General features: G+C 56.1%; 52 protein-coding genes and 1 tRNA gene (1 of these 53 cut by a window edge). 34 read left to right on the forward strand and 19 right to left on the reverse strand.

Going from position 1 to position 57,671, the window contains the following annotated elements; all coding sequences use genetic code 11:
• Positions 1-207: 207 nt before the first annotated feature.
• Positions 208-2,235 carry a TolC family outer membrane protein gene (locus DFP90_RS15295; RefSeq protein ID WP_181905385.1) on the reverse strand — a complete coding sequence of 676 codons (2,028 nt, stop codon included), beginning with the start codon at positions 2,233-2,235 and terminating at the stop codon, positions 208-210.
• Positions 2,236-2,568: 333 nt separating this feature from the next.
• Complete coding sequence (locus DFP90_RS15300) at positions 2,569-3,060, reverse strand: Lrp/AsnC family transcriptional regulator (RefSeq protein WP_115937377.1); 492 nt, start codon at positions 3,058-3,060, stop codon at positions 2,569-2,571.
• A 432-nt stretch (positions 3,061-3,492) separates the two neighbouring features.
• Here DFP90_RS15300 and DFP90_RS15305 point away from each other — a divergent pair, with 432 nt between their 5' ends.
• The 9 genes from DFP90_RS15305 to DFP90_RS15345 all read left to right on the forward strand — a co-directional run bounded on the left by DFP90_RS15305 (position 3,493) and on the right by DFP90_RS15345 (position 12,820).
• Complete coding sequence (locus DFP90_RS15305) at positions 3,493-4,251, forward strand: ABC transporter ATP-binding protein (RefSeq protein ID WP_115937447.1); 759 nt, start codon at positions 3,493-3,495, stop codon at positions 4,249-4,251.
• Positions 4,252-4,317: 66 nt separating this feature from the next.
• On the forward strand, positions 4,318-5,094 hold the full coding sequence (locus DFP90_RS15310; protein WP_115937378.1) for an ABC transporter substrate-binding protein: 777 nt from the start codon (positions 4,318-4,320) through the stop codon (positions 5,092-5,094).
• Positions 5,095-5,178: 84 nt separating this feature from the next.
• Entirely contained in the window at positions 5,179-5,868 is a 690-nt protein-coding gene (locus DFP90_RS15315) for an ABC transporter permease (protein WP_115937379.1), read from the forward strand.
• A 3-nt stretch (positions 5,869-5,871) separates the two neighbouring features.
• The gene (locus tag DFP90_RS15320) at positions 5,872-6,585 is read left to right on the forward strand and encodes an ABC transporter permease (RefSeq protein ID WP_115937380.1); all 714 of its coding nucleotides are present in this window, start codon (positions 5,872-5,874) and stop codon (positions 6,583-6,585) included.
• 141 nt (positions 6,586-6,726) lie between these two features.
• Positions 6,727-7,755, forward strand: coding sequence for an SLAC1 anion channel family protein (locus DFP90_RS15325; RefSeq protein WP_181905386.1), 1,029 nt, complete (start codon positions 6,727-6,729; stop codon positions 7,753-7,755).
• Between the two features lie 89 nt (positions 7,756-7,844).
• Positions 7,845-8,513, forward strand: a complete 669-nt coding sequence (locus tag DFP90_RS15330) for an orotate phosphoribosyltransferase (RefSeq protein ID WP_115937382.1) — start codon at positions 7,845-7,847, stop codon at positions 8,511-8,513.
• 175 nt (positions 8,514-8,688) lie between these two features.
• Positions 8,689-9,432 carry a creatininase family protein gene (locus DFP90_RS15335; RefSeq protein ID WP_115937383.1) on the forward strand — a complete coding sequence of 248 codons (744 nt, stop codon included), beginning with the start codon at positions 8,689-8,691 and terminating at the stop codon, positions 9,430-9,432.
• Positions 9,433-9,525: 93 nt separating this feature from the next.
• On the forward strand, positions 9,526-10,485 hold the full coding sequence (locus DFP90_RS15340) for a substrate-binding domain-containing protein (protein WP_115937384.1): 960 nt from the start codon (positions 9,526-9,528) through the stop codon (positions 10,483-10,485).
• A gap of 10 nt (positions 10,486-10,495) precedes the next feature.
• Positions 10,496-12,820, forward strand: coding sequence for a sensor histidine kinase (locus tag DFP90_RS15345; RefSeq protein WP_115937385.1), 2,325 nt, complete (start codon positions 10,496-10,498; stop codon positions 12,818-12,820).
• On the opposite strand, the gene DFP90_RS15350 is transcribed toward DFP90_RS15345, so the two are convergent.
• Positions 12,815-13,726 (reverse strand): LysR substrate-binding domain-containing protein, encoded by a 912-nt coding sequence (locus DFP90_RS15350; protein ID WP_181905387.1) that lies wholly within the window; start codon positions 13,724-13,726, stop codon positions 12,815-12,817. The genes DFP90_RS15345 and DFP90_RS15350 overlap by 6 nt on opposite strands.
• Before the next feature lie 81 nt (positions 13,727-13,807).
• Between DFP90_RS15350 and DFP90_RS15355 the strand changes: the two genes are divergently transcribed.
• Positions 13,808-15,022 (forward strand): GntT/GntP/DsdX family permease, encoded by a 1,215-nt coding sequence (locus tag DFP90_RS15355; protein ID WP_115937387.1) that lies wholly within the window; start codon positions 13,808-13,810, stop codon positions 15,020-15,022.
• Between the two features lies 1 nt (position 15,023).
• Here DFP90_RS15355 and DFP90_RS15360 read toward each other — a convergent pair whose 3' ends face one another.
• Entirely contained in the window at positions 15,024-15,659 is a 636-nt protein-coding gene (locus tag DFP90_RS15360) for a LysE family translocator (protein ID WP_115937388.1), read from the reverse strand.
• Positions 15,660-15,730: 71 nt separating this feature from the next.
• Entirely contained in the window at positions 15,731-16,639 is a 909-nt protein-coding gene (locus DFP90_RS15365) for a LysR substrate-binding domain-containing protein (protein WP_115937389.1), read from the reverse strand.
• Positions 16,640-16,743: 104 nt separating this feature from the next.
• On the opposite strand from DFP90_RS15365, the gene DFP90_RS15370 reads away from it, so the two are divergent.
• The 6 genes from DFP90_RS15370 to DFP90_RS15395 all read left to right on the forward strand — a co-directional run bounded on the left by DFP90_RS15370 (position 16,744) and on the right by DFP90_RS15395 (position 25,691).
• Positions 16,744-18,267 carry a trimethylamine methyltransferase family protein gene (locus DFP90_RS15370; protein WP_115937390.1) on the forward strand — a complete coding sequence of 508 codons (1,524 nt, stop codon included), beginning with the start codon at positions 16,744-16,746 and terminating at the stop codon, positions 18,265-18,267.
• Between the two features lie 19 nt (positions 18,268-18,286).
• A complete protein-coding gene (locus DFP90_RS15375) occupies positions 18,287-19,471 on the forward strand; it encodes a mandelate racemase/muconate lactonizing enzyme family protein (RefSeq protein WP_115937391.1) in 1,185 nt (394 codons plus the stop codon).
• 84 nt (positions 19,472-19,555) lie between these two features.
• Positions 19,556-21,970, forward strand: a complete 2,415-nt coding sequence (locus DFP90_RS15380; protein WP_115937392.1) for a GcvT family protein — start codon at positions 19,556-19,558, stop codon at positions 21,968-21,970.
• Positions 21,971-22,160: 190 nt separating this feature from the next.
• Positions 22,161-23,816: a peptide ABC transporter substrate-binding protein gene (locus DFP90_RS15385; RefSeq protein WP_115937393.1), complete on the forward strand. Its 1,656-nt coding sequence runs from the start codon at positions 22,161-22,163 to the stop codon at positions 23,814-23,816.
• The gene (locus DFP90_RS15390) at positions 23,816-24,784 is read left to right on the forward strand and encodes an ABC transporter permease (RefSeq protein ID WP_115937394.1); all 969 of its coding nucleotides are present in this window, start codon (positions 23,816-23,818) and stop codon (positions 24,782-24,784) included. Before DFP90_RS15385 ends, DFP90_RS15390 begins: the two co-directional genes overlap by 1 nt.
• Complete coding sequence (locus DFP90_RS15395) at positions 24,774-25,691, forward strand: ABC transporter permease (RefSeq protein WP_115937395.1); 918 nt, start codon at positions 24,774-24,776, stop codon at positions 25,689-25,691. Before DFP90_RS15390 ends, DFP90_RS15395 begins: the two co-directional genes overlap by 11 nt.
• 7 nt (positions 25,692-25,698) lie before the next feature.
• Here the strand turns inward: DFP90_RS15395 and DFP90_RS15400 are convergent, their stop codons facing one another.
• Positions 25,699-26,355, reverse strand: coding sequence for a DsbA family oxidoreductase (locus DFP90_RS15400; protein ID WP_218044692.1), 657 nt, complete (start codon positions 26,353-26,355; stop codon positions 25,699-25,701).
• Positions 26,356-26,683: 328 nt separating this feature from the next.
• Between DFP90_RS15400 and DFP90_RS15405 the strand changes: the two genes are divergently transcribed.
• From DFP90_RS15405 to DFP90_RS22695, 5 genes are all read left to right on the forward strand, one after another.
• Positions 26,684-27,175 (forward strand): hypothetical protein, encoded by a 492-nt coding sequence (locus DFP90_RS15405; RefSeq protein WP_115937397.1) that lies wholly within the window; start codon positions 26,684-26,686, stop codon positions 27,173-27,175.
• A 73-nt stretch (positions 27,176-27,248) separates the two neighbouring features.
• Positions 27,249-27,695 carry a DUF423 domain-containing protein gene (locus tag DFP90_RS15410; protein ID WP_147301028.1) on the forward strand — a complete coding sequence of 149 codons (447 nt, stop codon included), beginning with the start codon at positions 27,249-27,251 and terminating at the stop codon, positions 27,693-27,695.
• A 102-nt stretch (positions 27,696-27,797) separates the two neighbouring features.
• The gene (gene rpe / locus DFP90_RS15415) at positions 27,798-28,460 is read left to right on the forward strand and encodes a ribulose-phosphate 3-epimerase (RefSeq protein WP_115937399.1); all 663 of its coding nucleotides are present in this window, start codon (positions 27,798-27,800) and stop codon (positions 28,458-28,460) included.
• A 19-nt stretch (positions 28,461-28,479) separates the two neighbouring features.
• Positions 28,480-30,138: a heparinase II/III family protein gene (locus DFP90_RS15420; RefSeq protein WP_181905388.1), complete on the forward strand. Its 1,659-nt coding sequence runs from the start codon at positions 28,480-28,482 to the stop codon at positions 30,136-30,138.
• A 335-nt stretch (positions 30,139-30,473) separates the two neighbouring features.
• Positions 30,474-30,794, forward strand: a complete 321-nt coding sequence (locus DFP90_RS22695) for a hypothetical protein (RefSeq protein WP_147301029.1) — start codon at positions 30,474-30,476, stop codon at positions 30,792-30,794.
• A gap of 105 nt (positions 30,795-30,899) precedes the next feature.
• Here the strand turns inward: DFP90_RS22695 and DFP90_RS15430 are convergent, their stop codons facing one another.
• Positions 30,900-32,153 (reverse strand): nucleotide sugar dehydrogenase, encoded by a 1,254-nt coding sequence (locus tag DFP90_RS15430; protein ID WP_115937402.1) that lies wholly within the window; start codon positions 32,151-32,153, stop codon positions 30,900-30,902.
• 151 nt (positions 32,154-32,304) lie between these two features.
• On the opposite strand from DFP90_RS15430, the gene DFP90_RS15435 reads away from it, so the two are divergent.
• From DFP90_RS15435 to DFP90_RS15455, 5 genes are all read left to right on the forward strand, one after another.
• Complete coding sequence (locus DFP90_RS15435) at positions 32,305-33,330, forward strand: MraY family glycosyltransferase (RefSeq protein ID WP_181905389.1); 1,026 nt, start codon at positions 32,305-32,307, stop codon at positions 33,328-33,330.
• On the forward strand, positions 33,323-34,234 hold the full coding sequence (locus DFP90_RS15440; protein ID WP_115937404.1) for an NAD-dependent epimerase/dehydratase family protein: 912 nt from the start codon (positions 33,323-33,325) through the stop codon (positions 34,232-34,234). The genes DFP90_RS15435 and DFP90_RS15440 overlap by 8 nt, the downstream gene beginning before the upstream one ends.
• A 46-nt stretch (positions 34,235-34,280) precedes the next feature.
• Complete coding sequence (locus DFP90_RS15445; RefSeq protein ID WP_115937405.1) at positions 34,281-36,224, forward strand: polysaccharide biosynthesis protein; 1,944 nt, start codon at positions 34,281-34,283, stop codon at positions 36,222-36,224.
• A gap of 33 nt (positions 36,225-36,257) precedes the next feature.
• Positions 36,258-37,811, forward strand: a complete 1,554-nt coding sequence (gene purH, locus DFP90_RS15450; protein ID WP_115937406.1) for a bifunctional phosphoribosylaminoimidazolecarboxamide formyltransferase/IMP cyclohydrolase — start codon at positions 36,258-36,260, stop codon at positions 37,809-37,811.
• 174 nt (positions 37,812-37,985) lie between these two features.
• Entirely contained in the window at positions 37,986-38,546 is a 561-nt protein-coding gene (locus DFP90_RS15455; protein ID WP_115937407.1) for a PAS domain-containing protein, read from the forward strand.
• A gap of 57 nt (positions 38,547-38,603) precedes the next feature.
• Here the strand turns inward: DFP90_RS15455 and lpdA are convergent, their stop codons facing one another.
• The 3 genes from lpdA to DFP90_RS15470 form a co-directional block, all read right to left on the reverse strand.
• Positions 38,604-40,010, reverse strand: a complete 1,407-nt coding sequence (gene lpdA / locus DFP90_RS15460) for a dihydrolipoyl dehydrogenase (RefSeq protein WP_115937408.1) — start codon at positions 40,008-40,010, stop codon at positions 38,604-38,606.
• A gap of 174 nt (positions 40,011-40,184) precedes the next feature.
• On the reverse strand, positions 40,185-41,234 hold the full coding sequence (gene tdh / locus DFP90_RS15465; RefSeq protein WP_218044694.1) for an L-threonine 3-dehydrogenase: 1,050 nt from the start codon (positions 41,232-41,234) through the stop codon (positions 40,185-40,187).
• 220 nt (positions 41,235-41,454) lie between these two features.
• Positions 41,455-42,588: a succinylglutamate desuccinylase/aspartoacylase family protein gene (locus DFP90_RS15470; RefSeq protein WP_181905390.1), complete on the reverse strand. Its 1,134-nt coding sequence runs from the start codon at positions 42,586-42,588 to the stop codon at positions 41,455-41,457.
• A gap of 211 nt (positions 42,589-42,799) precedes the next feature.
• Between DFP90_RS15470 and DFP90_RS15475 the strand changes: the two genes are divergently transcribed.
• Together DFP90_RS15475 and DFP90_RS15480 are read left to right on the forward strand one after the other, a co-directional pair.
• Positions 42,800-43,765, forward strand: coding sequence for an exopolyphosphatase (locus DFP90_RS15475; RefSeq protein WP_115937411.1), 966 nt, complete (start codon positions 42,800-42,802; stop codon positions 43,763-43,765).
• 143 nt (positions 43,766-43,908) lie between these two features.
• Complete coding sequence (locus DFP90_RS15480; RefSeq protein ID WP_115937412.1) at positions 43,909-45,918, forward strand: hydantoinase/oxoprolinase N-terminal domain-containing protein; 2,010 nt, start codon at positions 43,909-43,911, stop codon at positions 45,916-45,918.
• 116 nt (positions 45,919-46,034) lie between these two features.
• Here the strand turns inward: DFP90_RS15480 and DFP90_RS15485 are convergent, their stop codons facing one another.
• Positions 46,035-46,766, reverse strand: coding sequence for a glycosyltransferase (locus tag DFP90_RS15485; protein WP_181905391.1), 732 nt, complete (start codon positions 46,764-46,766; stop codon positions 46,035-46,037).
• 297 nt (positions 46,767-47,063) lie between these two features.
• Between DFP90_RS15485 and DFP90_RS15490 the strand changes: the two genes are divergently transcribed.
• Positions 47,064-48,038 carry a hypothetical protein gene (locus tag DFP90_RS15490; RefSeq protein WP_115937414.1) on the forward strand — a complete coding sequence of 325 codons (975 nt, stop codon included), beginning with the start codon at positions 47,064-47,066 and terminating at the stop codon, positions 48,036-48,038.
• 92 nt (positions 48,039-48,130) lie between these two features.
• The gene (locus DFP90_RS15495) at positions 48,131-48,976 is read left to right on the forward strand and encodes a type 2 periplasmic-binding domain-containing protein (protein ID WP_115937415.1); all 846 of its coding nucleotides are present in this window, start codon (positions 48,131-48,133) and stop codon (positions 48,974-48,976) included.
• A 69-nt stretch (positions 48,977-49,045) separates the two neighbouring features.
• On the opposite strand, the gene DFP90_RS15500 is transcribed toward DFP90_RS15495, so the two are convergent.
• From DFP90_RS15500 to folE, 5 genes are all read right to left on the reverse strand, one after another.
• Positions 49,046-49,522, reverse strand: a complete 477-nt coding sequence (locus tag DFP90_RS15500) for a DM13 domain-containing protein (RefSeq protein ID WP_115937416.1) — start codon at positions 49,520-49,522, stop codon at positions 49,046-49,048.
• A 113-nt stretch (positions 49,523-49,635) separates the two neighbouring features.
• Positions 49,636-49,872: a DUF2188 domain-containing protein gene (locus DFP90_RS15505; protein WP_115937417.1), complete on the reverse strand. Its 237-nt coding sequence runs from the start codon at positions 49,870-49,872 to the stop codon at positions 49,636-49,638.
• A 146-nt stretch (positions 49,873-50,018) separates the two neighbouring features.
• The gene (gene bmt, locus DFP90_RS15510) at positions 50,019-51,050 is read right to left on the reverse strand and encodes a betaine--homocysteine S-methyltransferase (RefSeq protein ID WP_218044695.1); all 1,032 of its coding nucleotides are present in this window, start codon (positions 51,048-51,050) and stop codon (positions 50,019-50,021) included.
• A gap of 49 nt (positions 51,051-51,099) precedes the next feature.
• Positions 51,100-52,389, reverse strand: a complete 1,290-nt coding sequence (locus DFP90_RS15515) for an O-acetylhomoserine aminocarboxypropyltransferase (RefSeq protein WP_115937419.1) — start codon at positions 52,387-52,389, stop codon at positions 51,100-51,102.
• A gap of 246 nt (positions 52,390-52,635) precedes the next feature.
• Positions 52,636-53,235 (reverse strand): GTP cyclohydrolase I FolE, encoded by a 600-nt coding sequence (folE, locus tag DFP90_RS15520; protein ID WP_115937420.1) that lies wholly within the window; start codon positions 53,233-53,235, stop codon positions 52,636-52,638.
• A gap of 206 nt (positions 53,236-53,441) precedes the next feature.
• On the opposite strand from folE, the gene DFP90_RS15525 reads away from it, so the two are divergent.
• Positions 53,442-53,891 carry an iron-sulfur cluster assembly scaffold protein gene (locus DFP90_RS15525; protein WP_115937421.1) on the forward strand — a complete coding sequence of 150 codons (450 nt, stop codon included), beginning with the start codon at positions 53,442-53,444 and terminating at the stop codon, positions 53,889-53,891.
• Positions 53,872-54,132 carry a membrane protein insertion efficiency factor YidD gene (gene yidD, locus DFP90_RS15530; protein ID WP_115937422.1) on the forward strand — a complete coding sequence of 87 codons (261 nt, stop codon included), beginning with the start codon at positions 53,872-53,874 and terminating at the stop codon, positions 54,130-54,132. The genes DFP90_RS15525 and yidD overlap by 20 nt, the downstream gene beginning before the upstream one ends.
• Positions 54,133-54,150: 18 nt before the next feature.
• Here yidD and DFP90_RS15535 read toward each other — a convergent pair whose 3' ends face one another.
• Positions 54,151-54,960, reverse strand: coding sequence for a substrate-binding periplasmic protein (locus tag DFP90_RS15535; protein ID WP_181905392.1), 810 nt, complete (start codon positions 54,958-54,960; stop codon positions 54,151-54,153).
• A 79-nt stretch (positions 54,961-55,039) separates the two neighbouring features.
• Positions 55,040-55,528 carry an Lrp/AsnC family transcriptional regulator gene (locus DFP90_RS15540; RefSeq protein WP_115937448.1) on the reverse strand — a complete coding sequence of 163 codons (489 nt, stop codon included), beginning with the start codon at positions 55,526-55,528 and terminating at the stop codon, positions 55,040-55,042.
• Between the two features lie 145 nt (positions 55,529-55,673).
• Between DFP90_RS15540 and phhA the strand changes: the two genes are divergently transcribed.
• Together phhA and DFP90_RS15550 are read left to right on the forward strand one after the other, a co-directional pair.
• Positions 55,674-56,525 carry a phenylalanine 4-monooxygenase gene (gene phhA / locus DFP90_RS15545; protein WP_115937449.1) on the forward strand — a complete coding sequence of 284 codons (852 nt, stop codon included), beginning with the start codon at positions 55,674-55,676 and terminating at the stop codon, positions 56,523-56,525.
• 97 nt (positions 56,526-56,622) lie between these two features.
• A tRNA-Arg gene (locus tag DFP90_RS15550) sits at positions 56,623-56,699 on the forward strand.
• Between the two features lie 140 nt (positions 56,700-56,839).
• On the opposite strand, the gene DFP90_RS15555 is transcribed toward DFP90_RS15550, so the two are convergent.
• A protein-coding gene (locus tag DFP90_RS15555; protein ID WP_181905393.1) for a hypothetical protein crosses the window boundary here: on the reverse strand, positions 56,840-57,671 show its 3' portion. Its footprint extends 506 nt past the window's final position; only the last 832 of its 1,338 coding nucleotides appear in the window; the start codon falls outside the window, past its right edge — the gene reads right to left on this strand; it ends in the stop codon at positions 56,840-56,842.

The following is a 57,671-nucleotide window of genomic DNA, read 5'->3' on the forward strand; positions in this document are numbered from 1 at the left end:
GCCCATCAACTGGTCAGCTTAATCATTGAGCAAAACAGGGGCTTCGGGTTCGACAAGGTGATGGATAGCATATCCCCCCTACAAACAACACAATAATTTCATAAAATTTTAAGTATATTTTAGAATTATTTTATATATACAGGCAAAAGGTTAGGTCCTGTGTTCACAGGAAACGGCTACACGCAAGCTGTTAAACAAATGCCCTAATCAGGATGGGTCTTCGCCAATGACCTCGAAATCTGGCAATTCCTGAAACATCCCATAGGGTAATTCGGCCCGGACCGTTAAAATTGTCGGTCGGCCCCCCTCTGAGGCATCAGCCCCTGAAGCGCGAACAGGCAATGGCTTGGGCTGCTCTAGTCCATAGGGGGCGATCGGCTGGACAGCCCCCAAACTGTAGGGTGACGATTGGGCCGAGGTGAAAGCGGCACCGGCCAGGGATTGGTCCGGACGGATCAAAGACGCCTCCGGCGGCAGCATATCCTGATTGGGGTCGAGAATTTCCAGCTCCGGCTGGACAGGCGCCACCGGATTGGAAGCAGGCGCCGGAGCATTCAATCCGGGAACGGACGGGTCAATCAGGTCCCCCTCCCCTTCATCCAAAAATGCGTCCGGATCAAGAATTTCGCTTTCCGGACTCAACAGATCCAATTCAGGATCAAGAAGGTCCGCGTCAGGGTCCAGAATCTCGGCATTCGGATCCAGAAGGTCCGCACCAGGGTCCAAAACATCATTTTCCGGACCGAGCAGATCCGCATTGGGATCAAGAAACTCGGCATTGGGGTCAAGAATGTCAGCACCCGGATCAAGAATTTCGGCATTTGGATCCAGGATATCCGCATCCGGATCCAGCAGTCCCTCGACCTCACCACCCGGCTCCGGTCGCAAAGAAGGATCAACCGATACAGGCGTGATAGGATCCAGCGGCACATCAGCCTCAGCCACCGGCTCCACATTCAACACGCTGAGCAGGATGCCACATTGGCTGAGGATCCGATAAACCGCGAAGATCTCGAGATATTGGGTCGTGACAAGGTTCCCCTTGGACAAGAACAGCTCGTTTTCGGCATCCAGCAACTCAAGTAGGTTGCGTCCGCCCAGATCAAACTGCCGCCGATATGTTTCGCTGACGGTTGCATTGGCGTCGACTTCCCGCTGCTGGACGGCAGCACGTTCGCGCGCACTGTCCAAAGCATTCCAAGCCAGCCGCATCTCTTCTTCCGAGACCCGCAAAACCCTGTTGTAACGCTGGCGGGCCTCGGCAATGCGTGCAATGAATTCGTTGCGCCGATTGATATCCGCGCCGCCATTATAGAGGTTATAATTCATCGTCAGCAAAGCAGAGGCATCATAATCACCGCCCCGTGTACCATCCACGTTCCGGCTTGCATTGCCCGCCAATTCAAAGCTGAGTGTCGGCCAAAAGCTGCTATTGGTGCCCCGATAATCCTGCAGCGCCGTATCCAGATCTGCCTTGGTCACCGAGATGCTTGGATTATTGCTCAAAACCAGTCCAATGGCCGCTTCCAAATTCTTCGGCAGTGCCCAGGCCGGCGGGTCCGGTCGGACAATGCCCTTGGGCCGCTCACCAACGATGCGGGAATAAGTGGTATCGGCATCGCGAAGGCGTGACTGTGCCTCCTGCAGGGTTGCCTGGGCGGATGCCAGCCTGGAACGGGCTTGCTGCACATCGGCAACGGTGGCCGCACCACCTTGCGCCTTTCGTTCAACCAAGGACACATTGCGTTCATTTAGCGAGACATTCACCTCCGCCAGCTCGGTCAACTCCCGCTGGCGCAGCGCTTCGAGATAGGCCTCGATGGCATCCAGGCCGATCTGACCAGAGGTTTCCCGGACCCGGCGGGAGGCAGACACCAGGCGGCTTTGCTGGCGGGCGACCGCAGAATCCGTTGCATAGCCATCAAACAGCATTTGCGAGAGCGTCAGGCCCATTTCATACCGCGGCAGCCCGACATATCGCTTACCGTCATTTTGATCTGCGGCGGCACGGGTCGTGGTGTCATTGGTCCATTGATAGCCGGTGGAAGATGTGACATCGACGCTAGGCCGGTATCCTGCCCTGGCCTGCTCCAATTCATACCCGACGGCACGCTGGTTTTCCGCGACAATCCCGACATCCGGGTTCGTTTGCAATGCCGTCCGGACAGCTTCTTCAATGGAAGTGGCCCAGGCCGCATCCCCGCCGGCCAGCAGCCCCATTATCGGCACAAGCATCACCGTTCGCTGTCCCCGCTTTACGGGTACAACGGCGGTTTGCCGCAGAAATCGCGCCAATATCGTCATTCCTAATCCGTATCCGGACCTAAAAATGATGCCAGGAGCAGGCTTGATTTAGTTGAGAATCCTTCGCTGCCCCCAGACATCGCACCAAACAAATTACTGCATTTATTACCGTAACCGACGCAAGAGTCAGTAGGCAATCTTTTTTCAACATTTTTTACTTGTTGTTTTTATGGGATTCACTGTGGAATTACTTAGATTCCAAGCAACGAAGAGACGCTCGACGAGCGTATCGGAGTAAAAATATGCAGTCGTGGTTTTTACTATTCAGTCTTCGCTGACCAGGCGATCCAGCGGATACCCTGCGAATTCCTTGGTATGGGCCAAAACAACATGACTGCTGATCCGGAACAACCCCTTGGTTCGCGCAAGCATCTGATCGCTCAATTCATGATAATGCTCTACCGTCGGACATTCAAAGCGTAGAAGATAATCAAATGCGCCGCTTACCTTGGAACATTCGACGATCTCAGGCGTTTCGTTGACAATCGCCTCAAAAGCCTGAAAATCCTCATAATCGTGATCACTTAATGTCACTGTACCGATGACAGTGACACGCGGGCATATGCGCCCAAGGGCAATCTGGGCCATATAACCGCTGATCACACCTGCCTCTTCCAACCGGCGCAATCGCTGCAGACAGGGACTGGGGGATAAGCCGACATGATCCGCCAGCGCCTGATTGGTGATCCGCCCCTCCCGCTGCAGAGTCTTGATGATGTTGATATCAATCCGGTCCAGCTTTATTGTTTTCGCCATTTAACACAGTTTCCCGTAGTGAATTCCACCAATGATAGAGCGTTGGATCGCATCAGCTGATTCTGCTGTCATCGGCCGATGTTCGGTAGGATATGCCACACTCACCAGGATTTTGAAAACATCTGCCAACGCCAATATGGCAGTTTGTCATAAAAGATGAGGCCGATAATCATTTGAGAAACCGGCCCATTAAAACGAATAGAACAGGGATCGGCTGACAAGCGCTTCTTATTCTGGCTTGACGAGTCAGGATTGGCTGTGGTCACTCTATCCGGCAAATCGAACAACAACCGCTGCAATCCGCCGCCATGCCACGGCTTTGTTCTTGCAGCAGGCGGCCAAAATGTCCAATATTCCGGGCAACGCCCGCGGTATCAAGGACGGGACCATACAGGGGAGCATAAGAGTTTGGCATCTGCTGACAATTCCACCATGCTGAAGGTGGAAGATCTTCATAAGAATTTCGGCAATATCGAGGTATTGAAAGGCGTTTCCCTGACCGCCCGCAAAGGTGATGTGGTTTCCATGCTGGGCTCTTCCGGCTCGGGCAAGAGCACTTTCCTGCGCTGTATCAATCTGTTGGAAATGCCCAATTCGGGAACCGTGACGGTCAATAACGAGGTCATCAACATGACCACGGACCGCGTTGGCGAACCCAAGCCCGCCGATCAGAAACAGGTGGAGCGGATCCGGTCCAAACTGGCGATGGTGTTCCAGAGCTTCAATCTCTGGTCCCATATGACAGTTCTGGAAAATATCATTGAGGCGCCGGTTCATGTGCTGGGCCTTTCCAAGGCCGAGGCCATCGAAAAGGCGGAAGCATTGATGCACAAGGTGGGCATCTATGAGCGCCAGCATTATTACCCTGCCCATATGTCCGGCGGCCAGCAACAGCGCGCAGCCATTGCCCGTGCGCTCGCCATGGACCCGGATGTGATGTTGTTTGATGAACCCACATCCGCACTGGATCCCGAATTGGTCGGCGAGGTGCTGGGTGTCATGCGCGGCCTGGCCGAAGAAGGCCGGACCATGATTGTCGTTACCCATGAGATGGGTTTTGCCCGCGATGTCAGCTCCGATGTGATTTTCCTGCATCAGGGCCGCATTGAGGAACAAGGCCCGCCATCCGAAGTTTTCACCAATCCGAAGTCGGAGCGGTTCCGTCAGTTCCTGGCCCGTACAAGGGACTGATCCACCCAACAATGAATAATCAGGTCCGGTGGGGTGGCCGGACCGGTATCGAAGGGAGAGAACCCAATGTTCAAGAAGATCACCATGGCCGCTGCAGGCCTGGCAATGACTTTTGCCGCTTCCTCCGCCATGGCGGACGGCCACATGCTCAAAATCGGGGTCGAGGGCGCTTATCCTCCGTTCTCCGAAAAGACCGCTGATGGCACCCTGGTCGGCTTCGACGTCGACATCGCCATGGCGCTTTGTGAGAAAATGGGCAAGAAATGCGAACTGGTCGAACAGGACTGGGACGGCATCATTCCGAACCTGCTGAACAAGAAATATGACGCAATCATCGCCTCCATGTCCATCACGGAAGAGCGTAAGAAGAAAGTCGATTTCTCCGAAAAATACTACAACACCCCGTCCCGGTTCGTCGCAAAAGAAGGCGTTGACTGGGCTGACACCAACGAAGGCCTGGCCGGCAAGACCGTTGGCGTTCAGCGCGGCACCATCCAGCATGACTATCTGCTGGCTGTATATCCGGATGCGGACGTCAAACCCTATGGCACCGCAGAAGAAGCCTATCTGGACATCGAAGCCGGCCGCCTGGACGCCATTCTGGTGGACAGCCTGGCCGTTGACGGCGGTTTCCTGAAAACTGATGCCGGCAAAGGCTTTGCCTTCTTCGGCGGCGATCATTCCGATCCGAAATATTTCGGTGACGGTGCCGGCGTTGCTGTACGCAAGGGCGAAGAAGAGCTGCGCGATGCCTTCACCAAGGCAATCCAGGAAATCCGTGCCGATGGCACCTATGAAAAAATCAACATGAAGTATTTCGACTTCGATATCTACGGCGGCTAAGCCTGTGGATCGGGGCGGAGGCCTAACCTCCGCCCCATTTTTATTTCTTCATTCATTTGTTTTATCATTAATCCGGTCTGGACCATGGAAACAGTCATTGATTACAGCCCTGCCATCTTAAGAGGGACGGGTGTCACAATCTTTCTGGCGATCTGCTCCTTGATGGTTTCCATGAGCCTTGGGCTTATTGCAGCCTGGGGCAAGCTTTCGTCTTCGCCAATCGGCTCCCGGGTGGCCAACAGCTATACGACCTTGATCCGGGGTGTTCCTGATCTGGTGTTGATGATGCTGATCTATTTTGGCCTGCAAAGGCTGCTAAATTTTGTTGGCGACTATACCGGGCTCTGGGGCTATATCGAGATCAATACATTTGTTGCGGGCTTTGTGACCATCGGCTTTGTGATCGGGGCCTATATGACCGAGACCTTCCGAGGCGCCATCCTTGCCATTCCGCGCGGCCAGATCGAGGCAGGCATCGCCTGCGGCATGTCCAAAAGCCTGATTTTCCGACGCATTATCTGGCCCCATCTGGTGCGCCTGGCATTGCCCAGCTTTACCAATAACTGGCTGGTCCTGCTGAAAACAACAGCCCTTGTTTCGGTCATCGGCCAGAAGGACCTGGTTTATGAAGCCTTTACCGCCGGCCGGTCCACCCGCCAGCTTTTCACCTTCATGTTTGTGGTTCTGATCATCTACCTGATCATGACGGCCGCCTCCCAAACCGCCCTAGGCTTAGTTGAACGGCGCTACAATGTCGGCGTGCGGAGGGCCTGATCCATGGAATTCATCATCGAATATTTCACGCTGATCCTAGGCGACGGCAACTGGAAATTCTGGCTGGAGGGCATCTCCCTCACCTTGATGTTTGTAAGCCTCTCCTTGCTGATCGGCGGCGTGCTTTCCATTCCCCTGGCCATCGCCCGGGCAAACCGCCATCCCATCTTCAACCCGATGGTCTGGTCCTTTACCTATTTCTTCCGCGGCACACCGCTGTTGGTGCAGACATACCTGCTCTATTACGGCTTGCCACAGTTTGATTTCGTCAAAGACAGTTTCATGTGGCCAATGCTGCGGGAAGCCACCTGGTGTGCATTGATCGCCTTCACCTTGAATACCGCCGCCTACACCACGGAGATCTTCCGCGGTGCGATTGAAGCGGTTCCCCATGGCGAGATCGAGGCGGCGAAGGCCTGCGGCATGTCACCCTTTAAACGGATGCGCCGGATCATCCTGCCCAGCGCGCTTCGAATCTCGCTGCCGGCCTATTCCAATGAAGTGATCTTCATGCTGCATGGCTCGGTTATTCTCGGCGTCCTGCCAATCATCGACATCTTTGGGGCGGCCAAGACCATCAATTCACGGTATTATGTGTCATTTGAGGGCTTTATCCCCTGCGCGATCCTCTACATGATCCTGGTTTTTGGGATTACACGGATTTTCAGGATGCTGGAAAAACGCTATCATGCGCATCTGCGCCCCCGCACCAGCTAACCAAGAAAAGACAAGTAAAAAGCCAGACATCGAATGAATGTTTGGCTTTTTTTATATTCTATGTTGGAATATTACCCATTGAATTACTAATCGCATCTTTGTGCGATTACCCTGACAGTATTTGACATGAATAAAAAAGACATGACATCACAAAGTGATGTGGCACGGGATTCCGCAGAAGCGAAAAAACCCATGCGATCCAGCCGAGGCAGCGATGTCTCTTCCATCCGTTATTTTCCCGTCACCATGTTCGCGGGCATTCTTGGCCTGTGCGGTACGGGGCTTGCCTGGCGCAAGGCGGCGGAAGTCCTGGATTTGCCCTTTATCATCTCCAAACTGCTCTTCGGATTTGGCCTCGGCTATGCTCTGGCGGTGCTGGTGCTCTATGGCTTCAAGCTGGGCCGGCACCCCAAACTGGTCATGGCCGACCTCACCCATCCGGTGCGCGGCAATTATCTGCCCGCCGCACCGCTCGGTCTGCTCCTGATTGCGGAAATACTGAGCGCGCAGTTGCCCCTCATTTCGGATATTTTCTGGCTGACCGGCGTGGCCGCTACTCTCGCATTGACCGTATTGATCCTGAATCAATGGATTGATGGCCGCTATAAACCCCATGAAATCACCCCTGCCTGGTTTGTCCCCTCGGTTGCATTATTGGTGGCCCCGGTCACCGGCGCCCCGCTGGGGTTTCAGGATCTTTCCTGGATGATGCTGGCAATCGGATTGATTTTCTGGATCACGTTAATGCCGATCACGCTGCACCGTCTGTTTTTTCGCCGTGCGATCTCGCCCTCCCTCGCGCCTTCGCTTTTCATCTTCACGGCTCCACCGGCCCTGGCCTGCGTTGCGGTGACAAGACTGGGCCACGGCTATATGGACGGGTTTGCGAAATTCCTTTTGGGTGCGGCGCTCTTTACCTTCTTCATGGTCCTGCCGCGCTGGCGGCGCTTTGTTGGTCTGCCTTTCGGCATGTCCTGGTGGGCCTATACCTATCCGACAGCGGCCCTGGCGACGGCCTGCCTCCATTATCACGACCAGACCGGCAGCCTGCTGTCCGGCTGGCTGGCGGGCTTAACTTTGCTTTTGGCGAGCCTCGCCACCCTGGTGGTCACAGCCTGCACCTTGAACGCCTTTGCCCAGGGGCATCTGTTCAGAGGGCCAAAATCCTGACCAAATGATCAGCGAACAATTGTTGCGCGGGACGGCGCAATCCCTATGATGCGTGAAATTCCAGTGCATCCAGATTTGGAGAAGACCCCATGGCGCTTACCCCCGCCCGCATTGCCGCGCGCATTCTGATTGAAACCCAATCCGTGCTGTTCCGCCCGGAAGATCCCTTCATCCTGACCAGTGGTCGCGCCAGCCCGGTTTACGTAGATTGCCGCAAATTGATCGCATTTCCGCGCGCGCGCCGTCGCCTGATGCAGATGGGTGCCGCAGCGATTGAGGAGCGCGTCGGCTTTGAAAGCCTGGATGTGGTCGCCGGCGGCGAAACCGCGGGCATTCCCTTTTCCGCCTGGATCGCCGATCAACTGATGCTGCCCATGGCCTATATCCGCAAGAAACCGAAAGGTTTTGGTCGCAACGCCCGCATCGAGGGCCATGTGAAAGAAGGCGACCGGGTCCTCCTGGTGGAAGATATGACCACCGATGGCGGCTCCAAGGTCAGCTTTGTACAGGGCATCCGGGATGCCGGTGCGGAATGTGGCCATTGTTTCGTGGTATTTGAATATGGCATTTTCCCCGAAGGCATTGAAGCCTTGGAAAAGGAACATGGCGTTAAGTTGCATTCCCTAACCAACTGGTGGGAAGTGCTCGCCTGCGCCCGTGAGGAAGGATATTTCAGCGCCGAGGCAACCGACCAGGTCGAGGCCTTCCTGAAAGACCCCAAAGCCTGGTCCCTGGCTAACGGCGGCAAGGAAGATTGAGAACATCGCGAAAGATCCCCGGGTCAAACCCGGGGATGACGTTTTTATCCAATATTTGATAGGAAGATACGTCATGGCCGGGCTTGACCCGGCCATCTTATTGCCCTCACACTGAGGCCGCAAAACCGGGCAGAAGCCCCGGATCCAAGAATCAGATAGACAGGGGAATAAGTCCATGCAACTGAGCCTGATGACCTGGCAGGAAGTCGAAGCTTATCTGACGGATAGGTCCGCCATCATCCTGCCCATCGGCTCCCAGGAACAGCATGGTCCCATGGGATTGATCGGCACCGACGCACAAACGGCTGAGGCCATCGCACATAAAGTCGGTGCAGAGCGGGAAATCGTCGTCGGCCCGACCATTTCGGTCGGCATGGCCCAGCATCATCTGGGCTTCACCGGCTCCATGACCCTGCGCCCGACCACCCTGATTGCCCTCATTGTGGATTACATTACATCGTTGAGCCGACATGGTTTCGACCAATTCTATTTTGTTAACGGACATGGCGGCAATATCACAACGGTCCAGACCGCCTTCCAGGAAATCTACGCGGAATACAGCCTGGCTGGTGCTGACTGCCCGATCCGCTGCCGTCTGGCGAATTGGTTTGCTATGAAGGATGTGGTCAACCTCACCCAGGAACTTTATGGCGACAAGGAAGGCATGCATGCCACCCCGTCGGAGGTTGCCCTAACCCAATATCTGTTCCCGGACCATATCAAATCCATGGCCCCCAGCGACGCGGCGCCGATCAAACGCATGTTCACGGATGCCAGCGACTATCGCGCCCTCTTCCCCGATGGGCGCATGGCCGCCGCATCGGAACTGGCCAATCCCGAAGATGGGAAGCGGTTTCTCGAAATTGCGGCAAAGGCAATCAATAAGGATCTAAGCGCCTTTCTGGCCGGAGAAAAATAAGCGCCAATCCAACCGATTTCATTAGCCTCTTTAATTATTCCTTAAAAACCGTCTGCAATGATGCGCAGAACATGGCTTAAGGCGGATAGTTAGATGGTATTCAAGAAGTTGGTGCATGGCCTATTGATCCTCGTAGCCCTGGGGCTGAGCGGCTGCGACGACAGCAGCACGGAAGAGGAAACCCAACAGCAAAGCAAGGCGGAAAAAGAAACCCGGATCGCGCTGGTGATGAAAACCCTCACCAACCCGTTTTTTGTCTCCATGGAAAAGGGGGCCAGAAAGGCGGAAAAGGAACTGGGCATTGAGTTGATTGTCCGCACGGCCGCAGAGGAAACATCCGCCAACCAACAGATCCGCATTGTCGAACAGTTGGTTGATGACGGGAACATCCAAGCCATCGTCATCGCGCCAGCCGATTCCGTGGGCTTGATCCCCGCCCTGAAGAAAGCGCAGGACGAAGGTATTATTGTCGTCAATCTCGACAATCGCCTGGATCAGGCCTTCTCGCAAAAGGCCGGGTTGGAAAATGTCCCTTTCATCAGCATCGATAACAAACTCAGTGCGTATCGATCGGCAAAATTTATCGCCGACCAGGCGACAGGACCTTCCAAGGCCGTCATTATCGAGGGCATTCGCGAAGCGCAAAACGCCCTCGACCGGCGTGACGGTGCAACGCAGGCCTTTGAGGAAAACAGCAATATCGACGTCGTGGCCAGTGAATCTGCCCGCTGGATGATTGATGAGGCCAATGAACTGATCAAAACCCTTTTCGAGAATGAACCGGACATCACACTTATTTTTTGCGCCAATGACATGATGGCTTTGGGTGTCATCGAATATCTGCAAAGCACCAATCGCAAGGATGTGCTGGTCGCCGGCTTCGATGCGATTGAAGAAGCCCGGCAAGCCATCAAACAGGGAAGCCTGCAGGTCACCATCGATCAACAGCCAGCCCTGCAGGGCTATATGGGGATCAAGGCCGCCCATGACCTTATCAACGGCCAAGATGTTGACGCGCTGATCATGCTGGACGGCCTTCTGGTCAGCAATTGACGGTCCCCCGATGACCCCCATGATTTTCCGGCCCGGCATTGCCAAGAAATTTGTGCTTTACCTGATGCTGTTCGGTATTCTGCCACTACTCACCGTCGGTGGGGCTTCTTACTATTTTTCCAGCAAGGCCATCCATGACCAGGCCATCGGATTTGCCCAGGAAACTGTCGAACGACGGCGTGACACGCTTGATCTCTATCTGGCCCAGGTGGAGAATCTCATTGTCGACATTTCAGGGGTTGGCGAAATCGTCGAAGCCATCCGCCTCAAGAAAGAGGAATTCAGCACCTATACGCAATTGGCGACAAAGGCCCGTATCGGATACATCCTCAACAGTTATCTCTATTTGGATGGCGTTCTTTCCCTGGATATCTACACCATCGAAGGGGCACATTTTCATGTTGGGGACAGCCTGGTCACACCGGAAAGCCAGCAGGCCTTTACCAACCAGTTGATCCGGGAAACGACCCAAAGCAATGAGTTCATCTACTGGGCCGGCGTGCGCGACAATATCAACCTGTCCACACCCCAGGAACGCGTGATCAGCGCCAGCAGCCTGATCCGGGAGGTTAACCGCGAAACCCTGGAACAGGAGCCACGCGCCCTGATCGTTGCCAATTACAGCCTTGAAGTTTTCACCGATCATCTGAAGCAATCGGACCACGTGCCGGGATCATTTTTTGTTGTCATGGACCAAAATGGGTATCTCGTCGCCCACCCTGACCCGGCATTGCGGGGTGCCCTCGCCCCGACGTCGCTCAAGACATTGCTTGATAGGAAACAGTCGTTGGCCTCCTTTGAGATCGCCGGCGAGGAATTCCTGGCCAATATGACCAATTTGCGCAGCAACAATTGGCGGATCGCTTATTTTGTCCCCGTGGCGACCCTGAATAAATCCGCCCGAAATATCGGCACCATCACGCTTGGATTGCTCGGCATGTGCCTGCTGATTATCACTGCCGCCGCACTCCGGTACTCCCGGCAGGTCGTGCGCCCGATCCGTCAGGTCACCAATGCTTTCGAAGCCTTTGAAAAAGGCACCCTGGATCCGGCGGCACGCCTGGAACCGGAGGGTGAGGATGAAATCGCCGAACTGGTACGATGGCATAATGCCTTTCTGCGCGTAAGTGAGCAGCAACAGCGCGCCCAGGCGGAACTTATTCTCTCGCAAAACCGTTTCAAGGATTTTGTCGAAGCCTCGTCAGACTGGCAGTGGGAAACCGATGAGAATTTTGTCTTCACATCCGTGTCACGCCGCTATTTCGAAACACTGAATGTGGCCGAGGAAGATGTGATCGGACAGTCCCGGCGCAATCTGGTTCGGCATTTCAACCAGGATCAGGATAGGGATCACTGGGAAAACCATCTGACCGACCTGGAAAACCATAAACCCTTCCGGATCATCTATCCCATGGAAGGCCGCAACGGCCAGACCTACTATATCCGGTCCAGCGGCAAACCCTTTTATGATCAAGATGACCAATTCATCGGTTATCGCGGCACGGATACGGATGCCACCAAGGAAATCGAGGCCGAGCGGGCCCTGGTCGAGATTAACCGGACTCTGGAGCAGCACGTAGCAGAGCGCACTGCGGAATTGCGCGTGGCCAAGGAACGTGCCGAGATCGCCAACCGCAGCAAAACCGAATTCATGAATAATATGAGCCATGAGTTGCGCACACCTTTGAATGCGATCATCGGCTTTTCCGACATCATGAAGAATGGCCTCTTTGGCGAGATCGAGAATGACCGATATCGCAATTACATCACCGATATCCATGCCTCCGGTAGCTATCTCCTGGAGATTATCAGCGACATCCTGGATGTCTCCAGAATTGAGGTTGGCAAACTGGAGTTGGATGAGAGCGAGTTGGACATCAGCGAACTTATCCATTCTCTCCATGGCATGATCGACACCAGGCTTCGAGAGGGCAACCTTTGCCTGACCGTGGACTGCCCTGATGACTTGCCCAAATTCAAGGGCGATGCCCGGCGCGTGAAACAGATCCTGGTCAATCTTTTGACCAACGCGATCAAATTCACCCGGCCGGGCGGCAAAATCTCCCTGACCGCCACGAGATCGGAGGATGGCGGGCTGTGCCTGGAGGTTCATGATAACGGCATCGGAATCGCGCCGGAAAACCAGGAGCGGGTCTTCGAACCTTTTGGCAAGGTTGAAGACAGCTTTGTCCGCTCATACGAAGGGATCGGGCTTGGCCTGCCGATCGTCAAATCCCTGGTTGAAATGCATGGCGGCCGTATCACCCTGGAAAGTGAGGTCGGGGTCGGTACGTCTGTGCGGATTTTCCTGCCGGCCAAGCGGTTGATTTCATAACCCGAACAACTGTCCAACCGCCTCCTGTTGCAGAGAAAACTGGTCCATCAGCCATGCTTTAACCGCCTCGGTAGCCGGTGTGGAGGCAACGTTTCCCGGCTGGACAAACCAATAGGCATAGCTGGCTTCCAGAAACACATCAAAGGGAGCAACCAAGCGCCCGGCGGCAATATCCTCCGCCACCAGAAGAGACCGCCCCAACGCAACCCCCTGATGCTCGACAGCCGCTTGCAGGATGGCACCATCATCCCCCAGGCGCGGCCCGACGGGGAGCACGGTTCCGATACCGGCTGCCTCGAACCAGGCGGACCAATCTTCCGGGAGATCACCGCACAAGAGCGTAACATGGCTCAAATCCGCTGCCCTTTTCAGGTCATGATCACGCGCATATTCAGGTGAACAAACCGGCAGAATGATTTCCACGCCAAGCTTTACAGCCAGAAGATCCCCCTGAGGCGCGGGACTGTAGCGGATCGCAGCATCAACAGCTTCCGCAGCGAAATCCACCAGATGCCGTGACGCCGTGATGCGAAGGTCTATTTCCGGATTCACCGCCAGGAATTCCCCAAGACGCGGCGCAAACCACCGGGTTGCCACCGACGGCAGCATCGACAAAGTCACCACCTGATCAGACCGCCTGGCGTCGGCCACAGCGGTCCTGGCTCGTGCAAGGACATCAGCCAGTTGCACAGCCAATCGCTCTCCAGCCGGTGTGATCTTGAGCCGTGCTCCATTCCGGATGAACAGGGCAACCCCCAACACCGCCTCCAGATCTGATACCTGCCGCGATACGCCACTTTGCGTGATCCCAAGCTCGTCTCCAGCGGCCGTGAAATTGCCGTTTCTGGCGGCAGCTTCAAAAACCTGAAGCGACCTTAGTGGCGGCATGGCATGAGTTATAGGCATGCTAACTCTCATATTTTCTCATTATGACGTATCATAATTCGATTCTATCATGATCTATACTCAATTTGGAACCAGGCTGTCATGACGGATACACAGACAACATCTTCCCCTGCCGCAAGTTTAAACCGCGCCCTTCCCGATCTGCCCCTGGTGATTTGGATGGTCTTGTTAACCATCGCGGTTGGACTGGGAACCGGTTTGGGGGCGGAACGGATCATCACGGAATTCAATTTGGGCTTTGGCCGGGCGCTTGGAGAATTTGCACTGATCCTGTTGCCTTCTTTCACCCTGGCAGCGGCCCTCGCCCGGCAGCATGTCATCTCTGAGACAGCCGGCCGGACAGCGATGTTTCTCTCGCCGGTCGCCGGGGCGGGCATGGTTTGCCCCGATACCGCATACGCAGCCCTCTCGCCCGCGGCCGGGCGGTATAAACTGGCTGTCGCCTATGGGGCGTATGCGGGGTTCAAACTGCTCTATCCCGCCGGGCCGCTCATCGTGGCGGCCGGACTCGGCGTTTTGGGTCATGACGGGACCACACCGGGAAGGTTGTTACTGTGCGGCCTGTTATTGATGGTGCCAATCCTGGCGACGGGAATATTCTGGGGGCGTCTAAAAAAACCTCTTGTTCAAAAGACGGCCCACATGCGCACCGCCTCCGGTGATTCCCGGCGATTGCTTGTTTCTTTCATCCCCTTCATCATCATGACCGGGCTGTTGATATTGGGCAGTATCATAGGACCGACGGAGATTGGACCTGTCGATTTCCTATTGATGCCCAAAGGAGCGCTTTTGGCTGCTGCAGCCGTGGCTATGGCACAAACGCCGGCGGATGAACGCCGCGCCTGTCTGGACAGCGCCGTGCGACGGACAGGCGCATTATTATTGGTCATCGGCGTCGCCAGTGCCTTTGGTGTGGTTCTCACCGGACAGATATCACCCGATCGTTTTCTGTTATCGGGCGGCGGTATATCCGCCCTTTTGTTGCTGTTCGGCCTAACAGCGCTTTTCAAACTTGCACAAGGATCGTCCATGGCAACCTTTGCGGCGGTCACCCCGGTCGCGGCCCCCGTGGTGATGACAAACGATGTCAATGCGACCATGGCGGTGTTTGCGGTCTGTCTCGGCTCTTTCATCGCAATCCTGCCCAACGACAGCTACTATTGGCTCTTGCGCGACGATACCTTTGCCGAGGAAAAAAGTGACCGGCACGTCATACGCATCCTGGCAACCGGGGTGTCTCTCCAGGCCATAGTCGGCATGGGGATTTTGTTGGGGGTCGCTGCCATCTGGCCATAGGCTACAGGCGGCTGCTGAGCAGTTTGAGCCCCGCGAAAGTAAAGAACAGACCAAAGCCCGCCTGGATCACCCGCCTCGCCCGGGCATAAAGGCGCACCATAGGGGCCGTGGAAAAGGCATAGGCATATGCCATATGCCCCACAATCGACAGGCCCCCCGTCCCAAGGATGATCGCAACCCCGACCCAAAGGGGTGCCTGGGGCTGCATGCCGAGGGAAATGATCGCGATCCAGGAAAATGCTGCCTTGGGGTTGGTCATCTGGATCAGCAGGCCACGCATATAAAATCGGAACAGTCCATTTTCCTGAAGCCCCTGCGTCTTGATCTCCAAACGCTGTGCAGCGGAACGAAACGCCTTGTAGGCAAGCCAGAGCAGAAACAAACCACCCAGCACTTTAATCACAATAAGCAGATCCGCATAAACAGCCAGAGCGGCAGAGAGGCCGGAAACGGTCAATCCGCCCCACAGGAAAGAGCCTGTCGCCACGCCCAACGCCAGCGCACATCCCTGTCGGCGCCCCACCTGCATGGATGTTCCCATCACCGCCAGGATATTCGGCCCCGGGCTCATAATCCCCAGCATGAATCCCGTATAGACCAACAGGACACCCGGACCATAGAGCATCAATTCAGACATCAATATCTCCCCTTTTGCGCGTCACTCCCATCCCGAACCGAGACCGCTGACAGCGCCATGTCAGCATTCTTCTACGCACGCCCTGCTTCTTCCAAGAGCCAATCCCGTACCAGTTTTGCATCATTTGGCAGGGGTCGCCCCTTGACCCAGACCACATAGAACCCCATGCCCGTTCGCACCGTATGGGGGATCGGCCGGACCAGGCGCCCCTGTTTCACCAAATCCGTCGTCAGATGATGCCACCCCATGGCAACCCCATGACCATCAATGGCCGCATGCAATGTGGTCGCATAATCATTGATCGGGAACCTTTCCTTGGGTGGTGCCTCCTCCACGCCGAACTCCCGCAACCATTCCGCCCAGCCGGGCCGGTACCGGAACGCCTCCTCAAAAATGATCAATTGGCTGTCGAGTAAATCCTCCGGCTCTCTTAGACCCGGATGATGACGCAAGAAATCAGGCGAGCAGACGGGATAAATCTCCTCTTCCGCCAAGAGGGCGGATTCATAGCCTTCCCAGTTGCCGTCCCCGCGCCGGATGCCAAGGGTGATCCCTTCGGCCGCCAGATCCACATCCTTGTCCGTGGTCTGGAGGCGCAGATCCACATCCGGATGATCACGCCGCCAGTTTGGCAGGCGGGGCAGCATCCAATAGCCGGCAAAAGCCGTGGTGATCGAAAAGGTCACATGGCTGCCACCATGGACCTGGCGGATCTCGCGGGCCGATCGCTCGATATGGGAGAGCCCGATCGCCACGTCATTATAAAATTTCTCCCCCACATCAGTCAGGCTGATCTTTCGGTATTCCCGGTGAAAAAGCTGCACCTGCATATTCTCTTCCAGCCTCTTGATCGCGTGGCTGACCGCTGCCTGGGTCACATTCAGTTCCCGGGCCGCATTTGTGAAGCTCAACAACCTGGCTGCTGCCTCAAAGGCAAATAATGAATTGGCAGAGGGAAGAAGTGTGCGCAGATTTGACATGACTCAAACTTATTAAAAGTAGGACAATTTTTACAGGTTACGGCGTTTCCCAGAGAAATTACCATACACTCATTCATGTTGAAACGAGTTTGAGTTACCGAAAAATGAGCGAAGCGCGCACCAGAAAAGGCCGAAACCGCCGCGACGGGAAATCTGTTACGGTTGCCGCCCCCTATGTTCGGCGACGGATCCCGACTTATAACCTGCTGGATGAAGAGGCGCTGCAGATCATTGAGGATAATGCCGATACTGTGCTGCAGGAAACCGGTGTCGAATTCATGGAAGACATGGAGGTATTGGATATCTTCCGCGAGGCCGGTGCCGATGTGAAAGGCACCAGGGTCCGGTTCGAACGCGGCATGCTGCGCAAAATCATCCAGGCCAGCGCCCCCGGTCAATTCACCCTGCATGCCCGCAACCCCGCCAAATCGGTCATCATCGGCGGCGGCAACACGGTTTTTGCGCCGATCTATGGCGCGCCCTTTGTCCATGACCTGGAAAACGGCCGCCGTTATGCCACCATCGAGGATTTTCGAAACCTGGTGAAACTGATCTACCAGCTGCCTTATCTGCATATGTCCGGCGGCACCGTGTGCGAGCCAACCGACATTCCCGTACCCAAACGCCATCTGGACATGGTTTATTCCCATATCCGCTTTTCCGACAAAGCCTTCATGGGGTCTGTCACCGAAGGCAGCCGGGCCGAGGATTCGGTGCAAATGGCCAAGATCCTGTTCGGGGACAGTTTCGTGGAGGAAAAATGCTGTCTGGTGAATATCATCAATGTGAATTCACCACTGACCTATGATTCCACCATGCTGGCAGCGCTGAAAGTCTATGCCCGCCACGGCCAGGGCACGATCATCACACCTTTCATCCTGTCCGGGGCCATGGGCCCGGTCTCAACAGCTGGAACCCTGACCCAGATGCTGGCCGAAGCCCTGCCGGGGATCGCGCTCACCCAACTGATCCGGCCGGGTGCTCCCGTGATCCTGGGCAATTTCACCAGTTCCATGTCCATGCGTTCCGGCGCGCCCACCTTTGGCATGCCGGAACCGGCGCTGGCCCTGCTGGCGGCCGGACAACTGGCGCGAAGGCTGGGCGTGCCCTGGCGCGGCGGCGGATCGTTGACCGCCTCCAAACTGCCCGATGCCCAGGCCCTGCAGGAGAGCTCCGATACCCTTTTCCCGGCTATGATGGGCGGCGTCAATCTGATGATGCAATCGGCCGGCTGGCTGGAAGGCGGCCTGTCGGTCGGGCTGGAAAAACTGATCCTGGATGCCGATCATCTGGGCATGATGGCACGGATGAGCGAAGGTATGGACCTTTCGGAAAATGGCCAGGCTATGGATGCGATCCGCGAAGTGGGACCGGGCAAACATTGTCTGGGTTGCGCCCATACCCAGGCCAATTTCAAGACCGCTTTCTATGATCCGGTCACCAACGATTCCAACAGTTTCGAACAATGGCAGCAGGACGGATCCCTAGATGCCGCCCAACGTGCCAACCGTATCTGGAAACGGATGCTGGAAGAATATCAGGCGCCCGACCTGGATCCTGGTATCGACGAGGTTTTATGTGCCTTCATGGCCAGACGCCGCCAGGAACTGCCGGATTCACTCGTGTAAAAAGAAGGGGGATAGTGCCATGAAGATCACCGCCACCAAGGCGACACCCGTCAATATGCCGTTGGAGATCCCTTTCTGGTGGACGGCCGGATATTACCCGGGAACGTCAAAAACCATTATTGAGGTGGAAACCGACCAAGGCATTATCGGTCTGGGCGAAGCGCCCTCCGTGGATGTGGTGGAGACCATCCGCGCCATGGGCGAGGTTTTGGTTGGCATGGACCCGATCGAGATCGCCGCCTGCGAGAAAAAATGCGTGCCTGCCTGGCAGATCGTTCAAAACACCGATGATTCATCCGTCGTGAAAGCCTTTGGCGGGATCGAGATCGCGCTTTGGGACATCCGGGGCAAGGCCTGGGACCAGCCCCTCTATAAGCTGCTGGGGGGTGCGGTCCGCAAGGAAATTCCCTTCACCGAATATTTCGCTTTCCGCCCTGAAATTGACGGCAAGGGCGGTGAAAATTCCCCGCAGGCGGTAGCCGATTATTGCCAGCAGATGGCCGAGGATCATGGCTCCAGCTTTTTTGAGGGCAAACTGATCTTAGGGGACCCGGAGTTGGAGATCGATACAGTCAAAGCCATCCGGGAGAGGCTGGGCAAATCCGCCATGATCCGGCTGGATTCCAATATGCAATGGTCGCTTTCGACCGCCCGCCATATCCTGCGCGAAATCGCCCCCTATAGCATCCGCAATTATGAGGACCCGGTCGCCACCTTCGAGGAAATGGCCCAACTGCGCCAACATTCATCGATCCCCTTTTCCACCCATATGCCGGATATCCGGCGGATCGTCGCCCTTGGCGGCGTGCCGGATAACATCGTGACCAATTTCGCGGTTCTGGGCGGGATCGGACGGGCGCAGCGCTTTATCGGGGCCTGCGAGGCCATGGGGATCGGCTTTTGGTGTTATAGCGGGGATACCGGCATCTGCACCGCGGCCTATCTGCATATGGTCGCCGCCACTCAATGGATGCATGAACCCAGCCAGTCTTTGTTCCGTTGGCAGTATATCGACGTGATTGAAGGCGGCCCGTTCCGGCAGACCGGCAATGTGATCCCGGTGCCGGAAGGCCCCGGCCTCGGTGTTACACTGGACCGGGAAACCCTGGCACGGATGCATGCGGATATTTGTGACAACGGCCCGGTGGATCATTTCCATGATCCGGCAAGGCCGGGGCAATTCAGACGATTGCCCCTGAACTGATTTGCAACAAAAGCTGCCGGAAAAAGAACAAGGACCCGGCAATTGCGACATTTAAACTGAAGAAAATCTCCGGGAGTGAAAATTATGGAAACCCATGCAAAAGTGGTGATCATCGGCGGCGGTGTCGTTGGCTGCTCAATCCTCTATCATCTGGCAAAGTTCGGCTGGAAGGATGTGATCCTGCTGGAACGCTCGGAACTGACCTCCGGATCCAGCTGGCATGCGGCCGGCCAGATCCACACCATCAGCTCGGACCCGAATATCTCCCGCCTGCAAAGCTATACCATTAATCTCTACAAGGAAATTGAGGAGCTGTCCGGCCAGTCGGTCGGCCTGCATACCACCGGCGGTTTTTATCTGGCCTCGACCCCGGAGCGGCTTGATTACCTGAAGCGCGAACGCTCAAAGGCGCGCTATATGGGCCTGGACCAGGAATTTATCGACCTGAAAGAGGTCGCCGAGATGCATCCCCTGATCGACCCCAAACATTATCTCGGCGCACTTTATGACCCGATTGACGGTCATGTGGACCCAAGCGGGGTGACCTATGCCTATGCCAAATCCGCCAAACATTATGGCGCGAAATATTACCGCAACACGCCGGTGATCGAGACCAATCAGCGTGCCGACGGCAGCTGGGATGTGGTCACGCCCAACGGTACCATCAATGCGGAGATCATCGTGAATGCCGGCGGCCTTTGGGCGCGCGAGGTCGGCCATCTGGCAGGAATCGATCTTCCGGTCCAACCGATGGAGCATCACTACCTGATCACCGAGACCATCCCCGAGATCGAGGCGGAAAACCGCTGGCTGCCCTGCGGTATCGATTACGAGGCCAATATCTATTTTCGGCAGGAACATCAAGGCCTGCTGCTTGGCACCTACGAGCCCAAATCCACGCCCTGGAAGGTGGAGGGCACACCATGGGATTTCGGCCATGAACTGCTGCCGCCGGATCTTGACCGCATCTCCGAACGACTGGAGCTGGCGTTTGAACGCATCCCGCCCCTGGGCGAGGCCGGGATCAAAACAGTGGTCAACGGCCCCTTCACTTTCGGCCCCGATGGCAACCCGATGATCGGCCCAGTGCCCGGCATGAAAAACTATTGGGCCGCGGTTGGCGTGATGGCCGGTTTCTGCCAGGGCGGCGGGGTTGGTCTTTGCATGGCAGAATGGATGATCGAAGGCGAACCTTCCATCGATGTCTGGGCCATGGATATCGCGCGCTTTGGCGAATTTGCCACCAGGGAATACGGCACCATCAAATCGGCGGAAAATTATTCCAGGCGATTTTTGCTGACCTATCCGAACGAGACTCTCCCCGAAGGCCGCTGCCAGAAAACCACCGCGCTTTATGACCGACTGAAAGCACGCGGTGCCGTCATGGGTGATGGGTTCGGCCTGGAAAATGCTCTGTGGTTTGCAAATTCGCCGGAAGAGGCCCATGAGGAGCCCACCTTCCACCGCTCCAATGCCTTTGACCATGTGGCCAAAGAAGTGAAGGCGGTTCGTGAAGATGTTGGCGCGATTGAGATCGCCAATTTCGCCAAGCATGAATTCAAAGGCCCAGGCGCCAGATCTTTCCTGAACCGTCTTCTTGCCGCCAAACTGCCGAAACCGGGCCGCCTCACCCTGACGCCCATGCTCACGCCAAAAGGCAAGCTTTATGGTGATCTGACGGTAGCCTGCTTAACGGAAGATCATTTCATCCTGTTTGGATCCGGCGGGGCGCAGGAAATGCACCGCCGCTGGTTCGAGAGGCATCTGCCGGATGAAGGAGTTGCCTACCGCAATCGTTCCGATGCGTTTCACGGGCTGGCGCTGTCCGGCCCCAAGGCCCGGAAACTTTTGCAGCGGATCTGCCGGGATGATGTCAGCGCGGAGGCGTTTAAATTCCGTGATATCCGGCAAACCACCGTCGGCAATGTCCCTGCCATCCTAGCCAGAGTCAGCTTTTCGGGCGAGTTGGGTTACGAGATTTATGTCGCCCCGCAATATCTTCTAAAACTGTTTGAACAAGTGGAGGAGGCCGGTTCCGATCTTGGCCTCACCCTCTATGGCGCGCGGGCATTGATGTCCATGCGGCTGGAAAAAAACTGGGGTATTTGGACATTGGATTTCCGGCCCGATTTCACCGCAGCGGAATCCGGCCTGGATGCCTTCATCAACTGGGACAAGGGAGATTTCATCGGCCGTGAAGCCGCCTTGAAAGAAAAAGAGACCGGTCCGAAACAAAAGCTCATCACTCTGGTAATCGATACCGATGACATTGATGTCTCCAATGACGAGGCAATTTTTTATGAAGGGCAATGCGTCGGTTATGTCAGTTCCGGCGGTTACGCCCACCATATTGGCGCGAGCGTCGCCATGGGCTATGTGCCAAGCAATCTGGCCGACAAACCAGACGGGTTTGCGGTTGAGATCTTGGGAGAATTGAAACCGGCACGGCTGCAAAAGGAACCGCTCTATGATCCAATGGGCAGCCGCATGCGCGGATGAGTCTCAATCTGCCCGGAAAACCGGTGTCGGCAGGCACCGTTTTTTCCCCGGCATAACGATTAAATATCCGCTGTTTCCCATGGGGAGGAAAGGTTGAGCCCACTTCATCGCGCCTTGGTGACTTGATCCGGGGCGGTGTTCTGCGCCATCCTCCATTCAACCGTAATTTTCACCACGCCCGAGGAACCTTATGCGCTGGATCCAGCTGACCTGCCTTTTGCTTACCTTCATTATCAGCGGCACGGCATGGGCCGAAAACAAACGTTTGGTGATCGGCATCAGCCAATATCCCGGCAGTTTGCACCCGGCCTATGATTCCATGATGGCAAAGAGCTATATCCTGGGCATGACCCGACGCCCGATTAGTGTTTATGACGCGAATTGGGAAGATGTCTGCCTGCTTTGCACCGAACTGCCGGATTTCGACAAGGGCACGGCAAAATATGTGGTCACCGAAAGTGGCAAAGAGGGCATCGCCGTTACCTACAGCCTGGATCCGAAAGCCGTCTGGGGCGACGGCACACCTATCACCACCCGGGACGTGATGTTTACCTGGGAAGTGGGTGCCAACCCGGAATCGGGGATCGACAATTTCGAGTTTTACCGCCGGATCGAAAAGATTGAGGTGATCGACGACAAGACCTTTACCTTGGTTATGAACCGACGCAGTTGCGATTATCAGGGAATACCCGGCTTCACCCTGTTGCCGTCCCATGTGGACCGGCCTTATTCAGACGATCCGCGCGAATATCAAAATCGCACACTTTATGAAAAAGACCCGACCAACCCCGCCCTTTGGTATGGCCCCTATCGGGTTAGCAATGTTCAAAATGGGCAGTCAATCACACTGGTGCGCAATGAACGCTGGTGGGGCAAAAAACCCTGGTTCGATGAGATTGAGATCCGCGCCATTGAAAATACCGCCGCCCTGACCGCCAATCTGTTGAGCGGAGACATTGATATGATTGCCGGAGAGTCGGGCCTAACCACGGACCAGGCCCTGGCGTTTGAACGCCGCCACGGCGATGATTTCCAGTTCATCTACAAACAAGGGTTGGTATACGAACATATCGATCTGATGCTGGAAAACCCCATCCTGGCGGATGTGCGGGTGCGCCGCGCCCTGCTGCAAGGCATTGACCGCGATGCCATCAGCCAGCAGCTATTTGCCGGAAAACAACCGGTTGCCCATGGTTCTGTCAATCCGCTCGATTCCGTCTATAACCCTGACGCGCCGCGATATGACTTTGACCCCGAAGCCGCCAGCCGCCTGTTGGAAGAGGCCGGATGGACCCTGGCTTCGGACGGTGTCCGACGGAATGCAGAAGGTGAAAAGCTGCAATTGGAATTGATGACCACCGCGGGCAACAAGACCCGTGAGCTGGTTGAACAGGTGCTGCAATCCCAATGGAAGAAAATCGGCGTTGACGTGCGGATCCGCAATGAACCCGCCCGGGTTTTCTTCGGTGAAACCGTCTCCAAGCGCAAATTCACCGGCATGGCCATGTTCGCCTGGTTTTCCTCGCCCAAGCATATTCCGCTAACCACATTGAAATCCGATCAGATCCCCAACGAGGAAAATAATTGGGCCGGCCAGAATTACACCGGATATGCCAAGCCGGAGATGGATCAATTAATCGAGGATATGGATCTGAAATGTGAGGCGGATCAGAACCAGGCCGCCTGGGACAGAATGCAGGAGCTATATGCAACAGACCTGCCGGTCTTGCCGCTCTATTACCGGGCGAACCCTTACATCCTGCCAAAGGACCTGAAAGGACTGGTTCCGACCGGCCACCAATATCCCAGCACGCTATGGGTTGAAAACTGGCATAGGGCGCCCTGATGGCGGCTTTTCTGGCCCGGCGGCTGGCGCAGTCCGGCCTCATCCTGTTCATTGTGATCTTTCTGACCTATTGGCTGATGGGATTGATGCCGGGTGACCCTATCGATCTGATGGTGCAATCCAATCCGGACCTGACACCCGCGGACGCGGCCCGCCTGAAAGCCCTCTATGGGCTTGATCAGCCGATCATAACCCGGTTTTGGAACTGGCTCACCCAGGCTTTGCAAGGGGATTTTGGCTATTCCAGGCTGTTCGGCCAGCCGGTCTGGGAGGTCTTATGGCCGCGGTTGGTAAACACGCTGATCCTGATGCTGCCGGTGGTCCTGCTATCCATCGTCATCGCGGTTCCGCTGGGCCTGCTGGCTGCCCGGAAGGCCTATGGATGGTTTGACTATACCGTCAATCTTGCCAGTTTTGCCGGCATCTCCGTGCCGCCCTTCTGGTTTGCCATCCTGATGATCATCGGCTTTGCCGTGACCCTGAACTGGCTGCCGGCCAGCGCGGCCCCTCCGGGCGATGCCGGGCTGATGGACCATCTGCGTCATTTGATTTTACCGGTGGCCACCCTCACCATCCTGAATGTTGGCACCTATCTGCGATTCATGCGCGCCGCCAGCTTGCAGACCCTGCGCCAGGATTATGTAAGGACCGCCCTGGCCAAAGGAGTTAGTGAAACACGACTACTCACCCATCATGTGCTGCGCAATGCGCTATTGCCACTGGTGACTATCATAGCCCTCAGTTTTGGATCGCTCTTTTCCGGCACCTTGATCATAGAAACGATCTTTGCCTGGCCGGGCATGGGTAAGACAATTTATGATTCCGTTCTGGGCAACGATTACAATCTGGCCATGGTTGGTTTCCTGCTGGCCACCGCCACCACGCTGCTGGGCAATATCCTCGCCGATCTTTGTTATGGCCTGCTTGATCCGCGCATCGAGCTGGAGGAGGTGAAACTTGGCGGTTGAATATTCCAATCCCGGCCTTCCCACGCATGATGGTTTTTGGCGGCAGTTTGCCAGGCACCGGTTGGCCCTGCTGGCGCTGGCCCTGGTGGTCCTGCTGGCCTTGCTCGCGCTATTCGCCCCGGCCCTGGAAATGTTGCTGGGGCTTGATGCCGGTGCGGCGGACCTGTTCAACCGCCTGGCCCCGCCCAGTGCCGATCACTGGCTGGGCACCGATGAAGCCGGGCGTGACGTTTTCCTGCGCCTGTTATATGGCGGCCGGGTTTCCCTGATGGTCGGGATCATTGCGGCATTACTGGCGGCTCTGTTGGGGACCATGATTGGTCTGATAGCCGGCTATTTCGGCGGTTGGCCCGATGGTTTTTTGATGCGCGCGACCGATGCGGTGATCGCGCTGCCCCTGCTGCCCCTCTTGATCGTGCTGGCGGCGGTTGATCCCCAAAAGCTGGGCCTGCCCGACAGCATCGCCCAATCGGAACTTTTCAGCCTCTATCGCATCATCCTGATCATCAGCCTTGTTGGCTGGACCACGGTGGCCCGACTGGTCCGGGCCGAGACCCTGAGCCTGCGCCGCCGGGAATTTGTTATTGCCGCCAGGGCGCAGGGACTGGGCAGCCCTGCCATTTTGTGCCGCCATATCCTTCCCAATGTGGCATCACCTATCGTGGTGGCCACCACTTTGACCATCGGCAATGTGATCCTGCTGGAATCCGTGCTGAGCTTCCTGGCACTCGGCATCCAGCCACCCACCGCCAGCTGGGGCAATATGCTTAATAATGTCCAGGATTATCTATGGGATGCGCCCATGCTGGCAGTCTGGCCCGGCCTGATGATTTTCGTCACCGTGATTGCCTTCAATTTCCTGGGAGACGGCCTTCAAGATGCGCTGGACCCCAGGGCCAGGCGCTGAGCCCCCTTCATTCCGCTTTGGCGGTCAGCTGACTGAGCATGTGACGATAGTTTTTCACCCCCTGGGCCCCCGTCATCAGATGTTTTTGCTGGAACACCACCGCAGGAACGCCGCTGATGCCGTTTTCCGTCCAGAATGATTCCTCGGCCCGCACCTCATAGGTAAACCGGCCGTCTTTCAGCACTGCCATGGCCTCAGACTTGTCCAACCCGACAGAATGGGCGGCCTGTGCCAAGACCTTATGATCACTGATATTCTTCCCTTGCGTGAAATAGCTCGAGAAGAGTGCCATCTTGAGGTCGTGGGCCTTGCCGTGATCCGCCGCCCAACGGATCAGGCGATGAGCGTCAAAAGTGTTGTAGATCCGGCTCTCGTCAGAGAAGTTGAACCGAAAACCAAGGGTTTCTCCCACTGCGGTCAACTGTTCGCGCGCCTGTCTGGACTGATCCACAGTCGAGCCATATTTGGCCATGAGATGCTCGCGCAGATTTTCCCCATCCGTTGCCATCTGCGGGTTCAATTCAAACGGGTGCCAGATAATTTCCGCTTCAATGCCGCTTTCCGCCAGAGCCTCTTCCAACTGCCGGTATCCAACGACGCACCAGGGGCAGACAACATCGGAAACGATGTCGATCTTCATAGGGGCTTGTTTATTTTTCATCATCTGTTTCCGTATCTGGTGCAAAAGGCAAACCGGCATACCCGATTGCCCAGGATATTGAAATGCCCGATGCGATAATCAAGTGCCTGAGGGGCATTCACCATTCACCACAAATCCCCGCAAACAACAGGTTTCCTTGAATTTCCAACGTTTTTCCACTATATTATGAGATGGAGAGAGAGCCTGGACCGGTTCATCAGGTGATATATGATCGGTCGTGGGCCCGGCAAAATGTCTTTTCCAATCGCGCTATTCAAAGAATAGTTTCTGGAAAATCAAACAGTTCGGGATTGTCCCGCACCCGGCATTTTGCAAGCGAAGGACGCAAGAAATGACTGATCTCGCTGGAGTTGGCGGCAACGCCCCATTTGATCCGGGGCAAGTGACCCGGACCAATGACACCAACCGTCAGGCGGAGCAGGACCGGCTTCGTGAGGACGAGGAACGGACCCGCGCCGAAGATACCGGCGGCACGGAGACCCGGCGTGTTGACCGCGCCGAGGACACCGCCACCCCGCCGGAGGCAAGGGCCACACAACAGCCTCAGGAAAGCGACGGTGACACGGCCAGGGGCTTCCAGCCTTCTGACACAGAAGACACCGTCACCATCAGTGCCGAAGCACAGCAGGCCGCACGTCAAAACAGCGCCCCGCCGCCGGCCACACCGGCGGCAGGGGAGGTCGACGCCACCGGCTTCCAGCCCGCCAATGACACTAATCAGGCGACCCGGCAGGAAAATTCCACCACAGTGGTGAACGGCAACCAGGATCAGGAAAGCGAACAGACCAGGGCCCTCGGCCAGATTGTCGATCAATTCGCTTAACGAAACCCAGATAAAAATTCTTTTGCGAAAGGGCCCGCGCTTGCGGGCCTTTTCCATTGGCGATAGTCTCGCCATGACCATCAATCAATACGCGATTTCCATGAATTCAAGGCTTTCCGCATTTTTTATCTTCATTTCCGGCCTGTTCGGATTGGCAGCAGTCGCTGTCGGTGCCATCGCCTCCCACGCGGCTTTGGAGCCGGAAGCCATAAAACGCCTGGCCACCGCCAGCCAATTCCTGTTTTTCCACATTCCGGGCTTTATGATCTGCATCTGGCTTTCTTCCCTCCAGCCGAGGCTTGCCGCGCTCGCCGGGATTCTGTTTCTGGCAGGACAGATAATGTTTTCCGTCAACCTGATCCTGATGGGACTGACCGATGTTGTATTCTTTTCAGCGCTGACACCGGTTGGCGGGGTTTGTTACATGTTAGGCTGGGCTATGGTCGGAACCCTTGGCCGCCGTCTGTTTTTGACCCCGGCAAAAGCAACCTCTCGCACAGAAAAGACATCGCGGCCATAATTCTGACTCATTGCCGGTCTAAACAGGCTTCTGCACTTGCCTTTCCGCCCTAGTTTCGGCAGGGTGCGCCTGAATGAGCGCACTGTTCCGGAGTCTTGAATTATGTCCCGCCCCGTCCGTATCGCCCCCAGCATTCTTTCCGCTGATTTCTCCAAACTTGGTGAGGAAATCCGTGCCATCGACGCGGCCGGCGCCGACTATATCCATATTGATGTGATGGATGGCCATTTTGTGCCGAATATCACGCTGGGCGCGCCGATCGTCAAAGCGCTTCGCCCGCATACGGAAAAGACATTTGATACTCATTTAATGATTTCCCCGGTTGATCCCTTCCTGGATGACTTTGCCGCAGCCGGCTGCGACATCATCACGATCCATCCGGAAGCGGGCCCGCACAGCCATCGCACAGTCCAGCATATCAAGTCTCTGGGTAAGAAGGCCGGGATTGTCTTGAACCCGGCCACGCCAGCCAGCACTGTGGATTATCTGATGGATATGGTCGATCTGATCCTGGTCATGTCAGTCAACCCCGGTTTCGGCGGCCAGAGCTTCATTATGAACCAGCTTGATAAAATCCGGGAATTGCGGGCCAAGATCGATGCCAGCGGCCGCGAGATCGATCTGCAGGTGGATGGAGGCATCAATTTCGACACAGCACCGCTTGCCATTGAAGCCGGGGCCAATGTCCTGGTTGCCGGGACCGCGACCTTTGTCGGCGGCCCTGAAAAATATGCAGAAAACATCCGGCGCTTGCGCGGGGATTAAAAAGAAGATTGAGGGAGTGATGCAGGCGTCTGAAGGCACCTTGAACACAGGAAAATTCTGGCCGGTCTTGCGCTATGCCCTGTTCCGACTGACGGGCGGGCGGGCGCTTTATGGGTTGACCCTGCTGGGCGGCACATTCCCTTTCCGCAAACATCGTATCGACAGCCCCTGGGCCGGAGAGCCCGCACGCGGCGAAGCGATCGCAACCGGTCGCTATCATTTTGCCGGCCAAACCATTGCCCAGGAACGCAACCCCTGGGAAGCCGCCGGCGCCAGTCCTGACTGGCTGTGCGCAATGAATGATTTCCGCTGGATTCGGGATCTCCAGGCATATGGAAGTGAAATTGCGATCCTGAAAGCACGCGCCCTCACCTCCGACTGGATCACCCGGAATAACAACCTGGCAAGCATCCGTCTCTATCCTTCCGCCTGGAAACCGGCCGTGATTGCAAACAGGATTTCCACCTGGCTTCGCCATTGGCCCTTTTTCATCGAGAATGCAGATCCCCTGTTCCAGCAGCAGGTGACCCAGAGTCTGCGCCGCCAGGTCAGGCATCTGACCCGGGTTTCCCCCTTCGGCCCGCAAAATATAGACCGCTTCACCGTGGCAAAGGGTCTTGTGATCGCACAGCTTTCCATGCCCAACCTTTCGGTACGCCTGGACAAAGTCATGGATCAGTTGCAGGAAGATCTGTCGAAACAGTTTCTTGCAGACGGTGGCCCCGCCACCCGCAACCCTGAGGATCTGGTCGCAGTCTTTCGGGAATTTGTCGAAATGCAGGCAGCGTTTCAGGATGCCGGCATGGATGTTCCAGGCGTCATCTTGAACGCGCTGGACCGCTGCGCCGCGACCATTCGGTTTTTCCGCCATGGCGACGGCGGCTTGGGCATCTTTAATGGCGGTCGGGAAGGCCATCCCGCCGAGATCGAGGCTTTGCTCCGCCGATCTGGCAGTAAAGCAACAGCTCCGCAACGGCTTCCCCACTGCGGTTTCGAACGGCTTCAGGCAGGCAAGACCATTGCCCTCATAGATGCAGGCGCCCCGCCACCAGCCCCCTATGACAAACATGCCCATGCGGAAACCGCCGCCCTGGAGATCAGCATTGGTAAGGATCGGTTGCTGGTGAATTGCGGCCTGGACAGCAGTCCGCGTTGGCAGGAAGTCAGGCGCACCACAGCGGCACACAGCACATTAACCCTGGATGAAACAAATTCCAGTGCCTTGCGGGACAAAGGCGGGTTTACAAGACGCCGGGCCGCCTGCGAGATCACCCGCCATGACGGCGATGGCCCCAGCTGGGTTACCGTTGCACATAACGGCTATGTGCCAAGCTTTGGCCTCCAACACACCAGGCGGGTATACCTGTCCGAAGACGGCACCGATCTTCGCGGCGAAGACAAATTGGAAGGCAGTTCAACCAAGGAACGGGCGGCATTCAAAATACGCTTTCATCTACATCCGAAATGCTCCGTCTCCCTGGTCAACAACCAGTCCTCCGCCCTGGTCAGACTGCCGGGCGGCAGCGGCTATAAATTCCGCTGCAAGGGTGCAGAAATGAGCCTGGAAGACAGCGTTTACATGGGAGATGGCGAGTTGCGCCGCTCACAACAGATTGTGCTTACCGGCTTGGCCGGTGAAGAAGCCACGATTATTAAATGGGCCTTCCATCAGGAGTGACAGGAGGCTGATGGGCCGCTCTGTCACTTCTGACAGTTGCCCCCTGTCCCGATTGACCTATGCTGGGATAAGGTAGGCGGACTTATATCTGCCTCCATTTCCTGCCTGCTCCGGGATAGTATTACATGCCAGCTCAATTCCCTTTTCGGAAGCAAGCGCAAGCATCCGTTTCGCCGGACGCCGCGCCTTCAGTTCGGAACTTCTGCTTTGAAACCGACGGCAACACCTTGTCCGTCCTATCGCCCGAAGGACTGCCCCTTGCCACCTGGGACCTTCGTTTTCGCCGACAGGTCTCCGGTTGCATCTCCCTCCCCTTGCCGGATGCGGCGACACTCATGGACACAGACGCACTGAAAGAATATTCCGCGCGCCACTGGCTTGCGTGGAACCAGAAAGAGCGGATCTGGCACCGGCGTATCCTCCGGCCCGAAGCAGGAACCGTGATTTTGATGACTGTGGAACCGGGTGAAAATTTGTTTTTCGCGTTCCGATCGGATGAAATGGAGATCATCCGGGATCAGGAAGACCTGATTTTTTCCTTTTCGGATGGCGCACTTCTGGTCTTGTCCGGCTTTCTCAACCGGACCCGCCAAGAGCCGCCCGCAGGCTTTCGCTTCAAGGGGGCGGAACCGTTTCAGACAGCGCCCATGGCCTGATCAATGAGCATTGGCAACCGCCCGAATATCAAAAATGCTATCGAACTGGGGATATTCACCTAGAAAGGATCAGATCCGTAAAGCCCGGTGATATTCCGTCCGGCCTTACATGCTCCAGCGGCGCAAGCTGTCCGGCAGGCTGCGATGACGCCACATACCCTTTACATCCGCAACCAGACCACCTTCCTTCAGCAACTCACGTAACGAATATTCATTGAAAACATCGTGCGGGACAGCCCCGACAACGCAGTCATAGCCGCTGCCCAAATCGTCAGAAAGCTCAATCCCATATTCGTCAAGGGTCTCTTCTTTATCCGCCAGAGGATCAAATACAGTGATATCATGCCCTTGCTCCTTAAAGGCGGCAATCAAATCCCCGACTTTGGAGTTGCGAATATCCGGAACATTTTCCTTGAAGGTAATTCCCAAGACCAGAAGCTTAGAAGGCCCTGTCAGCAAATCATTGATCCGCCCAGCGATAACCTTGCTCATATTGTCATTGGTCTCACGTCCCGACAGGATGATCTTGGGATCCAGGCCGATTTCCTGCGCTGCATGCGCCAGGTAATAGGGATCCACACCGATGCAATGCCCGCCGACAAGCCCCGGCTGAAAATTCAGGAAATTCCACTTGGTGCTCGCTGCATCGAGCACATCATAAACCGAAATACCCATTTTGCCGAAAATGGTCGCGATTTCGTTGACAAAAGCGATATTGATATCGCGCTGTGCATTCTCGATGACCTTGGACGCTTCGGCGGTTGGAATATTACGGGCAATGAAGATATTGCCGTTATTCATGGAACCATAAATACGTGCCAGAAGCTCAGAGACCTCTGAGGTCTGTCCGGCGACCACCTTGGTGATCTTGTCAACCGTATGGACCTTATCGCCAGGGTTGATGCGTTCCGGAGAATACCCCAGGTAGAAATCCGTACCCGCCTTAAGCCCCGATACCTCTTCCAGGATCGGGCCGCAGAAATCTTCCGTGACGCCGGGATAAACGGTGCTTTCATAAACAACCACATTGCCTGATTGCAGAACAGTCCCAACAGATTGGGAAGCCTTGCGCAATGCGTTCAGATCCGGAAGGTTGTTTTCATCAACCGGGGTCGGAACAGTCACGATATAGATATCCGCATCCGAAATTTCCGACAGAGTGGCGGACAGACTTAAAGGCGCATCCCGCAAGGCACCACTGGAAAGCTCGCCGGTCCGATCATGACCTTGCTTCAATTCCTTGACACGGCCTTCATCTATATCAAATCCAATGGTCGAAAATTCGGTCGACAAAGCAGCAGCCAAAGGCAATCCGACATATCCCAGACCGACAACCGCAATGCGAGGATTTTCAATCATTAAAATGCTTCCCTGAAGTTCATTAGGATATCGTCCGAAATCCGTGTCATCCGCCAAATTGCGGTGTACCTATTTCGACGATGCATGTCAAACACCGCACAACATGCAACAGCCACTGGTCAGAGACAGAGACTGCGGTTATAAGGCTGGAATGTTTGAAAATATCACCCTGTTTCTCATTCTGTCTGCCTCCTCCGTTGCTGTGACCGGTATGGTGCTGCTGTTCCTGCGCAAACGGGCCATCCTTGATCACCCCAACCATCGGTCGAGCCACAAGGTGCCGACACCTCGCGGAGGCGGAATCGCCGTCACTTCGATTATTCTCGCCGTATGGCTTTGGCAGTTGGGACCAGACGGGGCATTGCTGGACTATCTGCCGCTAGGGGTCGGTTTTTTACTGGCTGGCATGTCCTGGTTGGATGATATCTATGACTTATCCGCCAAAATCCGCTTCCTCGCCCAACTGGTGCTGACCGGTATGTCGCTGCCCTGGGTTTTTCAGCATGGCATCCCGCTGGAGGCATATCTCCCAGTCTGGCTGATCGCGATTTTGATCATTCTGGCGTGGACCGCATTCATCAATTTTTTCAACTTCATGGATGGCATTGATGGCATCTCCGGGGTGGAAGCCATAGGCATTGGCCTGGGGTTCACCTTGATCACCCTGTCCAGCGCACAGTCTGCCAGCAATCCGTTTCCAACATTCGAGCTGGCTCCCGGTCTTCTGATCGCCGCGGCAACAGCCGGTTTTTTGATCTGGAATTGGCACCCGGCGAAGATTTTCCTTGGCGATGTCGGCAGCATTCCTCTGGGTTATTTTCTCGGCGGCCTTCTGTTGGTTCTTGCAGCCCGCGGAGAATGGGCAGCCGCCATCATTCTGCCCGGATATTATCTGACCGATGCCGGCCTTACCTTGTTAAAACGCATCATCCGTCGGGAAAAAATATGGGAAGCCCACCGGGATCACTACTACCAGCGCGCTGTCCGATCCGGACATAGCCATGCCCGGGTCAGTTTGATGATCGCGCTGACCAATTGCGGATTGATCATCTTGGCCGGCTGGTCGGTAGCCGCTCCCTATTACGCACTGGCCGCCGCTGCTGCCTTGATCGGCCTTCTGATCTTCTGGATGAATTCCAGACATGCCGAGAAATCACGGGGTGCCCTTCATGACTGATCTGGGCGGGAAAGTCCTTCTAACCGGAAGCACTGGTTTCGTCGGCAAGCATCTTGTTCCCGATCTGCAAGCTGCCGGATATACGGTCATTCAGCCAACAAGGGTGGAAATCGGCGAGATCGACGGCAATACGGATTGGCACCCCTACTTGGATGACATTGACACTGTCATTCATTTGGCGAACCGCGCCCATGTCATGAATGAAACCTCGGAAAACCCCATTGATATCTATCGTGAAGTCAACCTGCATGGCACCGAAAACCTGGCCCGGCAGGCGGCCGAGAAAGGCGCCCGGCGCTTCATCTACCTGAGCTCAGTCAAAACCATGGGGGAGGAATCCCAGCATCCCCTCAGCGCGGATGACGAACTCGCCCCCTGTGACCCTTACGGGGTTAGCAAAGCCGAAGCGGAAGAGGCGCTTTTACGCTATGCCGGGCGCATGGAAATCGTCATCCTACGCCCCCCTCTAGTTTATGGCCCTCAGGTGAAGGGAAATTTCATAGCCCTGCTGAGGCTGCTGACCCGGGGCTTGCCGTTGCCGGTAGGTGCCATCAAGAACCGGCGCAGCATGATCTACGTAAAAAACCTGACTCATGCCATTTCCCATGCGATCCACTGCCTGCCGGGCATCTATTTGCCAAGCGATCAGCATGATCTCTCCACGCCCGAACTTTTCCGCCTCACGGCAAAAGCGCTGGGATATCCTGCCCGCCTGTTGCCTGTCCCGGTCGCGGCCCTGAAAATGGCCGGAAGGCTGAGCGGCCGGTCCAACATGATACAACGCCTGACCGAATCCTTAACGGTGGATGGAAAAATACCCGGCTGGATGCCGATTTATTCCCCCGAGGAAGGATTGAAGGAAACCGCGGACTGGTATCGCGGGCATAGGCAGGATATATCATGAAGCTTTACTTGCACTCCAATCCCCGTGGGACTAGAAAATCGCAATCATGACGCCCTTATTCAAATCCCATCAGGCGCGCATTGCGTTTGTTCATGACATGATCATGGCAGGCTTGTCCCTGCCATTGGCGCTGTATCTGCGTATCGGCAACGAAATTCAATATTATCCTGATGAGTTTTTCATACAGACGACCGGGATCTTTGTTCTGATCTGTGCTCCTGTCTTTTGGTTTTTGCGTTTATATCGTGGAATTTGGCGTTATGCCTCCATGAATGACCTGGTCGCCATTACCAGAGCGGTTACAGTCGCAGTCTTGATTTTCCTGCCGATCTTGTTTTCCCTGAACCGGCTGGAACTGGTTCCGCGTTCGCTGCCGGTGATCAACTGGATTGTGCTGATCGCCATGCTGGGCGGCCCTCGTTTCTTTTACCGCTTGCTCAAGGACCGGCATACGGGACATCTGCTTGAGAAAAACGGCTATAAACGGTTGCCGGTGATGTTGATCGGCGCTGGTGATGAAGCCGAGCTGTTTTTGCGGGAACAAAGCCGCGATCATAAGGGCATGTTCAAGGCCGTGGCACTGATTTCTGAAAAACCGCGCCGGGTTGGCCATACCATTCATGGTGTTCCGGTCATCGGCACCTTGAAATCGATCCAACCGGACAATTGGAAAAGCCTGAAGCAACCGCCGCAAAAAATCATCCTGACCAAGGATAATATTGAGCCCACCCAGTTGCGGAAGCTGTTCGAAATGGCCCAGGCAGAGGGAATCACGGTTGCAAGGCTGCCCAAGCTTTCCGAACTGAAAGCCGGAATTCAGGACGAGAAGATGGAACTGCGCCCCATCGCGGTTGAAGATCTGCTCGGCCGGGCACAAACGACGCTGGACCGTCCTGCCATGAAAAGGCTCGTGACCGGGAAGCGGGTCTTGGTGACCGGTGCCGGAGGATCCATTGGATCCGAGCTTGTCCGCCAGATCAGCGCCCTGGAACCAGCCAGCTTGGCGTTACTGGATAATTCCGAATATCAGCTATATCTGATTGACCAGGAAATCGGCCTGAAATTTCCTGACCTGCCCCGCCTTGCCATGCTGGGTGATGTCCGCGACCGGGACCGCATCGATGATGTAATGCAGCGCACCAAGCCGGAATTGGTTTTCCATGCTGCGGCCTTCAAGCATGTGCCGCTGGTTGAAGAAAACCCCATGGAAGGCATTCTCACCAATGTTGTGGGCAGCCGCATTGTTGCCGACGCCTGCCGCAAGGCCGGCGTCAATTGCATGGTCCAGATTTCCACCGACAAGGCCGTCAACCCGACCAATGTCATGGGGGCTACCAAACGTCTGGCGGAAGAATATATACAAGCCAGCGACACAATTTCCCGGCGCGAAAACGGCACCAGATTTGTGGTGGTCCGTTTCGGCAATGTTTTGGGGTCCACCGGATCGGTTGTCCCCCTGTTCCAGAAACAGCTCGCCGCCGGTGGCCCGCTTACAGTAACCCATCCGGAGGTCACGCGCTTTTTCATGACCATCCGCGAAGCGGTTGAACTGGTTCTGCAGGCGTCAGTCCTGGGCAGCACCGACGACAGCACCGCAGGCCGGATTTTTGTGCTTGATATGGGCCAGCCGGTGAAAATTGCCGATCTTGCGCGGCAGATTATCATGCTGGCGGGTCTGAAGCCGGATGAAGATATCAAGATTGAATATACCGGACTGCGCCCCGGTGAGAAGCTCTATGAAGAGTTGCTTCACAATCTTGAAAAGCAGCTGCCTACCGTCGCAGAAGGCATCATGTTGGCGGCACCGCGAACCAGTACGCTGGAAATCCTGCGCGAAGAGTTCGACATTTTGGAAAAAACCGCCCGCAAGCGCGACCGGCAAAAATGTTTGGAAAACCTGTGCCGGCTGGTTCCCGAATATAGGCCAGACAACAGAACCGTCACTTTTGATAATGCGGCAACGCCGCCCCTTCGGCAGATCGAACAATAAGTACGATCCGCGCCGGAAGAAAATGAGGATAGAATGACCGATACTCCCATTGCACGCGCCCTTATATCCGTCTCGGATAAAACCGGCCTTGTGGAATTTGCCACTGAGCTTGCACGCCACAAGGTCCGCCTGCTCTCCACAGGCGGCTCCGCGAAAGTATTGAAGGAAGCGGGCCTAGCCGTTACCGAAGTTTCCGACCATACCGGTTTTCCTGAGATCATGGACGGACGGGTGAAAACCCTGCACCCGACCATTCATGGCGGCATTCTTGCCAACCGGGAAAACGAAAAGCATCGCATGGCCATGGAAAGCCATGATATCGCCCCGATCGATATGGTGGTGGTCAACCTCTACCCCTTCGTGGAAACGCTGGCTTCCGGTGCCGATTATGATACCTGCATCGAAAATATCGACATTGGCGGTCCCGCCATGATCCGCGCGGCAGCAAAAAACCATTCCTATGTCACGGTGGTCACCGACCCCGGGGAATATGCCTCTGTCATCAAGGATATGGATGAGAATGAAGGCCAGACCAGCCAGAAGCTGCGTCAATTCCTGGCCCGGGAAGCTTACGCCCGGACATCTGCCTATGACAGCGCCATCAGCAACTGGCTCACCGCGGAACAAGGCCAGACCTGGCCCAAACGCTTCACCCAGGCCGGACGCCGCCAACAGATCCTGCGCTATGGGGAAAACCCGCATCAGGAAGCCGCCTTGTATTCCACCGGCACCAAGCGGCCGGGAGTGGTGACTGCCGAACAGATCCAGGGCAAGGAACTCAGCTTCAACAATATCAACGATGCCGATGCGGCTTTCGAGCTGGTTTCCGAGTTTGACAAACCGGCCATCGTGATTGTCAAACATGCCAACCCCTGTGGCGTTGCCCAGGCAGACAGCCTGATTGACGCCTGGCAGCCGGCCCTGGATTGCGATCCGGTTTCAGCCTTTGGCGGCATTGTCGCCCTGAACCGTTGCCTGGAAGCTGATTTGGCGGAAAAGCTGACTGAACTATTTCTGGAAGTGATCATCACGCCCGAAATTTCCGACGATGCCAAAGCGATCCTGGCGGACAAGAAAAATGTCCGCGTTCTTGTGACCGGGGCCATGCCTGACCCCGCCGAACAGAGCATGACCTGGCGCACGCTTTCCGGCGGCATCCTGGCGCAAAACCGGGATAATGGTGTGATCCGGCGGGAAGATTGCAAGGTAGTGACCAAGCGCGAACCCACCGAACAGGAATGGGAAGATATGCTGTTCGCCTGGAAAGTCGCCAAGCATGTGAAGTCCAATGCCATCGTTTATTGCCGTGAGCAATCCACGGTCGGTATCGGTGCCGGGCAGATGAGCCGTGTCGATTCCGCCCAGATTGCCGCATCCAAATCCGAGAAACACAAAGGCACTGCGGGGTCAGTCGTCGCATCCGATGCCTTCTTCCCCTTTGCCGACGGCCTGATGGCCGCCGTTTCAGCCGGCGCGACCGCCGCGATCCAGCCAGGCGGCTCCATCCGTGATGACGAGGTGATCGCCGCCGCGGACGAAGCCGGCATTGCCATGGTCTATACCAACATGCGTCACTTCCGGCATTAATCGGCCGGCATCATCAATTGATGGAAACCGCCCGCAGCCTCTGCTGCGGGCGGTTTTTTATACAGTTCAAGCAACAATTCATCACCCTCGAACAACACGGTCGGAACCTCTTGACCAGCAACTGGACATGCCGCAGACTGCGCTTTATCAGAATTGGCGCATATTCAAGTCTTCATGTCGAACCCGATTAATCCTCTGGGCCTTTATCCCGATCCACAACAGGGACTGCCGATCGTGCAGTCACAGGCGCTTGGCATAGTGTTGAAACATTGGCTCGACATCCGCCGGGACCGTTCAATCCCGCTTCGATCCGATATTGATCCAACCGCCATTTATCAGGCCATGCCCGCGATCTGGATCTACCAGTATGATGACGATCATGATGATTTCCGCTGTGAGCTTTCCGGCGATGCCATCAATACGGCATGGAAAAGGAATATCACCGGCGCCCTAACTCGTGAGTTATTCCAGCCCAATATCGCCAAGACCCTAACCACCCGCTGGCAGTATCTGATTGATCGTGCCCTTGTGATGAAAACCGATTTCAACATGGCGCGCGATCTGTCCTTTAAGCCAGCCGAGCGCCTGACCCTGCCCCTGACCAATGAAGATGGCAGCGCGCGCTGCATCATCGGGGTCACCGAATATGCCTATAAGAAATTTTACGAAGACCAAAAGGATGTGGCCCCACCGGATTCCAATCCGCATTATTTTGACTGCCTGACCGGTCCATGAAAAAAGGCCGCCCTTGCGAGGCGGCCTTTTCCATTTCTTTATGCCAACATATCCTTATCAGACGTGGATCGCACCATCCTGGGTGGCCAGTGCCGCTTCACGCACGGCTTCAGAGAAGGTCGGATGGGCATGGCAGGTACGGGCCACATCTTCCGCCGTGCCGCCAAACTCAATGATGGTGACAATCTCATGGATCAAATCACCGGCATTCGGTCCGATAATATGAGCCCCCAGCACCTTGTCGGTTTTCTTGTCTGCCAGGATCTTCACGAACCCGTCGCGCAGGCCGTTGGCCTTGGCCCGGCTGTTGGCGGAAAAAGGAAACTTGCCGACTTTATAATCAACACCATCCGCCTTCAGTTTTTCTTCCGATGCCCCAACATCGGCCACTTCCGGCCAGGTGTAGACCACGCCAGGAATGGCGTTGTAATTGATATGTGGTTTCTGGCCATCCATCATTTCAACACAAACCATGCCTTCGTCTTCTGCCTTATGCGCCAGCATCGGCCCCGGCACGCAGTCGCCGATGGCGTATATACCCGGCACATTGGTCTGGTAGCTGTGATCAACGCTGATGAAACCACGTTCGTTCTTTTCAACGCCCAACTCTTCCAGGCCAAGCCCTTCGGTATAGGGGCGACGGCCAACACAAAGCAGCACCACGTCCGCTTTCAGCTCGGAAGCATCACCTCCGGCAGCGGGTTCTATTTTCAACGTCACGCCGGTTTTCGCTTTTTTCGCTTCGACGACCTTGCTCTTCAGCTTCAGGGTCACACCCTGCTTTTTCAGCGAGCGCGCAAAGGTTTTCGACACTTCACCATCCATGGTCGGCAGGATACGGTCCATGAATTCAACTACGGTCACTTCCGCGCCCAGCCTGCGCCATACGGACCCCAGCTCCAGGCCGATCACACCGCCGCCGATCACCACCAGATGCTTCGGCACCTTGTTCAGTTCCAGCGCGCCGGTGGAGGTGACGATCTGTTTTTCATCCACATCAATGCCTGGGATCGGGGTGGATTCGGAACCGGTCGCGATCAGGATTTTACCGGTGGTCAGTTCCTTGCCCTTGTCTTCACCCTCGGTCACTTCAACCAGTCCTGCCGCCTTGATGCGACCGCGGCCTTTGACATAGGTGACTTTGTTTTTCTTGAACAGGAATTCGATGCCTTGGGTCAGTTCGGAAACGATCTTGTCCTTGCGGCCCATCATCGTGTCCAGATCCAGTTTCGGGCTGACCTTGATCCCATGATCGGCAAAGCTGTGGTTGGCCTCATCATAGAGCTCAGAAGACTGCAGCAAGGCTTTGGAAGGAATGCAGCCAACATTCAGGCAGGTACCGCCCAGAGAACCGCGCATTTCGACACAAGCGACCTTCATTCCCAGCTGAGCCGCCCGGATCGCAGCCACATAACCGCCCGGACCACCGCCGATAACAACCAGGTCGAATTCCGTTTCAGACATTGTTTTGAAACCCCTTTTCGGATTTAGGCACGTAAGGTTCGTCCCCACAAACCGCCCGTCGCGCCGACAGGATACGTAATAACACGCATTAATGCCGCAATTGGGACAGTCGGGCAACCCGCCAATGGCGGCTTCCAAGGGATTTCTTAGCAGGCCCCGCCGGTCAAGCGCCCGTTACTCCCAATCCAGGATCACCTTACCGCTCAGACCGGATTTCATCGCGGCAAATCCCTCACGGAATTCATCCACTCCGAACCGGTGCGTGATCACCCGTGAGACATCCAGACCATTTTGCAGCATGGCGATCATCTTGTACCAGGTTTCAAACATCTCACGGCCATAAACCCCTTTGATGGTGATCGCCTTAAAGACGATCCGCGACCAATCCACCGGTGATTTTCCGGGCGGAATGCCCAGCAAGGCAATCTTACCGCCCATAACCAGGTTTTCGACCATCTGATCCAGCGCCGCCTGGCTGCCGGACATTTCCAGCCCGACATCAAACCCCTGTTTCATGCCCAATTCATGGGTCACATCCGCCAGGTCTTCACGGCTCACATCAACGGTCCGCAGGTTTTTCACCACATCTTCCGCCAGTTTTAACCGATCCGGATTGATATCGGTCAGCACCACATGGCGCGCACCCGCATGGCGTGCGACCGCCGCCGCCATGATTCCGATCGGCCCGGCCCCGGTGATCAGGACATCCTCCCCCAGCAGATCAAAGCTCAGCGCGGTGTGGACCGCATTACCCAGGGGATCGAGAATCGCGCCAATCTCATCCGGGATATCATCGGGCAGCGGCACCACATTGAAAGCAGGCAAGCGCAGATATTGGGCAAAAGCCCCCTGGACATTCACCCCGATGCCGCGGGTGCCCGGATCCAGATGGAACTTGCCCGAGCGGCTCTGGCGGCTCTCATGGCCGATCAGATGGCCTTCACCGGAACAGCGCTGCCCGATGGTGAGGCCTTCCACATCACTGCCGATCTCGACAATCTCACCGGCAAATTCATGGCCGACAATCATCGGCACCGGCACCGTATGGGCGGCCCAGTCGTCCCAGTTCCAGATATGGATATCGGTCCCGCAGATCGCTGTTTTATTGATTTTGATCAGCACTTCATCATGACCGATCTCCGGCACCGGCGCCTCAACCATCCACAAACCTTCAGCAGGCTGGGATTTTTCCAGGGCTTTCATAGTCGTGGGCTGGCTCATCATGCGATCCCCATATGATGGTTGGACAGGCAAGGCATCGAACACTGTAGGATGCCGTTTTCATGACTCACGTCTATCATACAGGAATTTTGTCCGCAATGGCGGATTTCCTGTTTATTGGATTAATATTTAATATTACGGATATATTGCAGCCCCCGTCAGAATGACAAAGCCCCCCGGCACGAACCGGAGGGCTAGCGTCAAATCAATGAGGGTTTAGCAGTCACGCTTCCAACAGTGCCCCTTCCTTGCGGTAGTCCAGGATATCGGATCCGGCCACTTTAAACACGCCGTCACCCGGCTGGACCAATCGCTGGTCCGCTCTGGCAAAGAAAATCCCCGTGGTACCAGCTTTCAACTCAATCCTGGCATTCACCCCGGTCGGATCAATCAACACCGCCAGCACATCGCCTTTTTCAACCTCTTCGCCAATGTCACGGCAATAGGAAATAAGGCCCGCCCCCGGTGCATGCACAACATCGGTCGCCTGCAGCGGGTTGGAGAAAGTCGTGCCACGCTGGGGCGATGGTTCCCCCTTCACCACGCCTTCCCGGCGCAGGAAACTCATCAAACCCGCCGCATCTTTTGCCCCGAATGCATCACTGACATCCTGACGTCCCCGAAATTCCACCGTGCAGGAGAAACAGGCATTGGGCAGATGCGCGGCCCCGTCCAATTCAGTGGCCAACTGCCACCAGGGGGACGCATTGGCTTCATCAAAGGGACCGCCCCCGGCCGTGGATTCCAGCAGGACCACCGGACAATCCAGATCCAGGGCCAGCGCATTCACCGTCTCCGCATGACGTTCATTGGCATAAAGATGCACGGTTGCCTCGCCATCGCAATGCAGGTCCAGCACATAATCCGCATCACAGGATAGCCCCATCAGAATCTTGCGTAATTCCTGCACCGGCGTTTCAGCCGCCTGGTCGGCAACCACTGTGCGGAAAGCATCGCGCACAAGGGCGGTATCCTGCGTCACATCCCCGGTTAACCTGCCCTCCAGTAACGGTTTGGCACCAGCACAAAGATCCGCCCAGTTCCGGTTGAAGTTGCCGCTACCATCAAAAGAATAGCGACCGCTTGCGGCTGCGCCGATCCGTTGATCCAAACCGATCGGGTTGGCATAGGGCACCAGGATGATCTCACCAACAATCTCACCCTTAGCGTCCGCTTCGTCCAACAGCGGGATCAAGTGCTGCAGGGCCATCATGCCCGGCCATTCATCCGCATGAAGGGCCGCTTGTATATAAACCTTTGGCCCCTGCCCTGGTGTGCCATAGCAATGCGTGATCAACATCCGCTCGGTGCCTGGCGACGGTGCCATGAGGGAGAGCCGCTGGGTTTGTCTGGACATGATCCTTGTTTCCTTTGTGATCAAATTTACCTCACCCACATAGCGACTGTGCCCCCGCCCCACAAGATATATCACAAAAACACAGCTGGTTCCCTCCCAGAAACACAACCATAAATGCTTATACACAAACAAAATTCGAACACTCATTAGTAACCAATGGTTAAGGTTCCGGGCGTATCCTGAAGGCATGGCATAGGGAGGACTGGCAACCATGGTCCACGCACTCGAAACCCCGAAAAGTGGCTTAGGCAGCGAAAACCGCTATCGCCTGGTCACAAGAAGTGACTTTGACGGTCTGGTTTGTGCGACATTGCTGCGAGAGTTGAACCTGATCGAAGAGATATTTTTCACCCATCCCAAAGACATGCAGGATGGCAAGATTGAGATTGGCGAGGGGGATATCACCACCAACCTGCCCTATGTGCCAGGTGTGCATCTGGCCTTTGACCATCATCATTCGGAAACCGTTCGCATCGGAAAACGGGACAACCACATTATTGACGCCCATGCACCATCCGCCGCCCGCGTAGTCTGGAATCATTATGGTCAGGAAAAGGCTTTCCCACGCATCGACCCCCTGATGATGGAGGCGGTCGATAAATGCGATGCCGCCCAGCTCAATCAGGATGATGTCATCAATCCGGATGGCTGGATGCTGTTAAACTATATCATGGATGCGCGTTCCGGCCTGGGCCGCTTCAAGGAGTTTCGCATCTCAAACTATGATCTGATGATGGAATTGATCGAGATGTGCCGGAACAAGCCGGTCCTGGAAATCCTGGAAGAACCTGACGTCAAAGAACGGGTCGAGGTTTATCTTTCCTCGCAGGAAAAATGCATTGACCAGTTAAAACGCTGCGCCACCGTGGATGGCAACCTGGTCCGGATTGATCTGCGCGATGAAGAGGTGATCTGGCCCGGCAACCGGTTCCTGGTCTACACCCTGTTTCCCGACTGCAATATCTCCATGCATATCCTGCCGGGGCGGGAGCCTGGCATCACGGTCTTTGCGATTGGCAAATCCATATTCAACCGCAGTTCCAACACCAATGTCGGGGAATTATGTCTGGCGTTCCACGGTGGTGGCCATGCGGCGGCCGGCACCTGCCAGGTCCCCAACGCACAGGCCGAAAAAACCGGCATGGCACTGGCCGCCAGAATCAAACTGGACGGGTAAATTCTGCCGGGAATTTTTCTGTGAGCGACAAAGCACTGACAAAAGACCGGAAAAGAAGACTGATCCGGTCTTTTTTCATTGCGCGCCCATGATCCTCTGCTTAAGTGGGATCGGATTAGAATTCTGACGATGTGGGTTAAAATATGAGCATTCTTCTGGGCATTGATACCGGTGGCACCTATACCGACGCGGTTTTGTTTGACGAGGAAAAAGGTGTTTTGCAGGCCTCCAAGAGCCTGACCACGAAGAACCGGCTCTCCGATGGGCTTCATGCCGCCGCCAAACAGGTCCTGGCCGACCAGCCCGAACTTGACCCCAAAGATATCAAGCTGATTTCCATCTCCACCACGCTGGCCACCAATGCCATCGTCGAGGATCATGGCGGTTCCGTCGGTCTGATCCTGATCGGGCAGCCCGCCGCCACCCTAGAACGCGCCGGTCTTAAAACCGTCATGGGGACCGACCCTGTAATTTTCCTGAAAGGCGGGCATAGCGCCCAGGGAGACGAAAAAGAACCGCTGGATATCGAACATGCCCGCGCCGTTATCCGCGAGCAGGCAAAGAAAGTCAGCGCCTTTGCCGTTGCCGGCTATTTCGCCGTGCGCAACCCGTCCCATGAAAAACAGATCCGCGATCTCATCCGCGAGGAATGCGGCTTGCCGGTCACTTGTTCCTACGAGCTGAGCAATGCGCTGGACGCGCCCCGGCGGGCGCTGACTGCGGTCTTGAATGCCCGTCTGGTGCCTCTGATCCAACAGTTGATCCTGGCCGTGCGCGAGTTCCAGGCGGAACTGGACCTGGATTGCCCCTTGATGGTGGTCAAGGGCGACGGTTCGCTGATTTCCGCTGATACCGCATTGCGCCGTCCGGTGGAAACCATCCTGTCCGGCCCGGCCGCCAGCGTAATCGGCGCCCAGTTCCTAGCCGGGGAAAAAGATGTGCTGATTTCCGACATGGGCGGCACCACCACCGATATCGCCCTGTTGCAGGATGGCCAGCCCGTGCTGAACAGCAACGGTGCCACCGTCAACGGCCACCGCACCATGGTCGCCGCCGTTGAGGTACATACCGTGGGCCTTGGCGGAGATAGCGAGATCAGGATCGATGACGAGAAAGAACTGACCGTCGGCCCCCGGCGCGTGGTGCCGCTCTCCCTGCTGGCCAAGGAATATGGCCATGTCATCCCAACCTTGGAAGAACAGCTGAAACGCGGCTGGCACAAAACCTATGACGGCATGTTCGCCATGCGCTTGCGCGAAATTCCAGAAGAGGCCCGTGAGAAATATTCCTGGCGTGAGCTTGCGATCTGGGACCAGTTGGAAAAAGGCCCGGTCAGCCTGGAAGAACTTTTGGGTCGCCAGTCCCCGGAACAGCCGCTGCGCCGTCTGGTGGATAAAGGCCTGGCCATCATCAGCGGCTTCACACCGTCTGACGCATCCCATGTCCTGGGCTTGCAGGATAGCTGGAACCGGCAAGCGGCAGAACTGGGCGCGGCCATCTGGGCCAAGCGCGAACGCCGCCCGAACCAGCCCTGCGCTGAAAATGCCGAGGATTTTGCCGCCCAGGTCCGCAATCTGGTGATTGTCCGCACGGCCGAGGCCCTGGTTGACAGCATGTTGGATGAAACCTTCGGCCAGATGGTGGACCAGGGCCAGGGACTGGCCAAAAAAATGATCCGCATGGCGCTGTCCGGAACGGAAAAAGCCAATAAGATCGGCATGGCGCTGACCCTGGGCCATCCTTTGATCGGTATTGGCGCACCGGCGGCCACCTATTATGCGGACGTGGCCAAACGCCTGAACACCAAATTCATCAGCCCGGATTTCGCCCATGTCTCTAACGCGGTCGGTGCGGTTGCGGGCGGTGTCAGCCAGAAGGCGGAGGTTCTGATCACCGCGCCGGAAGATCAGTTTTTCCGGGTCCACGGCTTTGGCGAGAATATTGATTTCCCCGCCCTTGAAGAAGCTGTTGAAAAGGCCACCGCCTTGGCACGGGAACGGGCGGAAAAACTGGCCATTGACGCCGGGGCGGATGATATCCATATCTCTGTTACCGAGGACCGTCGGGAAGCTACCGGCCCCGGCGGGCGCGCGATTTTCATCGAAAGCCGCCTGACCGCCACTGCCATGGGACGGCCGCAACTGGCGGAATAAACCGCTTCCTTCCCTTGAAACCAGCCACCGCCGTCACCCCGGACTTGATCCAGGGGCCAGGGCAGCATACTCACCCCCTGCTGCAGGTCCGGGATGACGAAAGTCGTTTGAAAAGCCTATTTCGTCCAGTCAGCCACCGCGCTGGGCGGTACCATCAAAAGCGCGAAAATGAGCCAGCCGGCGACTCGTGACAAACGCGCGCCCCAGCTGACCCGGGGTAGCCTTTCGCTTTCCTGAATGGCCTGGAACGGCAGCGGGATCAGATGTTTATGTCCGACCCGCCCGGCAATGGTCATACGGTCAAGCCCGCCCAGCGCCATGACACCACCCATGCGATTGAGCAAACCCCGGTGTAGGATAAAGCCCTGATGCAGAAACGGCAGGCCGGAAAATTGATTTCGCAGCTTGGAGAGCGCCCCATCCTCGCGCCGGATTTTGCCATCTTCACGCACCGCCAGCTTGCCATAGCCGGCAAATCTCTCGGCCCCCTTTTGTTCCACAAATGCCCGGACCACCGTGGACCAGCCGGGACGCAGCATGGTGCCTGCATCCAAAATCATCAGCCAGTCGCCAAAGACAATATCCAGGCCCGCCTGGATCTGCGCCGCCGGATCGGGGGCCGTTTCCAAGACACGGGCGCGCGCCTTTTGCGCATGATGAACCGTCTCGTCACCGGAACCGCCGTCAACCACGACAATATCCAGATCAAACAGGCAGGTGGCTTCCTGCAGGCTTTGTAAAATCTTTGGAAAATCTTCCCCCGCATCAAGCGCGGGGATGACAATGCCCAGGCTCGGGCATTCTGCCGCCGCGCCATTGTCACTGGTTTGCGCCTTCTGCTTCCACATCGCTTGTAACCCCTTGCAATTCCTGCCGGGAAAATCCTGCTCCGGCAATAGGATATAGTTGCCCATAGGCAAATCGTGCCTACGGTTACCAAGCGATTTGTGAGAGCATTGCGCTCTTTTCTGTTTATTGGACATTCAACTTGCAGGTGCCATGCCAAACAGCGTTTCACCCTGTATCCCGCACAAAACTTGAACTTTTCGGAAATTTGTGGCAAGAAAGCCGCCATCAAAAAAGTTTGGACCCGATATGTAGGGGTCACTGTGCCACCAATCGATATCGATTGATGCGGGGTATCTATGAAGTTGAATGCGTTCGGGCGGGCCGTGTCGGCCCTGGCCCTAGTCTTGGCTGCGGGCTGTCAAAGTGCCCAGGACCAACAGGATATTGTTGCCGATGTCTCGACCGAGACGCGGACCGTCACCGTGCACAGCGCCGACCCGGATGATATCACGCGCCTGAAAAAACAGTATGAAGGGCTATCTGCGGGTGATCGCGCGGTTCTGACCCATCTGCTGCAGGGCAAAAGCAACCAGGCAATGATCCTCAAGGATGGCCCGTCCCATGGCTTCTGGCAGGCACTGGATCAGTTCGGCCTGGCGCTGAAAGAAAAAACCGGCAACAGCCTGGTCGATGTCGGCCAGACCTACAGCCTGAACAAAGCGGCCTTTGACGCGCTGGCCCAAATCAGCGGCGTGCCCGCGGACCAATTGGCCGTGAGCGCCTATGACACGCCCTGCGGCCGGGCGAATTGCTATTATGCGGAAATGGCCTGCGGGGATGTCTTTGATTCCGCTAAAGGCGTTTTCTCCCTGCCGAAAAAGGATTACCAGCGCCTCTATCTCTATGCCATGGGCTATTTCCTGGCGACCACGGACAAGCGCCAGATCCCGGGCCAGAGCATGGGCACCAATATGGTGCTTCTGGCACGCCAATGCGCCATCACCCCGGATATCAGCCTGGTCGAGGCTCTGCGCAAAACCGCCCTGGTGGCCGAAACCACCGGGCCGGACCGGCGCAAGCCACTCTGGCCTCAAAAAACCTGTGCCCAGGTTTTCCGGGCGGGCGAACCGGCCTACCAGGGCAAAGCCAGCGAGATGCCCTATCTGATTGAGATGGTGCTGGGCTATTACAGCGCCTATGCGGGCAAAGAGACGGAAAAGGCCGTGGCGCTCGCCGCCAATAACCAGGTGCTGCCCGCACTGGTCAATCAATGCCTGGCAACGCCAAAGATGAATTTCGGCAAGGCCGTGGAGGCAACTTCCCCCTTCTGATAGGCGTCGGACCGCAGAGGCATTTGCCAGCAATTGAATATTCGGCGTATCATGTTCTGACCATTCCCGGTTATTAGGGCGGTGAGTTTTTGATGTGCGGATCCTTGGCCTCTTTAGCGCCCCTTTTCAGAATTGCCGTGATTGGCATTTTCTGCCTGATACCCTGGCAAATCGGCTTGGCTGAAGAGGCCAAAACACCACTTAAGATCGCCTCCATCGACTGGTGTCCTCAACTGTGCCAGGGCGAAGACCAGAAGGATGGGTTGGAAGGCTATATCATGGACACGGTCCGTGCATTATTCCGCGACAGCCCTTATGAGCTGCAGGTCACTGTGCTGCCCTGGTCCCGGGCGATCGGCTATACCCGGCTGGGGCGCGCCCATGCCCTGCTCTCGCCCGCAAAGGCCGAAGCCCCTGATCTGATCTATCCGGCCCATGAGATCGGCAACCAACGTATGTGTTTCTTTTCGCTGGCCTCCAACCCCTGGACCTTTGACGGACCGGAATCCCTGGAAGGGCATTTGACCGGGATTGCCGCTGATACCTCGATTGAGGAGTTAAACGATTTCATCCATACCCGCGAGGATCTGTTTAACTTTTCCACCTACGGCCCGCATTATCTGCGCAACAGCCTGAATATGTTGCGCCTCAAACGGGTCACCAGCTTCCTGTTCACCTATAATTCAACCATTTATGCCGCCAGGCGCTTTGGTATGGACCGGGATATTCGGGTCGCGGGCTGTGTCTCGCTGGCCAAAGTCTATATGGCCTTCAGCCCCAACCCGGAACTCAAAGCAGAGGTCAGCGCCATGCGCGCCTATTTCGACGTCCGCATGAAAACCTTCCTCAAAGAAGGACGTGTCGCCCCCCTGATGGCGCAATATGGCCTGCCCGACTGGACGCGCTTGGAAGTTTCCAGCGGCAAACCGGGGCTGTAAACAGGGAGGGGCGGCAGACCATATTGGCCGCCGCCCGGACACCGGCTTCCTGGGAAGGGGTAGGGGAGATCAGGAAAGCGGTGCCGCAGAGAAAAGCACGGAAAACTGTTCACACCAGATCACGACCGAGCCGGGTTTGAAGGAGAGGTCCTGGGGCAGTTGATAATTCTGGTCGCCGATATTGCCCTTCAAATTGCCCAGGCTGATCCAATTGCTGTCCAGCACGTCACGCGCCGAGGCAACATCCGCCTTTTCCACCAGATAGACTTTTAGATCCGGCCCGTTGGTCACCTGGAAATCGCTCAGCGCCATCAACTGATTGCCTGCGGGATCACGATACAAGGTAGCGGTGCCGCTGCCCTTATGGGCCGCATCACCATCCCGAAACTGTCCCACCGCCAGGGTTTCCAGGCTATCCGCCCCGGTCAGCCGTTCGGACACCTCCCGGTCAATCCACAAGGGGCTGGCCAGATACCAAAAGGCATTGCCCATGACAAAGCCGACAGCCCAGACAACAGCCACCGGAAGAAGGAGTTTTTTCCGCATCTTTCACCCATTCAAAAACATCATTGCCCCTGTCCTAAGAGAGATAGGGTGAGCGGCGTTCAACAGCAAATAACGAGTTTGTTGGGTGGGGGTGAGATCTTTACCCTATCCATTTAACCTTCCGGGGGATAAGGATCATTCCCGTGACTATCGCTCTGAGAGATTTTCCCGTCTTTGTTATGAATCTTAAGTTCTGTTTTTTGATTGCGGCTTACTTCTCTCGCAGTATCGACTGCTTCTTTTTTCGTACTATGGTGACTTGAAGCGCGATCGCTTCCACCACGTTTCACATCCCAACCGCCTTTTTCGTTGTTTGGAACGACATGATGTGTATTAGACTTTTTTGCCATTCTAATCTCCACAATTTTTGAATGAAATTCTAAACAATAATAATGCGATTCGTAGAAATGGCGTACAGAAAATCTCCATCCTCGAAACACGCAAAAAGAAAGGCTAGGAAAAATCCTAGCCTTTCATATCGTACTTCCTCTTAGCCTTACCCCCGGCGACGGCGGCGTTTCCGGCCGCCTTCTTCGTCGCCGCCACCGCCATGACCGTGGGCGCCGCCCGCAGGCATGTTGGTCAGCGCGCCCAGTTTGGCGATGATCTCATCCTGGCTGGGCTTGCCGCCCGGTGTGTAATCTTTGAGCGCATCGGCGATGGCCTTGACCACCGCGCCGTCGGACCCGCAACAGCCGCCGATGATGCGCGCGCCCGCATCACGGGCCATGCGCGCATAATCCGCCATCAGTTCCGGCGTGCCGGTAAATTCGAACTTGCCGTCCTTATATTGCGGGATACCGCAATTGGCCTTGGCCACGATCCAGGCCCCTTCCGGCACGATATCGGTCATGTCGCACAGGCTGATCACGCTTTCCGTCGCGCCCAGGCCGCAGTTGGCGCCGATCGCCGCCGGTTTCACTTCCAGGCCGCTCAGATGGGTATAGGCATCCTGCGGGGAAACCCCCATCATGGTCTTGCCCGCCGTGTCAAAGGTCATGGTGGTGACGATGGGCAGGCCGACCGTACTGGCCCCTTCTACCGCCGCCTGGCTTTCTTCGCGGCTGGACATGGTTTCAATCCACAAGACATCCGCGCCGCCATCCTTGAGGCCCCGGGCCTGCTCGGCAAACGCTTTGGCCGCATCGGCCATGGAAAGTGCGCCGACCGGTTCCAGGATCTCGCCCGTCGGGCCCATGGAGCCAGCCACCACCACCGGGCGGTCCGCTGCATCCGCCACTTTACGCGCGCGCTCGGCCGCGGCCTTATTCAGCTCATAGGTGCGATCCTGCGCGTTATGCAATTTCAAACGATGTTCGTTACAGCCAAAGCTGTTGGTCAGGATGATATCGGAACCGGCATCGACATATTCCTGATGCACGCTTTCAACCCGGTCCTGGTGATCCACATTCCACAATTCCGGTGCATCCCCGGTCTGCAGGCCGCGTTTGAACAGGCTGGTGCCCATGGCACCGTCAGCGACCAGATAGTCACGCTTTTCCAGGAGATCCAGAAACAGGTTGCTCATCAAATTCATTCCTTATGACAAATGCCAGATTACTGGCGTGTAACCTAAACTAATCCACGGCGCGGGCAAGGGCCTGATCCAGATCCGCGATCAGATCGGCGACCGTTTCCAGCCCGATGGAAAGCCTTATCACATCGGGGCCGGCCCCGGCGGCCACTTTCTGCGCATCTTCCAGTTGATTATGCGTGGTCGAGGCCGGATGGATGATCAGGGATTTAGCATCACCGATATTGGCCAGATGGCTGAACAACTCCACCGAATCCACCAGGGATATCCCCGCTTCATATCCGCCTTTCAACCCGAAGGTAAAGACCGCACCCGCCCCTTTTTCCAGATATATTTTCGCCATATCGTTGAAGGGCGAGGATTTCAAACCGGCATAAGACACCCAGGAAACGGCGGGATGCGCCTCCAGATAGCGCGCCACCTCCAACGCGTTGGCGCAATGGCGCTCCATACGCAGTGGCAGGGTTTCGATGCCGTTCAGGGTCAGAAAGGCATTCATCGGCTGCTGCGCCGGGCCCAGATCGCGCAAGCCCACCGCATGGCCATACATGGTATAAGCCAAATTGCCGAAGGTCTCGGCAAAGGTCAGGCCGTGATATTCGGGTGCCGGTTCCGAAAGGGCCGGAAATTTCCCATTCTGAGTGAAGTCAAATTTTCCTGAATCCACAACCACACCGCCCAGCGCGTTGCCCTGGCCGGAGAGAAACTTGGTGGTGGAATGGATCACAATATCCGCGCCATGTTCAAACGGCCGCAACAGATAGGGGGTGGCCAGGGTATTATCGACAATCAACGGCACGCCCGCCTCATGGGCGATATCGGCGATTTTCCGGATATCCAGCACAACCCCGCCCGGGTTGGCCAGTCCTTCGATGAAGATCGCTTTGGTCCGGTCCGTCACATTCGCGGCGAAACTCTCGGGATCTGTGGCGTCGGCGAATTTCGTGACCCAGCCGAATTTCTTGTAGGTATGGGCCATCTGGTTGATCGAGCCGCCATAGAGCCGGTTCGAGGCGATCACCTCATCCCCCGGCGCCATCAGTGGAAAAACCGCCAGGATCTGGGCCGCATGGCCGCTGGCAGTGGCCGTCGCACCAATCCCGTCTTCCAACGCCGCCATGCGCTCTTCCAGGACGGCCACCGTCGGATTGGTCAGGCGGGAATAGATAAAGCCCGGTTCCTGCAGGTTAAACAGGCTGGCCGCATGCTCGGCGCTGTCAAACACATAGGATGTGTTCTGGAAAATCGGGGTTGCGCGCGCACCGGTCGTTGCGTCCGGGGCCGCGCCCGCATGCAGGGCCAATGTCTCGAAACCGGGTTTGTCCTTAGTCATGTGATTGCCCCTCTCCTGTTACCGCTGATACCGGGTGCCATACGACCCTGGCTCCCGGATCAGGTCCGGGATGATGTGATTTCAATTACCCACTTTCGTCCCGGCCTCCGAGCCGGATCCAGGGCGGTGTACACCGTTTCCCGATTGGAAATTCGTTGCCACTTTAACAGTGGTGACGATTATTCAAACAAAAAAGGGCCGCCCGAACCGGACAGCCCCATCACAACAGTTTTGACCGACAACGCCTTATTCAATCATCGCCAGGAATTCAGCGCGGGTTTCCGGGTTGGACCGGAACACGCCCAGCATGCGGCTGGTCACGGTGGAAACGCCGGGCTTGTGAATGCCTCTTGTGGTCATGCATTGATGAACCGCATCAATCACCACGGCAACGCCCTGGGGTTTCAGAGCCTCGTTAATGGCATCAGCGATCTGGACGGTCATGATCTCCTGGGTCTGCAGGCGTTTGGCATAGGCCTCAACCACGCGGGCCAGCTTGGAGATGCCGACCACACGCTCGCTCGGCAGATAGGCCACATGGACCCGGCCAATGATCGGTGCGATATGATGTTCGCAATGGGATTCAAACGGAATGTCGCGCAGCATGACCATCTCGTCATAACCGTCAGTCTCGCCAAAGGTGCGCTGCAGAATCTCGATCGGATCCTGCTGATAGCCGACGAAATACTCGTCATAGGCTTTGACAACACGCTTAGGCGTGTCGCGCAGGCCCTCACGCTCCGGATCATCACCGGTATAGGCCAGCAACACCTTAACGGCGGCTTCGGCCTCTTCACGGGTTGGGCGATTGGCCACCAATTCCGGTTTTTTTACCGCATCAGCCATGAGTCTTGAACTTTCTGTTATTTGCGCCCGGGCGGAAAAACCCGCACAAGAAAATCAAATGCTGGGGCGATATATCATTGCAATGGGGCCCCAAGTCAACAATATGAGGTCAAAGAACTGGCCTGTGAGCGCCATTCCGCCATGTAGGGGCGGAATTTTTTCACCAGCCATGATATGATCAGGATCTGGCAATTTCCGAGGCAGCAATGCTTGAACAACTCTATAACAGCCGCATTCTTGCCTTGGCTGAATCCCTCAAGAAAGACAACCGCCTGGAGGTGGCCGATGCCAGCGCGACTTTGGACAGCCCGCTATGCGGCAGCCGAATCAAGGTGGATCTCAAGCTGGATGGCGAGGTGATCACAGACTATGGCCAGCAGGTGCGCGCCTGCGCCCTGGGCCAGAGCGCCGCCGCCATCGTTGCCAATACGGTGCGGGGCCAGACCGTCACCACAATGCGCGCGCTGCGCGACCAGATGGAAGATATGCTTAAAAATGACGGCCCTGCCCCCGATGGCGACTGGGCCGAATTGGCGGTGTTGGAACCGGCCAGGGCCCACAAGGCACGCCATGCCTCGATCATGCTGCCGTTCAACGCGATCCTGAAAGCTGTCGACGCGCAGAAGGCCGGCAAAAATGAACAGCAGCAGGCGTGACCCGATAAGCCTTTTGTTCAAGGGGCTGATTTACTTTTACCGCTATACGCTTTCCTATTTCCTGGGCCGCCATTGCCGCTATGTGCCAACCTGTTCGGCCTATGCGCTGGAAGCCATCGACCGGTTCGGACCAATCAAAGGTGGATGGCTGGGATTAAGGCGCATCGTGCGCTGCAATCCCTGGGGTGGGCATGGCTATGATCCCGTGCCGGATCACTGGCCCGGCGATCAAAACCAATAGGCCCAGCAGCCCCGCCCGCTATTCCGTCACCGGCGGTGCAATCAGCTCCCGTTCCAGTGCGGCCGGGCCATAGGTTTCCTGATAATCGGGCTGCAGCATCAATTGCCGCAATTCATCATTGAATCGCTTCATCATAGAAGCCGAGACGGTCTTCCGGCTCGCCAGGAAATGAACCGGGCTGCGGCGCAGAACATAGGCATGATCCCGCAGTTGCGACCCAATCCCCAACTGCCGTGCCTCATAAAGCTGGACCGCCGGATCGCCGATCAGCAAATCAACCCGGTTCTTCAGCACCAGCTGAAGCCCCTGCTTGTTGTTACTATAGGGGAAAATATAGTTTTGGGCGTCTTCCCTTTCACGGAAGGTCTCAAATTCCTCCCCCCAATAGGTGCCCTGGTAATAGCCGATGCGCAGCCCGAGACGCACCACATCCTCGAGGCTGTTAATGTCATACCGGCTGTCGGCCCGGACGATCATGCCGACTTTTTCATAGCGGTAGGGAATGGAAAATCGGGCAAATGCCTCCCGTTCCGGGGTGACGGAGGCATAGGGAACAATATCGAGCTTACCCTGTTCCGCATAGCTGAGGCCGCGTTTCCAGGGCAGGGTCACCATCTCATAGTCACAGCCCATGGCACGGATCACCGCCTGGACCAGTGCATTGTCAAAGCCTGACAAGTCGCCATTGTCGTCCTGCCCGCTATAGGGTCGGTAATCCGTGACATAATAGATGGAAAAAACCTTGTCGCAGGCCAGTGCCCCCCCCGCAATGGGACTGAATATAATGGCCGCCGCCAGACCAAGAATTAGGGCAACCTGCCGCGTCACTGTCCCTCTCCTTCTCACTGTTTTGGCCGAAATCCTATCAGCCAAACGTAAAGGATCGGATAACGGCGCGGTTCAACCGCTATCCGGCCGGGGACAGATGGTTCAGGGGCAGGCCGCTGTCGCCTTTCAGCACTTCCAGGACCAGGCCTGATTCCACATCCTGGACGTTGGGCAGGCGCAATAGGCGATGGGTTGCGATCCGGCCATAGTTTTCCAGATCGGTTGCATAGATCATCAGCATGAAATCCGATCGACCGGTCATGGAATAACAGGCCGTCACCTCCGGCATCGCGGTCACCGCCTCGACAAATTGCGCCACCGCCTCTTCTGCATGGTCATGCAGTTTCACCATGCAGACCGCCTGTACCCCCAGTCCCAGTTTCTTACGGTTCAGCCGGGCGGTATAGCCGTCAATCATGCCCTTTTCCTGCAAGGCCTTCACCCGGCGCAGGCAGGGGCTGGGGGCCATGCCGACCTTTTCCGCCAGGTCGACATTGCTGATCCGGCCGTCTTTTTGCAGTTCACGCAAAATGCGCACATCGGTTTTGCTGAGCCCCGAAACGGTCATGATCATCTCCAAATTCATGATTCAGGTCACAATATGACCATATTTCGCCATCATTGCCAATATCAGTCACAAAATGACCCGGCCCGGATGGTAGAATTTGCACAAGCAATAAAAACCGATAAGCCAGAACCGGGAGAAGATGGAAATGGACACGGAAAACCTGCGCGGCGATTACACCCATATGCGCGATGACTGGACGGTCGAACAGGATATGGCCGCCTACAGCGAGGCCGAACATCAGCTTTGGCGCAGGCTTTACCGCCGTCAGATCGGCCTGATGCCCGACCATGCCGCGCCTGAATTCATCGAAGGCCTGGAAAAACTGGATTGCGCCAACGGCATTCCCGACCTCGAAAAGGCCAGCGACACCCTGCAGGCGCTCACAGGTTTCCGCCTGGTGGCGGTGCCGGGCCTGGTGCCGGATGATGTGTTTTTCGATCATCTGGCCAACCGCCGTTTCCCGGTAACCGTCTGGCTGCGCGAGCCGGAGGAATTTGATTATCTGGTCGAACCCGACATTTTCCACGACTTCTTCGGCCATGTGCCGCTGCTGTCCAATCCGGTCTTTGCCGATTTCCTGGAAGCCTATGGCCGCAAGGGGCCGGAAGCGATCAAACATGGCGGGCTGAAATGCCTGGCCAGGCTCTATTGGTACATGGTGGAATTTGGCCTGATCAAAACCGATGCGGGCCTGCGGATTTTTGGCGCGGGCATCCTGTCCTCCTCCGGGGAAACCGTCCATTCCCTGACCAGTCCCGCCTCCAACCGGATCGGCTTTGACATCGACCGGATCATGCAGACCGATTACGATATCGACAGCTATCAGCAGACCTATTTCGTGATCGAGGATTACCAGGACCTATTCGACGCCAGCAAGGTGGATTTCAAACCGCTTTATGCCAAATATGCAGATAAGCCGCCATTGCATAAAAAATGCCTGCTGGATGGCGACCGCTTTTATGCCCCCGAGCCGGAAGCCCTGCCCAAGGCGGGCTGAGCCTGGCAATCCCATATCCGATCAGAAAAGCCCCCTCCCCGGTTCGCGCGCAAACAGGTTGATGCCCGGACCGGGTTGGGTTATGAAGCGGAAGTGGGGTCCCGTAGCTCAGCAGGATAGAGCGACAGATTCCTAATCTGTAGGCCACTGGTTCGAATCCAGTCGGGATCACCACCTTTTCCATGAATGACAGGTATTGCTAGGCCCAACACCTTTCCTGTTCGTTCCGTCAAAATTCCTGCTGCAGGCTTTTTCAACACCAAGCCTCCTCAAAGCACTTGAACAGCCCTCGGATCTTCCCACACCAAACCGCCTCAACGTTTCTTATGGTGCAATTGAAGAACCAACAATAGAGAGGTCATCACCATGAAAGGCCAAAGGGATAGGGCATATCGCGCGATGCCAATGCCGGTCAGCGCCACCAGCAGACAATAGCCGTGCATCAGCAGCGAGGCCGTCAGCATCACCCGGAAACGGCTCGTCATCTCTTTTCCGCGCAGCAAACTGATGATCCCAAAGACAATCACCCCCAACGCTGCGGCGGCGACTGACCAGATGGCCGGCAATATGATATAGGCCGTTTTAACCGGACGAATCACTTCCGGAAAACCGGCCCCTTCGGCAAAGGGGAGCGGCATCAGCGCCTCTTGATAATGGTTGATCTCCGCATAACTCCATGGGTGGCTTGCCACGTAGAAAGTCCATACGGAATAGAAGTTAAGCGCCACCAAGCGCACATATCCGAGGGGATTTTGCAAAAGACGTTCAACGCCGACCTTTTTCATCATTTCACTGGAGGAAATGCCGGCGGAATCTGCCGCCTGGGCGATCTCTTGACGGGCAAACTGATATTGCGCAAAAACTTCGTATTTTGCCGAGAGATAACTTTCCGCCGGTAGGGTGGGGGACGAGCGGATCAGGTCGCGCACCGGAGCAAAATCCCGTTCGACCACCTGCCATAGCTGATAGGCGGGATCATCCGCTTCAAAAGGGTTCTCCCCGTTGGAAGCAACAAGGCTTCCCTTGGCAAAGAGATGGATCGGGGCGAGAGATATTCTTGCCTCCTGCCCATGTCGGTAATGATGGGCGAGATTTTCCGCAATTAATCCTGCCACGACTGGCATGAGTGCATATAGAAGGAATTTA

This window comes from Aestuariispira insulae (assembly GCF_003385955.1).
Taxonomy (GTDB): domain Bacteria; phylum Pseudomonadota; class Alphaproteobacteria; order UBA8366; family Aestuariispiraceae; genus Aestuariispira; species Aestuariispira insulae.

Excerpts from the sequence above, each read along its gene's own strand:
- DFP90_RS15495 (WP_115937415.1), top strand. The coding sequence starts at position 48,131 with ATGTGCGGATCCTTGGCCTCTTTAGCGCCCCTTTTCAGAATTGCCGTG.
- DFP90_RS15325 (WP_181905386.1), top strand. The coding sequence starts at position 6,727 with ATGACATCACAAAGTGATGTGGCACGGGATTCCGCAGAAGCGAAAAAA.
- DFP90_RS15315 (WP_115937379.1), top strand. The coding sequence starts at position 5,179 with ATGGAAACAGTCATTGATTACAGCCCTGCCATCTTAAGAGGGACGGGT.
- DFP90_RS15365 (WP_115937389.1), bottom strand. The coding sequence starts at position 16,639 with ATGTCAAATCTGCGCACACTTCTTCCCTCTGCCAATTCATTATTTGCC.
- folE (WP_115937420.1), bottom strand. The coding sequence starts at position 53,235 with ATGGCTGATGCGGTAAAAAAACCGGAATTGGTGGCCAATCGCCCAACC.
- yidD (WP_115937422.1), top strand. The coding sequence starts at position 53,872 with ATGAACAGCAGCAGGCGTGACCCGATAAGCCTTTTGTTCAAGGGGCTG.
- DFP90_RS15500 (WP_115937416.1), bottom strand. The coding sequence starts at position 49,522 with ATGCGGAAAAAACTCCTTCTTCCGGTGGCTGTTGTCTGGGCTGTCGGC.
- DFP90_RS15490 (WP_115937414.1), top strand. The coding sequence starts at position 47,064 with ATGAAGTTGAATGCGTTCGGGCGGGCCGTGTCGGCCCTGGCCCTAGTC.
- DFP90_RS15410 (WP_147301028.1), top strand. The coding sequence starts at position 27,249 with ATGACCATCAATCAATACGCGATTTCCATGAATTCAAGGCTTTCCGCA.
- phhA (WP_115937449.1), top strand. The coding sequence starts at position 55,674 with ATGGACACGGAAAACCTGCGCGGCGATTACACCCATATGCGCGATGAC.
- DFP90_RS15370 (WP_115937390.1), top strand. The coding sequence starts at position 16,744 with ATGAGCGAAGCGCGCACCAGAAAAGGCCGAAACCGCCGCGACGGGAAA.
- bmt (WP_218044695.1), bottom strand. The coding sequence starts at position 51,050 with ATGAGCAACCTGTTTCTGGATCTCCTGGAAAAGCGTGACTATCTGGTC.
- DFP90_RS15350 (WP_181905387.1), bottom strand. The coding sequence starts at position 13,726 with ATGCCTATAACTCATGCCATGCCGCCACTAAGGTCGCTTCAGGTTTTT.
- DFP90_RS15345 (WP_115937385.1), top strand. The coding sequence starts at position 10,496 with ATGACCCCCATGATTTTCCGGCCCGGCATTGCCAAGAAATTTGTGCTT.
- DFP90_RS15400 (WP_218044692.1), bottom strand. The coding sequence starts at position 26,355 with ATGATGAAAAATAAACAAGCCCCTATGAAGATCGACATCGTTTCCGAT.
- DFP90_RS15320 (WP_115937380.1), top strand. The coding sequence starts at position 5,872 with ATGGAATTCATCATCGAATATTTCACGCTGATCCTAGGCGACGGCAAC.
- DFP90_RS15300 (WP_115937377.1), bottom strand. The coding sequence starts at position 3,060 with ATGGCGAAAACAATAAAGCTGGACCGGATTGATATCAACATCATCAAG.
- rpe (WP_115937399.1), top strand. The coding sequence starts at position 27,798 with ATGTCCCGCCCCGTCCGTATCGCCCCCAGCATTCTTTCCGCTGATTTC.
- DFP90_RS15455 (WP_115937407.1), top strand. The coding sequence starts at position 37,986 with ATGTCGAACCCGATTAATCCTCTGGGCCTTTATCCCGATCCACAACAG.
- purH (WP_115937406.1), top strand. The coding sequence starts at position 36,258 with ATGACCGATACTCCCATTGCACGCGCCCTTATATCCGTCTCGGATAAA.
- DFP90_RS15385 (WP_115937393.1), top strand. The coding sequence starts at position 22,161 with ATGCGCTGGATCCAGCTGACCTGCCTTTTGCTTACCTTCATTATCAGC.
- DFP90_RS15505 (WP_115937417.1), bottom strand. The coding sequence starts at position 49,872 with ATGGCAAAAAAGTCTAATACACATCATGTCGTTCCAAACAACGAAAAA.
- DFP90_RS15430 (WP_115937402.1), bottom strand. The coding sequence starts at position 32,153 with ATGATTGAAAATCCTCGCATTGCGGTTGTCGGTCTGGGATATGTCGGA.
- lpdA (WP_115937408.1), bottom strand. The coding sequence starts at position 40,010 with ATGTCTGAAACGGAATTCGACCTGGTTGTTATCGGCGGTGGTCCGGGC.
- DFP90_RS15305 (WP_115937447.1), top strand. The coding sequence starts at position 3,493 with ATGCTGAAGGTGGAAGATCTTCATAAGAATTTCGGCAATATCGAGGTA.
- DFP90_RS15405 (WP_115937397.1), top strand. The coding sequence starts at position 26,684 with ATGACTGATCTCGCTGGAGTTGGCGGCAACGCCCCATTTGATCCGGGG.
- DFP90_RS15435 (WP_181905389.1), top strand. The coding sequence starts at position 32,305 with ATGTTTGAAAATATCACCCTGTTTCTCATTCTGTCTGCCTCCTCCGTT.
- DFP90_RS15515 (WP_115937419.1), bottom strand. The coding sequence starts at position 52,389 with ATGACTAAGGACAAACCCGGTTTCGAGACATTGGCCCTGCATGCGGGC.
- DFP90_RS15485 (WP_181905391.1), bottom strand. The coding sequence starts at position 46,766 with ATGTGGAAGCAGAAGGCGCAAACCAGTGACAATGGCGCGGCGGCAGAA.
- DFP90_RS22695 (WP_147301029.1), top strand. The coding sequence starts at position 30,474 with ATGGACACAGACGCACTGAAAGAATATTCCGCGCGCCACTGGCTTGCG.
- DFP90_RS15375 (WP_115937391.1), top strand. The coding sequence starts at position 18,287 with ATGAAGATCACCGCCACCAAGGCGACACCCGTCAATATGCCGTTGGAG.
- DFP90_RS15390 (WP_115937394.1), top strand. The coding sequence starts at position 23,816 with ATGGCGGCTTTTCTGGCCCGGCGGCTGGCGCAGTCCGGCCTCATCCTG.
- DFP90_RS15355 (WP_115937387.1), top strand. The coding sequence starts at position 13,808 with ATGACGGATACACAGACAACATCTTCCCCTGCCGCAAGTTTAAACCGC.
- DFP90_RS15420 (WP_181905388.1), top strand. The coding sequence starts at position 28,480 with ATGCAGGCGTCTGAAGGCACCTTGAACACAGGAAAATTCTGGCCGGTC.
- DFP90_RS15445 (WP_115937405.1), top strand. The coding sequence starts at position 34,281 with ATGACGCCCTTATTCAAATCCCATCAGGCGCGCATTGCGTTTGTTCAT.
- tdh (WP_218044694.1), bottom strand. The coding sequence starts at position 41,234 with ATGATGAGCCAGCCCACGACTATGAAAGCCCTGGAAAAATCCCAGCCT.
- DFP90_RS15330 (WP_115937382.1), top strand. The coding sequence starts at position 7,845 with ATGGCGCTTACCCCCGCCCGCATTGCCGCGCGCATTCTGATTGAAACC.
- DFP90_RS15360 (WP_115937388.1), bottom strand. The coding sequence starts at position 15,659 with ATGTCTGAATTGATGCTCTATGGTCCGGGTGTCCTGTTGGTCTATACG.
- DFP90_RS15540 (WP_115937448.1), bottom strand. The coding sequence starts at position 55,528 with ATGACCGTTTCGGGGCTCAGCAAAACCGATGTGCGCATTTTGCGTGAA.
- DFP90_RS15310 (WP_115937378.1), top strand. The coding sequence starts at position 4,318 with ATGTTCAAGAAGATCACCATGGCCGCTGCAGGCCTGGCAATGACTTTT.
- DFP90_RS15525 (WP_115937421.1), top strand. The coding sequence starts at position 53,442 with ATGCTTGAACAACTCTATAACAGCCGCATTCTTGCCTTGGCTGAATCC.
- DFP90_RS15380 (WP_115937392.1), top strand. The coding sequence starts at position 19,556 with ATGGAAACCCATGCAAAAGTGGTGATCATCGGCGGCGGTGTCGTTGGC.
- DFP90_RS15475 (WP_115937411.1), top strand. The coding sequence starts at position 42,800 with ATGGTCCACGCACTCGAAACCCCGAAAAGTGGCTTAGGCAGCGAAAAC.
- DFP90_RS15340 (WP_115937384.1), top strand. The coding sequence starts at position 9,526 with ATGGTATTCAAGAAGTTGGTGCATGGCCTATTGATCCTCGTAGCCCTG.
- DFP90_RS15480 (WP_115937412.1), top strand. The coding sequence starts at position 43,909 with ATGAGCATTCTTCTGGGCATTGATACCGGTGGCACCTATACCGACGCG.
- DFP90_RS15335 (WP_115937383.1), top strand. The coding sequence starts at position 8,689 with ATGCAACTGAGCCTGATGACCTGGCAGGAAGTCGAAGCTTATCTGACG.
- DFP90_RS15440 (WP_115937404.1), top strand. The coding sequence starts at position 33,323 with ATGACTGATCTGGGCGGGAAAGTCCTTCTAACCGGAAGCACTGGTTTC.
- DFP90_RS15295 (WP_181905385.1), bottom strand. The coding sequence starts at position 2,235 with ATGCTTGTGCCGATAATGGGGCTGCTGGCCGGCGGGGATGCGGCCTGG.
- DFP90_RS15470 (WP_181905390.1), bottom strand. The coding sequence starts at position 42,588 with ATGTCCAGACAAACCCAGCGGCTCTCCCTCATGGCACCGTCGCCAGGC.